47 protein-coding genes (2 of these 47 cut by a window edge) are annotated in these 57671 nt (G+C 70.0%); 30 read left to right on the top strand and 17 right to left on the bottom strand.

The features are described from left to right. Positions 1-738, bottom strand: the 5' portion of a protein-coding gene (locus OO70_RS16810; RefSeq protein ID WP_043670965.1) for an N-formylglutamate amidohydrolase. The gene continues 63 nt to the left of window position 1, outside the view; 738 of the gene's 801 nt are visible here — the first part of the coding sequence; its start codon is at positions 736-738; the stop codon falls past the left edge of the window. Positions 739-822: 84 nt separating this feature from the next. On the opposite strand from OO70_RS16810, the gene OO70_RS16805 reads away from it, so the two are divergent. Beyond that, the gene (locus tag OO70_RS16805; RefSeq protein WP_043670962.1) at positions 823-1164 is read left to right on the top strand and encodes a DUF5713 family protein; all 342 of its coding nucleotides are present in this window, start codon (positions 823-825) and stop codon (positions 1162-1164) included. A gap of 100 nt (positions 1165-1264) precedes the next feature. On the opposite strand, the gene OO70_RS16800 is transcribed toward OO70_RS16805, so the two are convergent. Next, the gene (locus tag OO70_RS16800; RefSeq protein WP_043672589.1) at positions 1265-3484 is read right to left on the bottom strand and encodes an NADP-dependent isocitrate dehydrogenase; all 2220 of its coding nucleotides are present in this window, start codon (positions 3482-3484) and stop codon (positions 1265-1267) included. A gap of 210 nt (positions 3485-3694) precedes the next feature. Between OO70_RS16800 and OO70_RS16795 the strand changes: the two genes are divergently transcribed. Then, entirely contained in the window at positions 3695-5239 is a 1545-nt protein-coding gene (locus tag OO70_RS16795; RefSeq protein WP_043670959.1) for a M1 family metallopeptidase, read from the top strand. 13 nt (positions 5240-5252) lie between these two features. Here the strand turns inward: OO70_RS16795 and OO70_RS16790 are convergent, their stop codons facing one another. The 3 genes from OO70_RS16790 to OO70_RS16780 all read right to left on the bottom strand — a co-directional run bounded on the left by OO70_RS16790 (position 5253) and on the right by OO70_RS16780 (position 9130). Then, the gene (locus tag OO70_RS16790) at positions 5253-6350 is read right to left on the bottom strand and encodes a mechanosensitive ion channel family protein (protein ID WP_043670957.1); all 1098 of its coding nucleotides are present in this window, start codon (positions 6348-6350) and stop codon (positions 5253-5255) included. Between the two features lie 207 nt (positions 6351-6557). Next, a complete protein-coding gene (locus OO70_RS16785; protein WP_199827329.1) occupies positions 6558-8093 on the bottom strand; it encodes an amino acid permease in 1536 nt (511 codons plus the stop codon). A 38-nt stretch (positions 8094-8131) separates the two neighbouring features. Continuing rightward, complete coding sequence (locus tag OO70_RS16780) at positions 8132-9130, bottom strand: hypothetical protein (protein ID WP_043670955.1); 999 nt, start codon at positions 9128-9130, stop codon at positions 8132-8134. 253 nt (positions 9131-9383) lie between these two features. Here OO70_RS16780 and OO70_RS16775 point away from each other — a divergent pair, with 253 nt between their 5' ends. From OO70_RS16775 to OO70_RS16765, 3 genes are read left to right on the top strand one after another with little or no spacing between them, the layout of a single operon-like run. After that, positions 9384-10823 (top strand): FGGY family carbohydrate kinase, encoded by a 1440-nt coding sequence (locus OO70_RS16775; protein WP_043670953.1) that lies wholly within the window; start codon positions 9384-9386, stop codon positions 10821-10823. After that, positions 10820-12229: an NAD(P)/FAD-dependent oxidoreductase gene (locus tag OO70_RS16770; RefSeq protein WP_043670950.1), complete on the top strand. Its 1410-nt coding sequence runs from the start codon at positions 10820-10822 to the stop codon at positions 12227-12229. The genes OO70_RS16775 and OO70_RS16770 overlap by 4 nt, the downstream gene beginning before the upstream one ends. A 1-nt stretch (position 12230) precedes the next feature. Next, positions 12231-13493, top strand: a complete 1263-nt coding sequence (locus tag OO70_RS16765) for an NAD(P)/FAD-dependent oxidoreductase (RefSeq protein ID WP_407702777.1) — start codon at positions 12231-12233, stop codon at positions 13491-13493. Positions 13494-13545: 52 nt separating this feature from the next. Here OO70_RS16765 and OO70_RS16760 read toward each other — a convergent pair whose 3' ends face one another. Continuing rightward, positions 13546-14478, bottom strand: coding sequence for a lysylphosphatidylglycerol synthase transmembrane domain-containing protein (locus OO70_RS16760; protein WP_043670947.1), 933 nt, complete (start codon positions 14476-14478; stop codon positions 13546-13548). A gap of 141 nt (positions 14479-14619) precedes the next feature. Here OO70_RS16760 and OO70_RS16755 point away from each other — a divergent pair, with 141 nt between their 5' ends. After that, positions 14620-16494: an ABC transporter ATP-binding protein gene (locus OO70_RS16755; protein ID WP_043670944.1), complete on the top strand. Its 1875-nt coding sequence runs from the start codon at positions 14620-14622 to the stop codon at positions 16492-16494. Between the two features lie 19 nt (positions 16495-16513). On the opposite strand, the gene OO70_RS16750 is transcribed toward OO70_RS16755, so the two are convergent. Continuing rightward, positions 16514-17965 carry a purine-cytosine permease family protein gene (locus OO70_RS16750; RefSeq protein ID WP_199827328.1) on the bottom strand — a complete coding sequence of 484 codons (1452 nt, stop codon included), beginning with the start codon at positions 17963-17965 and terminating at the stop codon, positions 16514-16516. A gap of 247 nt (positions 17966-18212) precedes the next feature. On the opposite strand from OO70_RS16750, the gene panD reads away from it, so the two are divergent. The 3 genes from panD (at position 18213) to OO70_RS16735 (ending at position 19760) form a co-directional block, all read left to right on the top strand. Continuing rightward, on the top strand, positions 18213-18632 hold the full coding sequence (gene panD, locus OO70_RS16745) for an aspartate 1-decarboxylase (RefSeq protein WP_043670938.1): 420 nt from the start codon (positions 18213-18215) through the stop codon (positions 18630-18632). After that, positions 18571-18999: a GNAT family N-acetyltransferase gene (locus tag OO70_RS16740; RefSeq protein ID WP_324604861.1), complete on the top strand. Its 429-nt coding sequence runs from the start codon at positions 18571-18573 to the stop codon at positions 18997-18999. The genes panD and OO70_RS16740 overlap by 62 nt, the downstream gene beginning before the upstream one ends. 407 nt (positions 19000-19406) lie before the next feature. After that, positions 19407-19760, top strand: coding sequence for a VOC family protein (locus tag OO70_RS16735; RefSeq protein WP_043670932.1), 354 nt, complete (start codon positions 19407-19409; stop codon positions 19758-19760). A gap of 48 nt (positions 19761-19808) precedes the next feature. On the opposite strand, the gene gndA is transcribed toward OO70_RS16735, so the two are convergent. Continuing rightward, the gene (gene gndA, locus OO70_RS16730; RefSeq protein WP_043670929.1) at positions 19809-21248 is read right to left on the bottom strand and encodes an NADP-dependent phosphogluconate dehydrogenase; all 1440 of its coding nucleotides are present in this window, start codon (positions 21246-21248) and stop codon (positions 19809-19811) included. A gap of 233 nt (positions 21249-21481) precedes the next feature. Between gndA and OO70_RS16725 the strand changes: the two genes are divergently transcribed. After that, positions 21482-22693, top strand: a complete 1212-nt coding sequence (locus OO70_RS16725; RefSeq protein WP_043670926.1) for a transglycosylase family protein — start codon at positions 21482-21484, stop codon at positions 22691-22693. On the opposite strand, the gene OO70_RS16720 is transcribed toward OO70_RS16725, so the two are convergent. Continuing rightward, complete coding sequence (locus tag OO70_RS16720) at positions 22683-23810, bottom strand: DMT family transporter (RefSeq protein ID WP_043670923.1); 1128 nt, start codon at positions 23808-23810, stop codon at positions 22683-22685. The genes OO70_RS16725 and OO70_RS16720 overlap by 11 nt on opposite strands. Positions 23811-24020: 210 nt before the next feature. Here OO70_RS16720 and OO70_RS16715 point away from each other — a divergent pair, with 210 nt between their 5' ends. The 8 genes from OO70_RS16715 (at position 24021) to OO70_RS16680 (ending at position 35714) form a co-directional block, all read left to right on the top strand. Further along, positions 24021-24770 (top strand): (2Fe-2S)-binding protein, encoded by a 750-nt coding sequence (locus OO70_RS16715; RefSeq protein WP_043670920.1) that lies wholly within the window; start codon positions 24021-24023, stop codon positions 24768-24770. Positions 24771-24809: 39 nt separating this feature from the next. After that, complete coding sequence (glgA, locus tag OO70_RS16710; protein ID WP_043670916.1) at positions 24810-25961, top strand: glycogen synthase; 1152 nt, start codon at positions 24810-24812, stop codon at positions 25959-25961. Positions 25962-26012: 51 nt separating this feature from the next. Further along, on the top strand, positions 26013-27233 hold the full coding sequence (gene glgC, locus OO70_RS16705; RefSeq protein ID WP_043670913.1) for a glucose-1-phosphate adenylyltransferase: 1221 nt from the start codon (positions 26013-26015) through the stop codon (positions 27231-27233). 143 nt (positions 27234-27376) lie between these two features. Further along, positions 27377-29992 carry a glycoside hydrolase family 2 gene (locus OO70_RS16700; protein ID WP_043670910.1) on the top strand — a complete coding sequence of 872 codons (2616 nt, stop codon included), beginning with the start codon at positions 27377-27379 and terminating at the stop codon, positions 29990-29992. 17 nt (positions 29993-30009) lie between these two features. Continuing rightward, complete coding sequence (locus OO70_RS16695) at positions 30010-32328, top strand: GH92 family glycosyl hydrolase (protein WP_043670906.1); 2319 nt, start codon at positions 30010-30012, stop codon at positions 32326-32328. A gap of 155 nt (positions 32329-32483) precedes the next feature. Then, positions 32484-33809, top strand: a complete 1326-nt coding sequence (locus OO70_RS16690; RefSeq protein WP_043670903.1) for a wax ester/triacylglycerol synthase family O-acyltransferase — start codon at positions 32484-32486, stop codon at positions 33807-33809. 105 nt (positions 33810-33914) lie between these two features. Next, a complete protein-coding gene (locus OO70_RS16685; protein ID WP_043670900.1) occupies positions 33915-35408 on the top strand; it encodes an SDR family NAD(P)-dependent oxidoreductase in 1494 nt (497 codons plus the stop codon). A 72-nt stretch (positions 35409-35480) separates the two neighbouring features. After that, complete coding sequence (locus tag OO70_RS16680) at positions 35481-35714, top strand: hypothetical protein (protein WP_043670897.1); 234 nt, start codon at positions 35481-35483, stop codon at positions 35712-35714. 53 nt (positions 35715-35767) lie between these two features. On the opposite strand, the gene OO70_RS16675 is transcribed toward OO70_RS16680, so the two are convergent. From OO70_RS16675 to OO70_RS54620, 3 genes are read right to left on the bottom strand one after another with little or no spacing between them, the layout of a single operon-like run. Further along, complete coding sequence (locus OO70_RS16675; RefSeq protein WP_043670894.1) at positions 35768-36577, bottom strand: SDR family oxidoreductase; 810 nt, start codon at positions 36575-36577, stop codon at positions 35768-35770. Between the two features lie 25 nt (positions 36578-36602). Further along, positions 36603-37178, bottom strand: a complete 576-nt coding sequence (locus OO70_RS16670) for an HD domain-containing protein (RefSeq protein WP_043670891.1) — start codon at positions 37176-37178, stop codon at positions 36603-36605. A 3-nt stretch (positions 37179-37181) separates the two neighbouring features. Continuing rightward, complete coding sequence (locus OO70_RS54620; protein WP_158711483.1) at positions 37182-37337, bottom strand: hypothetical protein; 156 nt, start codon at positions 37335-37337, stop codon at positions 37182-37184. A 321-nt stretch (positions 37338-37658) separates the two neighbouring features. Between OO70_RS54620 and OO70_RS53770 the strand changes: the two genes are divergently transcribed. After that, positions 37659-37832 carry a hypothetical protein gene (locus OO70_RS53770; protein ID WP_106971689.1) on the top strand — a complete coding sequence of 58 codons (174 nt, stop codon included), beginning with the start codon at positions 37659-37661 and terminating at the stop codon, positions 37830-37832. A gap of 56 nt (positions 37833-37888) precedes the next feature. Continuing rightward, positions 37889-38371, top strand: coding sequence for a GNAT family N-acetyltransferase (locus tag OO70_RS16665; RefSeq protein WP_043670888.1), 483 nt, complete (start codon positions 37889-37891; stop codon positions 38369-38371). 22 nt (positions 38372-38393) lie between these two features. Here OO70_RS16665 and OO70_RS16660 read toward each other — a convergent pair whose 3' ends face one another. Beyond that, positions 38394-39737 (bottom strand): amidase, encoded by a 1344-nt coding sequence (locus tag OO70_RS16660; RefSeq protein WP_043670884.1) that lies wholly within the window; start codon positions 39735-39737, stop codon positions 38394-38396. Positions 39738-39987: 250 nt separating this feature from the next. Between OO70_RS16660 and OO70_RS16655 the strand changes: the two genes are divergently transcribed. From OO70_RS16655 to OO70_RS16645, 3 genes are read left to right on the top strand one after another with little or no spacing between them, the layout of a single operon-like run. After that, on the top strand, positions 39988-42342 hold the full coding sequence (locus tag OO70_RS16655; RefSeq protein WP_043670881.1) for an alpha-L-fucosidase: 2355 nt from the start codon (positions 39988-39990) through the stop codon (positions 42340-42342). Continuing rightward, the gene (locus tag OO70_RS16650) at positions 42335-44191 is read left to right on the top strand and encodes a family 20 glycosylhydrolase (RefSeq protein WP_043670878.1); all 1857 of its coding nucleotides are present in this window, start codon (positions 42335-42337) and stop codon (positions 44189-44191) included. The genes OO70_RS16655 and OO70_RS16650 overlap by 8 nt, the downstream gene beginning before the upstream one ends. A gap of 18 nt (positions 44192-44209) precedes the next feature. Continuing rightward, positions 44210-45757, top strand: a complete 1548-nt coding sequence (locus OO70_RS16645) for an alpha-L-fucosidase (RefSeq protein ID WP_043670875.1) — start codon at positions 44210-44212, stop codon at positions 45755-45757. Between the two features lie 17 nt (positions 45758-45774). On the opposite strand, the gene OO70_RS16640 is transcribed toward OO70_RS16645, so the two are convergent. Together OO70_RS16640 and OO70_RS16635 are read right to left on the bottom strand one after the other, a co-directional pair. Continuing rightward, the gene (locus tag OO70_RS16640; protein ID WP_043672580.1) at positions 45775-46680 is read right to left on the bottom strand and encodes a helix-turn-helix domain-containing protein; all 906 of its coding nucleotides are present in this window, start codon (positions 46678-46680) and stop codon (positions 45775-45777) included. 159 nt (positions 46681-46839) lie between these two features. Continuing rightward, positions 46840-47091 carry a DUF397 domain-containing protein gene (locus OO70_RS16635; protein WP_043670870.1) on the bottom strand — a complete coding sequence of 84 codons (252 nt, stop codon included), beginning with the start codon at positions 47089-47091 and terminating at the stop codon, positions 46840-46842. Between the two features lie 216 nt (positions 47092-47307). On the opposite strand from OO70_RS16635, the gene OO70_RS16630 reads away from it, so the two are divergent. Continuing rightward, positions 47308-47856 (top strand): ATP-binding protein, encoded by a 549-nt coding sequence (locus OO70_RS16630; protein WP_043670868.1) that lies wholly within the window; start codon positions 47308-47310, stop codon positions 47854-47856. Positions 47857-47961: 105 nt separating this feature from the next. On the opposite strand, the gene OO70_RS16625 is transcribed toward OO70_RS16630, so the two are convergent. Beyond that, entirely contained in the window at positions 47962-48765 is an 804-nt protein-coding gene (locus OO70_RS16625) for an SAM-dependent methyltransferase (protein ID WP_043670865.1), read from the bottom strand. A 70-nt stretch (positions 48766-48835) separates the two neighbouring features. Further along, the gene (locus OO70_RS16620; protein WP_051741397.1) at positions 48836-49843 is read right to left on the bottom strand and encodes a LacI family DNA-binding transcriptional regulator; all 1008 of its coding nucleotides are present in this window, start codon (positions 49841-49843) and stop codon (positions 48836-48838) included. Between the two features lie 270 nt (positions 49844-50113). Here OO70_RS16620 and OO70_RS16615 point away from each other — a divergent pair, with 270 nt between their 5' ends. The 6 genes in view from OO70_RS16615 to OO70_RS16590 are tightly spaced (at most 46 nt apart) and all read left to right on the top strand, a layout consistent with a single transcriptional unit that may run on beyond the window. After that, entirely contained in the window at positions 50114-51406 is a 1293-nt protein-coding gene (locus OO70_RS16615) for an ABC transporter substrate-binding protein (RefSeq protein ID WP_043670859.1), read from the top strand. 6 nt (positions 51407-51412) lie between these two features. After that, complete coding sequence (locus OO70_RS16610) at positions 51413-52306, top strand: carbohydrate ABC transporter permease (protein WP_043670857.1); 894 nt, start codon at positions 51413-51415, stop codon at positions 52304-52306. Then, on the top strand, positions 52303-53205 hold the full coding sequence (locus tag OO70_RS16605; RefSeq protein ID WP_043670855.1) for a carbohydrate ABC transporter permease: 903 nt from the start codon (positions 52303-52305) through the stop codon (positions 53203-53205). Before OO70_RS16610 ends, OO70_RS16605 begins: the two co-directional genes overlap by 4 nt. Before the next feature lie 46 nt (positions 53206-53251). Further along, complete coding sequence (locus OO70_RS16600; protein ID WP_106971688.1) at positions 53252-54508, top strand: glycoside hydrolase 5 family protein; 1257 nt, start codon at positions 53252-53254, stop codon at positions 54506-54508. After that, positions 54505-56568, top strand: coding sequence for an endo-beta-N-acetylglucosaminidase (locus OO70_RS16595; protein ID WP_043670852.1), 2064 nt, complete (start codon positions 54505-54507; stop codon positions 56566-56568). Before OO70_RS16600 ends, OO70_RS16595 begins: the two co-directional genes overlap by 4 nt. 42 nt (positions 56569-56610) lie before the next feature. Next, positions 56611-57671, top strand: the beginning of a protein-coding gene (locus OO70_RS16590; RefSeq protein ID WP_043670850.1) for an alpha-mannosidase. The gene runs 1954 nt beyond the window's last position; only the first 1061 of its 3015 coding nucleotides appear in the window; its start codon is at positions 56611-56613; its stop codon lies off the right edge, out of view.

The raw sequence follows: 57671 nt of genomic DNA, 5'->3' as shown, positions 1-57671 counted from the left end.
GGTGGGCGGTCCGCCGGGCTCCGTCATGTAGGTGTCCCGGCGCAGCTCCACCATCAGGGCGCCCACGGCCGGCTCCTTGCCGTAGAACTCCAGCGGGACGTAGGTACCGATGAAGGGGCTGTTGACTCCGATCTCCCCGCACTCCGCGAACGCCTCGCGCGCCGCCGTCAGCAGCGTGGGAGGGGTGTGGAAGGCGTCCGTGCCCAGGCAGACGGGCGGTCGGGGGCCGGTGCCGTGCAGTTCGTAGGGGAGCGGGGCGGAGGGGTAGGAGTGCAGGTCGATGACGACGGCCCGGCCCGTCACGGCCAGCCGGTCGGCGACCGCCTCCGTCATCGCGCGGGCGTACGGGCGGAAGTAGCGGTCGATCAGCGGCTCGGGGTCGTGGTCGGCGGGCCGTAGATCGGCGCGGTGTGTGGTGCGGGTGTAGACCGCGCCCATGCCCACGGCGAGCATCTCCTCCCGTTCGTCCGGGAAGCGCTCCGGGTCGACGACCAGCCGGGACAGCCGGTTCACGAACCGCCACGGGGTGACCGCACACGCGCGTGCCGCCTCGGCGGCGATCCGCGCGGTGTGGCTGTCGGTGATGTGGTCCAGCTCGCGCTCCAACGCCGGGTCGTCCAGCAGGATGCCCGAGCGGACGTCAGCCGGTATCTCCCGCGCGGAGTGCGGCACATGAAGGATCACAGGGGAGTCGGCGGCGCCGGGCAGCAGCTCGAAGGACGGCGCGGAGGGGGTCACGGGCGGCTCCCGGAGGCGTTGTCAGTGGCGTGGTGCAGGATCAAGGTATCGGCAACGACGATCACGAACCGGGGGAGCACCACCATGCCCGTCAGCAACCAGCAGATCACCGAGCACGCGTTCCTGCGGGCGCTGTACCGGGACGACTACTACCCCGACCGCGTGGTGGACCTCGGCAAGGCGATCCTGCTGCGCCTGTGCGAGCGCATGGAGACCGAGCGGCCCGCCGACCTGCCCGCGCTGTACGCCCTCACTGAGGTCGCCACCGAGGAGTTCAACGCCCTTCAGGACGACTTCGAGGCGGCCGACAGCGAGATCGAGACCGTGGCGCGCGAGGAGATAGCCGAGGACTTCTGGTTCGTGGCGAACGCGTACGGCTTCGCGGACGCGGACGTGGAGGAGCTGATCGCCGTACGGGACTGGTGAGCGGCGGAGTGGGGCTCGTGAGTGGCGGAGTGGGTCGCGCGAACGCAGCCGCCCCGGCCGGAGAATCCCGGCCGGGGCGGAGTGACTCGGAGAGCCTGCGTCAGCTCAGCGAAGCCAGCGCCTCGTTCCACGTCGTCGACGGGCGCATGATCTTCGCGGCCTTGGCCGGGTCGGGCTGGTAGTAGCCGCCGATGTCGGCCGGGCTGCCCTGGACCGCGCCCAGCTCCTCGATGATCGTCTGCTCGGCGCCCGCGAGGGTCTCGGCGAGACCGGCGAAGGCCTTCGCGAGGTCCGCGTCCTCGGTCTGCGCGGCCAGCTCCTGCGCCCAGTACAGGGAGAGGAAGAAGTGGCTGCCGCGGTTGTCGATGCCGCCGACCCGACGGGTCGGGGACTTGTCCTCGTTGAGGAAGGTCGCCGTCGCGCGGTCGAGGGTGTCGGCGAGGACCTGCGCGCGGGCGTTGCCCGTGAACGTCGCGTACTGCTCCAGGGAGGGGACCAGCGCGAAGAACTCACCGAGCGAGTCCCAGCGCAGGTAGTTCTCCTTCACCAGCTGCTGGACGTGCTTCGGCGCGGAGCCGCCGGCGCCCGTCTCGAAGAGGCCGCCGCCCGCCATCAGCGGGACGACCGACAGCATCTTGGCGCTGGTGCCCAGCTCCAGGATGGGGAAGAGGTCGGTCAGGTAGTCGCGCAGCACATTGCCGGTCACGGAGATCGTGTCCTCGCCGCGGCGGATGCGCTCCACCGACAGCTGGGTCGCCTCGACCGGCGCGAGGATCCGGATGTCCAGGCCCTCGGTGTCGTGCTCCGGCAGGTACGCCTTGACCTTCTCGATCAGCTGGGCGTCGTGCGCGCGGGTCTCGTCCAGCCAGAACACCGCTGGGCTGCCGGTGGCACGCGCACGCGTGACGGCCAGCTTCACCCAGTCCTTGATCGGGGCGTCCTTGGTCTGGCAGGCGCGGAAGATGTCACCCTTGGCGACCGACTGCTCCAGGACGACGTTGCCGGCCTGGTCGACGAGGCGGACCGTACCGGCGGCCTGGACCTCGAAGGTCTTGTCGTGGGAGCCGTACTCCTCGGCCTTCTGCGCCATCAGGCCGACGTTCGGCACCGAGCCCATGGTGGAGGGGTCGTAGGCGCCGTGGGCGCGGCAGTCGTCGAGGACGGCCTGGTAGACGCCGGAGTAGGAGGAGTCCGGGAGCACCGCGAGGGTGTCCGCCTCCGCGCCGTCCGGGCCCCACATGTGGCCGGAGGTGCGGATCATGGCCGGCATCGAGGCGTCGACGATGACGTCGGACGGCACGTGCAGGTTGGTGATGCCCTTGTCGGAGTCGACCATCGCGAGCGCGGGGCCCTCGGCGATCTCCGCGTCGAAGGACGCCTTGATCGCGTCGCCCTCGGGCAGCGCGGCCAGGCCCTTGAGGATGCCGCCGAGACCGTCGTTCGGGGACAGACCGGCCGCGGCGAGCGTCGCGCCGTACTGCTCGAAGGTCTTCGGGAAGAAGGCGCGGACCACGTGGCCGAAGATGATCGGGTCGGAGACCTTCATCATCGTGGCCTTGAGGTGCACCGAGAAGAGGATGTCCTCGGCCTTGGCGCGGGCGATCTGCGCGGTGAGGAACTCGCGCAGTTCGGCGACGTGCAGCACGGAGGCGTCGACGACCTCGTCCTTGAGGACGGGTACGGACTCGCGCAGCACGGTGGTGGTGCCGTCCTCGGCGACCAGCTCGATGCGCAGCGCACCGGCCTCGGTGATCGTCACGGACTTCTCGGTGGAGCGGAAGTCGTTCTCGCCCATGGTGGCGACATTGGTCTTGGAGTCCGCCGACCAGGCGCCCATGCGGTGCGGGTGGGTCTTGGCGTACTTCTTGACCGAGGCGGGGGCGCGCCGGTCGGAGTTGCCCTCGCGCAGGACCGGGTTGACCGCGGAGCCCTTGATCTTGTCGTAGCGGGACTGGATGTCCCGCTCCTCGTCGGTCTTCGGGTCGTCCGGGTAGTTCGGCAGTGCGTAGCCCTGCTCCTGCAGCTCGGCCACGGCGGCCTTGAGCTGCGGGATGGACGCCGAGATGTTCGGCAGCTTGATGATGTTGGCCTCGGGCGTCTTCGCCAGTTCGCCCAGCTCGTGCAGGGCGTCCGGGATCCGCTGGTCCTCGGTGAGGTACTCCGGGAACACGGCGATGATGCGCCCGGCCAGCGAGATGTCCCGCGTGGTCACGGCGACACCCGCCTGCGAGGCGTACGCCTGGACCACCGGCAGGAAGGAATACGTCGCCAGGGCCGGGGCCTCGTCAGTGTGCGTATAGATGATGGTCGAGTCAGTCACCGGTGCTCCGCTCCACGTCTGCAACATTGCTCGACATCAAGATATCTCCTGATGCGGTCGCACTCGACAGCGGTCCGTCCGCACTGCGCGAACACGTGTCCGTCGATCAAGGGCAACCGACCGCCCGGTCCGGCAGTCAGTAAGGGGTGGATCACCTTCACTGACCGACGGCCGGGGCTGACCACCCGGCCGCCCGAGCGAAAGCGGATCATGAGATATCGCACCAGAGTGACGGCCCCGGTGGCCGCCCTGATCGGTACGGCCACGGCACTGACCGTGGGTTCCCCGGCCTTCGCGGCCGGACGGGGGAACGGGAGCGAGGGCGGGGAAACCCTCGGCGACCCGGTATACCCGGGTCTCGGCAACGACGGCTACCGCGTCCGCTCCTACGACCTCGACCTCGCCTACGACGCGACGACGAAGCTCGTCGACGGCACGGTCACGATAGAACTGCGCACCACCGAGTCCCTGACCCGGTTCTCCCTCGACGCCCTAGGCCTCGACATCCACGCGGTCCGCGTCCAGGGCCGTAGCGCCGATTTCGAGCAGGCCGGCGAGAAACTGCGGATCACGCCCGCCCGAACTCTCCCGGAGAGGGCCAGGGTCACCGTTTGCGTGGAGTACTCCGCCGACCCGGGCCGCGCCGCCGCGCCCACCGGCGGCTGGGTCGTCACCCCCGACGGTTTCGCGGTGTGCGGCCAGCCGAACCTGGCGCACACCGTCTTCCCCTGCAACGACCACCCCAGCGACAAGGCCGACTTCACGTTCCGGATCACCGTCCCGGACGGGCTGCGCGGGGTCGCGAACGGTCAACTGGTGTGCACCGAGCGGCTGGACGGCGACCGGACCGCGTTCAGCTACCGCTCGCGCTCACCGATGGCGACCGAGCTGGTGCAGCTCACGGTCGGGGACTACGTGATCAAGGACCGGCAGGGCCCGCACGGGCTGCCCCTGCGGGACGTCGTGCCCACCGCGCGCGCCACCGCCCTGGAACCGGCGCTCGCGCTGACGCCGGGACTCGTGGACTGGCTGGAGCAGCGCCTCGGGGCGTTCCCGTTCGAGACATACGGACTGCTGCCCTGCAACTCCGACAGCCCGACGGCCTTTGATTTCACGGGACTTGAGACCCAGACCCTCACCCTGTACAAGCCGAACTTCCTGCTCCAGGTGGAGAGCAAGATCGGCTCGCACATGATGCACGAACTGGTCCACTCCTGGTTCGGCAACAGCGTCAGCCCCGCCACCTGGGCCGACCTGTGGCTGAACGAGGGTCACGCCGACTTCTACGGGCTGCTGTACCGCTACGAGCGCGGCTGGGCCGACTCCCTCGGCCTGACCACGATGGAAGCCCGCATGAAGGACACCTACGCGCGCGGCGACCAGTGGCGTCACGACTCCGGACCGGTCGCCGCCCCCAACGCGGCCAACCTGTTCGACAGCCAGCGCTACCTGGGCGGCGTCCTTGTCCTGTACGCCCTGCGGGAGTTCATCGGCGAGGACGCCTTCCACGCCGTCGAGCGCGCCTTCCTCGCCCGGTACCGCGACTCCTCGGCGACGACGGAGGACTACATCGCCGTCGCGTCGAGCGTCTCCGGCCAGGACCTGTCCGGCTTCCTGCGGGACTGGCTCTACGGTACGACGACGCCGCGCATGCCCGGCCATCCGGACTGGACGGTCACGCCGGTGAACCCGTCACTCGCCGTCCCGCACAGCCGGACCGGCGGGCACCACCACGACAACTCGGCGACGCTCTAGGCCAGTTGATCCGTCAGTCGAGCCGGGCGGAGGACACTTCGCCCGGCTCGTCCTCCGGGATCCGCTGCTGCGGTATGGCGATCGCGCCCTGCTGCAACGCCACCGTCCGCGTCGGCGCCGGGATGCGGATGCCTTCCTGCCGGTATCGCTTGTGCAGGCGCTTGATGAACTCGTGCTTGATGCGGAACTGGTCGCTGAACTCGCCGACGCCCAGGATCACCGTGAAGCCGATCCGGGAGTCGCCGAAGGTGTGGAAGCGGATGGCCGGTTCGTGGTCCGGGATCGCGCCGGTGATGTCGGTCATGACCTCGGCGATGACCTCCATGGTCACGCGCTCGACGTGCTCCAGGTCGCTGTCGTAGCCGACGCCCACCTGCACCAGGATCGTCAACTGCTGCTCGGGACGCATGAAGTTGGTCATGTTCGTCTTGGCGAGCTGGCCGTTCGGTATCACGACGAGGTTGTTGGACAGCGCCCTGACCGTCGTCTGACGCCAGTTGATGTCCTCGACGTAACCCTCTTCGCCGCTGCTCAGCCGGATGTAGTCGCCCGGCTGCACGGTCTTCGACGCGAGGATGTGGATGCCCGCGAACAGGTTGGCGAGGGTGTCCTGAAGCGCCAGCGCCACGGCGAGACCGCCGACGCCCAGGGCGGTGAGCATCGGCGCTATCGAGATGCCGAGCGTCTGCAGCATCACCAGGAAGCCGATGGCCAGGACCAGTATCCGGGTGATGTTGACGAAGATCGTGGCCGAACCGGCAACCCCCGAGCGGGAGTTGGTCACGGCCCGGACCAGACCGGCGATCACCCGGGCCGCCGACACCGTCACGGCGAGGATGATCAGCACCTGGAGGGTCTGGTTGACCTGGTGCTGGACCGTGCGCGTCAGCGGCAGCACCGCCCCCGCGACCGCCGCGCCGCCGGCGATCGCCGACCACGGCACCACGGTCCGCAGCGCGTCGACGATCACGTCGTCGCCGCTCCAGCGGGTGCGGTCGGCGTGCTTGCCGAGCCAGCGCAGCAGGACGCGCAGCAGGAAGGCCGCCAACAGGCCCGAGGCCAGGGCGATTCCGGCGAGCATGAAGTCGTCCAGGGTCGGCGTGCGGTTCATCGATCACCTCCGGGGAGAGAGGCTGCGGCGAAGAGTGCCGCCGACGGCCGGATGTGAAGTGTCGTCACGTTGTCACCTGCTCGTGTTGCGGGCATTGCGGAAGTGCGATCGCGCCGGCCGGGACAGGCCCGTGCACCGGCGCGACCGCTCATCCTGCCGTATCCGGACCGGGAGTTCGTACCTGGTCCGGGGCTGTGAGCACGGCTTTCAGACGATTCCCTCGGCGAGTTCGGCCTGGTCGCGGTCGGAGCCGTAGGCGGCCGTGGTCGGTGTGCCGTACGAACGGCGGGCGACGTACCACCACACGCTGGCGAGGACGAGTACGACGGCGAGGGCGATGGACGCGTAGTTCATCGAGTCGACCGTCACCGGTGAGGACTGGGGCAGACAGAACAGCACCGTCACACAGGCCACCCACACCACGGCGACCCAGCCGATCGGCCGACTCCACCGGCCCAGGCTCCACGGACCCGGCTGAAATCGATCCCCCGCGCGCAGCCGCAGGAACACGGGGATCGCGTATGCGGGTGTGATGCCGATGACGTTGATCGCGGTGACCGCGCCGTACGCCGTCACCGAGTACAGGGACGGCAGGGCGAGCAGCGCGGCGGCCAGCACCGCCAACCAGACCGCGGCGACCGGGGTTTGGGTGCGGTTGCTGACCTTGCGCCACAGGGCCGAGCCGGGCAGGGCCTTGTCCCGGCTGAACGCGAAGACCATACGGCTGGCGGCGGCGACCTCGGCGTTGCCGCAGAAGAGCTGCGCGACGATCACGACGAGGAGCAGGGCGGTGGCGCCGTCCGTGCCGAGGCCGTCGAGGAGGATCTGCGCGGGCGGTACGCCGGTCGCGCTGCTTCGGGTGCCCTCGTAGTTCTGGATGGCGAACGTCAGGCCCGCCAGGAGTACGAAGCCCGCTATCCATGACACCCAGATCGAGCGGACGATGCCGCGTGCCGCCGACACCGAGGCGTTCGACGTCTCCTCGGAGAGGTGCGCCGAGGCGTCGTAGCCGGAGAAGGTGTACTGGGCCAGCAGCAGGCCGATCGCGGCCACGTACACGGGGTTGGACCAGCCGGTGTCGTTGACGAACTTCGTGAACACGAAGGACGCCGACTGGTGGTGGTCCGGGACGATCACCAGCGCGCCGACGATCACGGCGACTCCGGCCAGGTGCCACCACACGCTGACCGAGTTGAGGACGCTGACCAGCCGGACGCCGAAGAGGTTCAGTAAGGCGTGCAGCAGCAGGATGCCGAGGAAGATCAGCATGGTCCTGCCGGGCGTCGGCTCGAAACCCCACTGGATGCTCGCGAAGGCGCCGGTGAACAGGGCCGCGCCGTAGTCGATGCCGGCGATCGCGCCCAGCAGACCGAGCAGATTCAGCCAGCCCGTGTACCAGCCCCAGCGCCGGCCGCCGAGCCGGTCGGCCATGTAGTAGAGGGCGCCGGACGTCGGATACGCGCTGGTGACCTCGGCGAGCGCGAGTCCCACGCACAGCACGAACAGGCCGACGCCCGCCCAGCCCCACAGCATCACGGCGGGGCCGCCCGTGCCCATGCCGAAGCCGTACAGGGTCATGCAGCCGGACAGGATGGAGATCACCGAGAAGCTGATCGCGAAGTTGCCGAAACCGCCCATGCGGCGGGCGAGCACCGGCCGGTAGCCGAGTTCGCGAAGGCGCTGTTCCTCGTCGTGCTGCGGATCACCGTGCTGTGGATCACCTTCGGGAATGAGGGACGACAAGACGGAACCTCCGGGGGTGAGGAGTGGGGGGGTGGGTCTCAGGGGCGCCCGCCGGGGTCGCGGGCCGCGCGGCTGCGCGTACGGGCCTGGACGAACACGTCCGTCGCCTGGGCCTGATCGCCCGGCTGCGGGGTGCGGTAGGTCCACGGGACGGGGGTGCAGTACGGGCCGAGCGCGTCGAACACCCGGGCCGCGTCCGGGAATTGGAGTGCGCCCCACAGCGCGTGGGCGAGATGGTTGAGGTCCAGCAGGGAGCGCTCGGCCATGTGCGTGTGCTCAAACCAGAGGTGCAGGGCCTGGCGCGCCTCGCGGCTCGCGTCCTCCGCCACCCAGTGCAGATCGAGGGCCGCGTCGCGCCCGCCGCCGCGCCGGTACCGCTCGACCCGCACATACAGCGGCAGGACGTGCAGCGCGGAACCCCGCGGCGCCGACTCCGCCGCCCAGTGCGCGTAGCCGACCGCCTCCGCGAGCCGCCCCGAGGACCCGCGCGCGTACAGGAACTGGAGCATCCGGTGGTACGCCTCGCGGTTGTAGGGGTCCCGTCTGTCGGCCTCGGCCAGCAGACCCCACGGTCCTGTTGGCAGCATCGGCTCCGGGGGCGGGGCGCGGTGCTCGTCCCAGCGCTGGTCCCGGTCGATCTGGGCGAGCGCCAGCAGACACACCCACGGCACCGGGTCCCGGGGCGCGATTTGGGCGGCGGTTTCGCTCGCGTCCCAGGCCTCGACCCACAGTTCGTGCGTACGACGGTGCTTGTCGCGGTGGGCCCGCAGCGCGCGCTCCACGGCGACCCGGGCGCGCATCACCGCGGCCGGCACACTGTGCGGCTCCTCCGCGAGCCAGGCCCGCACCACGTCCGTGCCGGCCGCCGCAGCCGCGAGAACCTGGGTGCGCTGAGTCCACTGCCACCACTCCGCGGTGTCGGCGAGCAGCGTGCGCATCGACATCCAGCGTCCGGTCCGCAGATCCTGGAGAGCCGTGCGCAGGGCCGGGTCGTGGCCGGCGGGGTCGTAGGAGGGACGTGCTCCTTCTCTCGCCATCAGCCGCTCGCCACAAGGCGGTTCACGGGCACGACGGCAGGGTGGAGTAACAACAGCCCTCCTCAGGGCGGCGGTCGAGGAGATCGCGTTGGTCCGCGGTCACTATAGAGGCGGAGGTTCCGCATCACCTCCGGTTTCCCGATCGCCCCCAACTCGGTAGATATATCTGGGAGTTGACCGATGATCAGAAACGCTTGACGTGGTGTGCGGACCGGCGGCAGGCTGTCGCGCAGTGATCTACGGGAGGGGTGGTATGACGGGTCCGGTACTCGCCGTCGACCAGGGAACATCCGGTACGAAGGCCCTGGTGATCTGTCCCGAACGCGGCGTGATCGGCACCGGGTTCGTCTCGGTCGGGACCCGCCGACTGCCTGGCGGCCTCGTAGAGGCCGACCCCGAGGAACTGTACGAGTCGGTGATCATCGCCGGACGCCGCGCACTAGCCGAGGCCGACGAACCCGTGGCGGCACTGGGCCTGGCCAACCAGGGCGAGACTGTGCTCGCCTGGGACCCCGACACCGGTATGCCGCTGACCGACGCGCTCGTCTGGCAGGACCGCCGAGCGGAGAGCGTCTGCGCCGAACTCGCCGAGCACGCCGACGAGTTGCGCGACCTGACAGGCCTGCCGCTCGACCCGTACTTCGCCGCGCCCAAGATGGCCTGGATCCGCCGCCACCTCACCCGCGAGGGCATGGTCACCACCAGCGACTCCTGGCTGGTCCACCGCCTCACCGGCACCCACGTCACCGACGCCGCGACCGCCGGGCGTACCCAACTCCTCGACCTCGACAAGGTCGCTTGGTCACCCCGTGCCCTCGACCTGTACGGCCTGTCCGGGGAACGCCTCCCGGGCGTGGTCGACTGCGCCGAACTCATCGGTACGACCACGGCGTTCGGCACGGAGATACCCCTCACCGGACTCGTCGTGGACCAACAGGCGGCCCTGCTCGCCCAGCGGATCACCGCACCCGGCGGCGCCAAGTGCACCTACGGCACGGGGGCGTTCCTGCTCGCCCACACCGGCGACACACCCCGGCGCGGGGACTCGGGCCTGGTGAGCTGCGTGGCCTGGCGCCTTGCGGGGCAGACCAGTTACTGCCTCGACGGGCAGGTGTACACGGCCGCGTCCGCCGTCCGCTGGCTCACCGACATCGGTGTCATCACCGGCGCCGCCGACCTGGACCGCGTGGGCGGCGCCGAACCCGACAGCGGGGGTGTCACCTTCGTGCCCGCCCTCGCCGGACTCGCCGCTCCCTGGTGGCGCGGCGACCTGCGCGGCTCGCTCACCGGCCTCGGCCTCGACACCACGCGCGGGCACCTGGTGCGCGCCCTGTGCGAGGGCCTCGCCGCACAGGTCGTCTCACTCGCCGAAGCCGCCGCGACCGACCTCGGCACACCCCTCGACGTCCTGCGCGTCGACGGCGGCCTCACCCGCTCCGCCCTGCTCATGCAGACCCAGGCCGACCTCCTGCAACGCCCCGTCGAGGTCTCCGCACTGCCCGACGCGACCGCCCTCGGCGTGGGCGCCCTGGCCCGACTCGGCGCCGAACCCGGACTGACCGTCGCCGACGCACTGCCCGACTGGAAACCCGCCGCCCTCTACGAGCCGCGCATCACCCCCGACCACGCGGCCGAACGCCTCGCCACCTTCCGCACCGAGGTCACCGCGCTGCTCGACCGGGCCCCCGCATGACGGTCACGGCCAACGGGCCACTGCCGTCGCGGAGTTACGACGTGACGGTGGTCGGCGCGGGAGTGGTCGGCTGCGCGATCGCCCGCGAACTGGCCCGCCGCCCGAGCCTGCGGGTCGCGGTCGTCGAGGCCCAGGACGACGTCGGCCAGGGCACCTCGAAGGCGAACACCGCGATCCTGCACACCGGTTTCGACGCGGTACCGGGCTCGCTCGAAGCGCGTCTCGTCCGGGAGGGCTCACGTCAACTCGCCGGGTACGCGGCCGAGTCGGGCATTCCCGTCGAGCGGGTGGGCGCGCTGCTGGTGGCCTGGGACGAGGAACAGCTGGCGGCGCTGCCGCACTTGGCGGAGAAGGCCGTACGCAACGAATACGGCGACGCGCACCTGATCGAGCCGCCGGAACTGTACGCACGCGAACCGCACCTCGGCCCGGGCGCGCTCGGTGCCCTGCACGTGCCCGGCGAGAGCATCGTCTGCCCATGGACGACGACACTGGCGTACGCGACGCAGGCGGTCCGGCAGGGAGTGGACCTGCACCTCAACTCGCCGGTGGAGCAGGTCGGTCGGCGGGACGGCACCCACGTGCTCACCACCGCCCGGGGCACCCTCCGCACCCGCTGGCTCGTCAACGCGGCCGGCCTGCACGCGGACACCCTCGACCGCCACCTGGGGCACGACGACTTCACCGTCACCCCACGCCGGGGCCAACTGATCGTCTTCGACAAGCTCGCCCGCGACCTGCTCCACCACATCCTCCTGCCCGTCCCCACAGCACTCGGCAAGGGCGTCCTGGTCGCCCCGACGGTCTACGGCAACCTGCTCCTCGGCCCCACCGCCGAAGACCTGCACGACAAGCGCGCGACCGGCTCGACCGCCGAAGGCCTGGCCCAGCTGCGGGAGAAGGGCGCACGCATCCTCCCCGCGCTGCTCGACGAGGAGATCACCGCGGTCTACGCCGGCCTGCGCGCGGCCACCGACCAGGACGACTACCGCATCACCGCCCACCCTGAGCAGGCGTACGTCACGGTGGGCGGCATCCGCTCCACCGGCCTGACCGCGTCCCTCGCCATCGCCGCACACGTGACCGCGTTGCTGGCCGACACGGGCCTCGACCTGGGCCCTGCCGTGGACTTGGCACCGGTAGGCATGCCGAACCTCGGGGAGGCGTACCCGCGCCCGTACCAACGGGCCGAACTCATCGCCGCCGACCCGGAGTACGGCACCCTCGTCTGCCACTGCGAGCGGGTGACGCGGGGCGAGATACGGGACGCGCTGGCCAGTACGGTGCCGCCGCGCAGCCTTGACGGACTGCGCCGGCGGACGCGGGCCCGGGCCGGCCGCTGTCAGGGGTTCTACTGCGGGGCGGCTGTACGGGAGTTGTTCGAAGAGGCGCGGACGGGGACGTGAAGTGGACGGTGCAGCAGAGGTGCGGGGCGAGAGCCGGATTCGCCCGCCGCGCGAAGTCGACGTCCTGATCGTCGGCGCAGGCCCCGCCGGACTCGCCACGGCCGCCCGCCTCGCCGTCGCCGGAGTAGCCCGCGTCGAAGTCCTGGACCGGGAACAGCACGCCGGGGGAGTACCCCGGCACTGCCACCACGGCGGCTTCGGCACCTGGACGCATCCGCTCACCGGACCCGCGTACGCCCGCCTGCTCCTCACCGCCGCCGTCCGCGCCGGAGCCGTCGTCCGTACCGGGATCACCGCCCTCGACTGGGCGGGGCCGCTGGCCCTGAACACCGTTGGCGCGCAAGGCCCGGAGACCATTCGCGCGGGAGCCGTCGTCCTCGCCACCGGTGCCCGCGAGCGCCCCCGTGCGGCTCGCCTGGTGCCGGGCACCCGCCCCAACGGGGTGTACACCACAGGTGAGTTGCAGCAGGCGGTCCATCTCCATGGGCAGCGGGTCGGTACCCGAGTCGTCGTGGTCGGCGCCGAGGACGTCTCCTACGCCGCCGCCGACACCGCCCGAACCGCCGGTGCCCAAGTCGTCGCCATGGTCACCGAGTTGGACCGCCCCCAGACGACAACCGCCCGCGCCCACAACGCCCGCCTCCGACACCGCGTCCCGCTCCTCACCGACACCACGCTCACCGAACTCCTCGGCCACGGACGGCTGTCCGGCATCCGCGTCCGGCACCGGGACGGTCGCACCGCCCAACTGGACTGTGACACCGTCGTGTTCACCGGTGACTTCGTGCCCGACCATGAGCTCGCTCGACGCGGCGGAGTCGTCCTGGACCCCGGTGCTCGTGGCCCGGCCGTCGACGGAGCCCTGCACACCTCGCGGCCCGGTGTGTTCGCCGCCGGCAGTGTGCTGCACCCCGTGGAGAGCGCGGCCACCGCCACCCGCGAGGGTGCCCATGTCGCCGCCGGAGTACTGGAGTTGCTCGCCGGTGCCGAGTGGTCCCGTCCCACGGTTCCCCTGCTCGTCGACCCGCCCCTGCGCTGGATCGCCCCGAACCGGGTCGCCCCCGGCGACGAGCACCCGTACGTCCTCCGGACCGCGACCGTGTTGCACCGCCCGATCCTGCACGTCGTTCAGGACGGTCGCCTCCTCCACCACGAAGGCTTGCGGACGGCCGTTCCGAACCGCACTCTGCCCCTCACGGCACGCTGGAACCACCTGGTCGACGTCGGGGGTGGTCCCGTGCGGGTGACCGTCGCAAGGGCCTGAAGTTCCGACAGCAGGGGGCCCGACTCGCCCCAGTGGGCGCCGGGTCTGTGCATCAGATGACTCGTAGTCGGACCAGTGCGCCCAGCGTCAACGCCCCCGGAATGATGGGGATCCAGACCGTGATGATCCGATAGGCCAGCACCACCGCCGTGGCCACCGCGACCGGGCCGCCCGCCGCCACCAGCGCCACGATCAGCGCGGCCTCCACCGAGCCGATCCCGCCCGGCGTGGGCACCAGCGCGACCGCGACCGTCGCCGCCAGGTAGGCGAGCGCCATCTGCGCGGGCGGCACCGGCAGGTTCAACGCCTGCCCCACCGCGACGAGTCCGGCCGCCTGCAGCGCGGGGAACGCCAGCGAACCGCCCCACAGGGCGAACGCCCGGGCCGGCCGGGTGTGCACGGAACGGGCCTCGGTCAGCGCCGTACGGAGGAACGACAGGACCGCCGTACGCAGTCGTCGTACCAGGACGAGGGTCAGGACCGCCGCGCACAGCACGCCGCCGATGACGAGGAGCAGCGGGCCAACTGCCCCCGCCGGTATGAGAGTTCCCAGGCGCAGGGCGTCCGGGAAGGCGATCAGCAGGCCGGTGAGCAGGGTCAGCCGGGCTATCGACTCGGCGAGCAGGAACAGGGCCAGCGCGGCCGAGGAACGGGCCAGCGGCAGCCCGCACACCGTCAGGAAGCGGAGGTTGACCGCGCCCGCGCCAAGTCCCGTGGGCAGCAGATGGTTTGCCGCGCCCGCCGCGAACTGTGTGGCCAACAGCCGCCGCGCGGGCAGTCGTTCGACCACGGCACCCTGCCGGGTGAACGCGGCGGCGACCCAGGTCAGACAGGTGGCACCGGCCGCCGCCACCAGCCAGGGCCACTCCGCCGACCGCAGCTGGCCGAAGCCCTCGACGAGCACGGACCGGTGCTGTATGGCGACGACGGTGACCAGGAGCAACGGAAGCAGGCACAGGATCTGCCGGACGCGGATGTGTCTCACATCACTGGAGGTTCTCCGCGCCACGACAACTGCGGGTTGCGGCAGCGGAGACAGTTCCTTACGCGCGTCGTTACACGAGGCTGCGGCAGCGAAGGCGTTGACCTCAATGCCGCTTGAGGTCCTACGGTCTCTCCCATGAGCATGGAGAGCACCGCCTGGACCCAATTGCACAGTGTCATGACCGCAGAACAGGAGCGCCGCCCGTTCGCCCGCGCCACGCTGCGCCGCATCGCGGAGTTCGCGCGGCCGCACCGCCGGCCGATCGCGCGCTTCGTCCTGCTCGGGGTGGTGACCGCGTTGCTCGCCGTCGCGACCCCCGTACTGGCCGGACACGTCGTCGACGCGATCGTGTCGGGGGGCGACGACGGCACCGTCGTACGCCTCGCCCTGCTCATCGCCCTGATCGCGGTCGCGGAGGCGGCGCTCGGCATTCTTGGCCGGCGGCTCTCCTCGGCGCTCGGGGAAGGGCTCATCCTCGATCTGCGGACAGCTGTGTTCGATCATGTGCAGCGCATGCCGGTCGCGTTCTTCACACGTACCCGTACGGGCGCGCTCGTCTCCCGACTCAACAACGACGTCATCGGCGCCCAACGGGCGTTCAGCAACACCCTGTCCGGAGTGGTCAGCAACGTCGTGACACTGCTGCTCACGCTGGCCGTCATGCTCACCCTGTCCTGGCAGATCACCCTGCTCGCGCTCGTGCTGCTCCCGGTGTTCGTGATCCCGGCCCGCCGGATGGGCAGCCGGATGGCGAGCATGCAGCGCGAGGCGGCCACGCTCAACGCGGCGATGGGCACCCGCATGACCGAGCGCTTCTCCGCCCCCGGCGCCACCCTCGTCAAACTCTTCGGCCGCCCCGAGGAGGAGTCCCTGGAGTTCGCAGAGCGCGCGAGCCGGGTCCGCGACATCGGCGTCCGCACGGCCACCGCCCAGTCGGTGTTCATCACCTCCCTGACCCTCGTCTCCGCCCTGGCCCTCGCCCTCGTCTACGGCCTCGGCGGCTGGTTCGCCCTGCACGGCACCCTGGAGCCCGGCGCCGTCGTCTCCCTCGCCCTGCTCCTGACCCGCCTCTACGCCCCGCTCACCGCCCTCGCCGGAGCCCGCGTCGAGGTGATGAGCGCCCTCGTCAGCTTCGAGCGCGTCTTCGAGGTCCTCGACCTCAAGCCCCTGATCGAGGACAAACCCGACGCCCGCGAGGTCCCCGAGGGCCCGGTCGCCGTCGAGTTCGACGAGGTCCGCTTCGCCTACCCCTCCGCCGACAAGGTCTCCCTCGCCTCACTGGAAGAGGTCGCCTCCCTCGACACCCGCGGCGGCGCCGATGTCCTGCACGGCATCTCCTTCCGCGCCGAACCCGGCCAGACTATCGCCCTCGTCGGCTCCTCCGGCGCCGGCAAGTCGACGATCGCCCAACTCCTGCCCCGGCTCTACGACGTCGACAAAGGCGCCGTCCGTGTCGGCGGCGTCGACGTCCGCGACCTCACCGCCGCCTCCCTGCGGGCCACGCTCGGCATGGTCACCCAGGACGGCCACCTGTTCCACGACTCGGTCCGCGCCAACCTCCTACTGGCCCAACCCGCCGCGACCGAGGACGAGTTGTGGGACGCGCTGCACCGCTCCCGCCTCGACGATCTCGTACGGTCCCTGCCCGACGGCCTGGACACGGTCGTCGGCGAACGTGGCTACCGTCTCTCCGGAGGCGAGCGTCAACGCCTCACCATCGCCCGGCTGTTGCTGGCCGGCCAGCGCGTCGTCATCCTCGACGAGGCCACCGCGCACCTGGACAACACCTCGGAAGCGGCCGTCCAGGAGGCGCTCACCGAGGCGTTGCAGGGTCGGACGGCCGTGGTGATCGCCCACCGGCTGTCCACGGTGCGCTCCGCCGACCAGATCCTCGTCGTCGAGGCGGGCCGCATCGTGGAACGCGGCACGCACGACCAACTCCTCGCCGCCGACGGCCGATACGCCGAGCTGTACCGCACGCAGTTCGAGAAGCAGCAGCCGGAGACGGTCGCCTGAGGCCGTACGACGGAGGGTGTCAGGGCTCGCGGTGCTCGTGCGCCGCCTGCTCCAACTCCTCGGCCTCCGCCTCGGCCACCCGGATCTCGGCCTCCACGTCGATCGAGCGGCTCAGCCACCAGTACAGCAGCGCGGCGACCGGCAGCCCGACGAACAGGGACAGGTCGGCGCCGTCCATGGCATGGGCGATGGGCCCGACGTAGAGGGTGCCGACGGAGAAGAACGGCACCATCACACCGAAGCCGACCAGGTAGGAGATGATGCCGTGCCAGCCCCAACGGCCGTAGATGCCGTGCGGGTTGAAGATCTCCGCGATGGCGTAGTGGCCGCGGCGCACCACGTAGTAGTCCATGAGGTTGACCGCGGTCCACGGGATGAACAGATAGAGCACCAGCAGCAGGAAGTTGTTGAAGTTGGTGAGGAAGTCGGAGGTCGCGGCCATCGCGCCGACCAGGGACAGAAGGGCCGTCAGCCCGATCGTCAACGCCCGTACGCCCACGGTCGGTTGGACCTTCTTGAACGAGTCGATCGCGCTGATCAGGGTCAGTGAACCGCCGTACATGTTCAGCGCGGTCACGGAGACCAGACCCAGGGTGGCGAAGAGGAGCACGATCGCGCCGAAGCCGCTGAACACCTTGTCGCCCGCCGCGTTGATCGAGCGGATCGTGTCGAAGTCCTTGCCCGCCCAGGCGGCGAGCAGCGCACCGAGCGTCATCAGCCAGACCCCGCCGAGCGCCGAGCCGAAGTAGGTCCAGTAGAAGGTCTTGCGGACGGTCACGTCCGGCGGGAGGTAGCGCGAGTAGTCCGAGACGTAGATCGCCCAGCTGATCTGGTAGCCGGCGACCACGCCGAACTGCGCGAGGAATGGCGTCCAGGAGAAACCGCCGAGGTCGAAGGAGCCGGCCGGGTAGTGCAGGGTCGCCAGCACCCCCACGGTGAAGATCCCGAAGACGACCAGGAAGGTGTACGTCAGGAACTGCTCCGCCTTGTGGATGACGTCGTAGCCCACCAGCGCGATCACGAAGCCGATCACGGTGACCACGGCCACCCACATCTTGGTGCCGCCGTGCACGGTGGTGTGCAGGGCCTCGCCGGCGAGGATCGTGTTGAAGACGTTGAAGCCCGCGTACTGCACATACGCGAACAGCCACACCAACAGGGCGCCCACGTAACCGAATTGGGGCCGCGACTGGATCATCTGCGGCAGCCCCAGCTGCGGGCCCTGGGCCGAGTGGAAGGCCATGAAGAAGGTGCCGAGCAGGGTGCCCGCGACGATCGCGATGAGCGACCAGATGAGGTTGCCGCCCTCGGTGATGCTGATCAGGCCGACCGCCAGCGTGGCGATCTGCGCGTTCGACATGAACCACAGAGGCCCCAGGTGCCACAGCTTGCCGTGGCGTTCGTTGAGAGGCACATAGTCGATGGAACGTATCTCCAGCCCGGACACCCGGGGCTCTGATGCAGTGGTCACGGCGTCTCCAGGGTGCTGATCCGGCCTGTGTGGCCACATTCATCCCCGGCACGGGACCCGGCAACCGCAACCGGAACTGTGAACCACGGTCTTTACCTGGTCCTTACAGGACCCGCGTCCGGCCGGTCGGCGTGAGGTCGGGGAATCCCCGGGGACACCGACCGCGCACACGGCTCGCGGTAAAGTAGGAGACCAGCCCTTGACCTGCATAAACGCAGGCAGGGAGCCGAGATTCGGGAGTGCCTCCATGCTGCGTACCATGTTCAAGTCCAAGATCCACCGAGCCACCGTCACCCAGGCCGACCTGCACTACGTGGGATCGGTGACCATCGACGCGGACCTTCTCGACGCCGCCGATCTGCTGCCCGGCGAGCTGGTCCACATCGTCGACATCACCAACGGCGCCCGCCTGGAGACGTACGTCATCGAGGGCGAGCGGGGCACCGGTGTCATCGGGATCAACGGGGCCGCGGCCCACCTCGTGCATCCCGGAGACCTGGTGATCATCATCAGTTACGCTCAGGTGTCCGACGCCGAGGCGCGGGCGCTTCGGCCCCGGGTCGTGCACGTGGACTCCGCCAACCGGATCGTGGGCCTGGGCGCCGATCCGTCCGAGCCGGTGCCGGGTTCGGAGCAGGCGCGCAGCCCGCAGGCCGTCACGGCCTGACCGTCCCACCAGGAGGATGCCCATGAGCGAGATCGAGATCCGCGACGACCGGGCGGCGGGCCGCCTGGAGGCGATCGGCGACGGTGAAGTCGTAGGCCACATCGAGTACTTCGTCCTCGAAGCCCCCGCGCGCGCCCTCGTCCCGGTCCACACGATCGTGGAACCGGCCCACGAGGGAAAGGGCATCGCGGGTTCCCTGGCCCGCGAGCTGTACGGCATCGCGGCCCGCGAGGGCATCGTCGTCGCCCCGCTCTGCCCGTACGTCGTCAAGTGGGCGGAACGCCACCCCGCCGAAGCCCCGGCCGCCGACCCGGAGTTGCTGCGGGCGGCGATGGAGTGGCTCAGGGCGCATCCGGGTCGGTTCTAGGACACCGTCGGTTCTTGAACACCGTTCGTTTCTCGGGTGGTTCCGGGGCCGGCCGCCGGTGCTCGGGCGGCGCGGGTCGGCTGAGCCCACTCGGGTGAGTGACGGGGCGGGCGGTGGGTACGCGGGGGAGTAGTCCAGAGCCGACGTACCGACTGGCTGGAGGACACGATGACCGACCCGTATCCCGACCCCGTACCACCAGGTCCGACGCCGGGCCCGGTCCCGGGCCCCACGCCGAGCCCCGAGCCCCCGCGACCACTCCCGACACCACCGCCGAACCCCCGCCCGGTTCCGGGGCCGCCTCCGTCCCCGATCCCACCGGGCCCGGAGCCGGTGCCGCCGCCGGAACCGGGACCACCGCTCACCTGAAACCGGCCGTCCGACCGTTGTCCTGGCAGGATGACCGCATGGAACGTGTGCTGGGAATCGGCGGATATTTCCTGCGGGCCACCGACCCGGAGGCCCTGAGCGCGTGGTACCGCGACTGCCTCGGCCTGGACACCGACGAGCACGGGCTCTGGCGTCAGGAGGCCGGGCCGACGGTGTTCGCGGCGTTCGAGTCCGGGACCGACTACTTCGGGTCCCGGACCCAGCAGACCATGCTCAACTTCCGGATCCGCGACCTCGACGCGATGCTCGCGCAGCTGCGTGCCAAGGGCGCGGACGTGGCGGAGGAGACGCAGGACATGGACGGCATCGGCCGATTCGGCTGGGTCACCGACCCCGAGGGCAATCGCATCGAACTGTGGCAGCCCGCCTGACCGTCCCTACGTCAGGCGGGCTGCTTCAGCAGACGGGCGTCAGGCGCCTCAGGCCGTGACCTCCGAGCGGTCACCGCCCCACAGCGTGTGGAACGCCCCGTCCCGGTCCACGCGGCGATACGTGTGCGCCCCGAAGAAGTCCCGCTGCCCCTGCGTGAGCGCCGCAGGCAGCCGTTCGGCGCGCAGCGCGTCGTAGTAGGCGAGGGCCGCCGAGAAGCCCGGCGTGGGGACGCCCTGGCGGGTCGCGGCGACGACGACTTCGCGCCAGTCGTCCTGCGCCGCAGCGATCTCCTGCGCGAACGTCTCGTCGGACAGCAGGCTCGGCAGGTCCGCGCGGGTGTCGTACGCGGTGCGGATGCGGTCGAGGAAGGCCGCGCGGATGATGCAGCCACCGCGCCAGATCGAGGAGACCGCGCCGAGGTCGACGTTCCAGTCGTACTCCTCGCTGCCTGCCGCGATCTCGTGGAAGCCCTGCGTGTACGACACGATCTTCGACGCGTACAGCGCCTGCTCGACCCGGTCCGCGAAGGCCGCCGCCTCGGACTCGCCCAGGGGGGTCGCCGTCGGTCCGGAAAGACCCCGTGACGCCTCGCGCAGTGCCGCGTGGCCGGAGATCGAGCGGGCGAAGACCGCCTCCGCGATGCCCGAGACCGGGACGCCGAGGTCGAGGGCGATCTGGACCGTCCAGCGGCCGGTGCCCTTCTGCTCGGCCTGGTCGACGACCACGTCCACGAACGGCTTGCCGGTGGCCGCGTCCACGTGGGACAGCACCTCGGCGGTGATCTCGATCAGGTAGGAGTCCAGCCGGCCCGTGTTCCAGGTGCGGAAGATGTCGGCGATCTGCGCGGGGGAGTACCCGGCGACATCGCGCAGCAGCTGGTACGCCTCGCCGATCAGCTGCATGTCGGCGTACTCGATGCCGTTGTGCACCATCTTCACGAAGTGCCCGGCGCCGTCGGGACCCACATGGGTCACGCAGGGCGCCCCGTCCTCGGCCTTCGCGGAGATCTTCTCCAGCATCGGACCGAGCGAGTCGTACGACTCCTTCGGGCCACCCGGCATGATGCTCGGCCCGTGCAGCGCGCCCTCCTCGCCGCCGGAGACGCCCATGCCGACGAAGTGGATGCCCTGTTCGCGCAGGTCGCGCTCCCGGCGCCGGGTGTCCGCGAAGTGCGCGTTGCCGCCGTCGATGATCATGTCGCCGGGTTCGAGGAGCGGGGCGAACTCCTGGATCACCGCGTCCGTCGGGTCACCGGCCTTCACCATGATGACCAGGCGGCGGGGCCGCTCCAGCGCCGCCACGAAGTCCTTGGCCGTCTCCGCCGCGATGAAGTCGCCCTCGCTCCCGAACTCCTCCACCAGGGCGTTCGTACGTGCCGCCGTCCGGTTGTGCACAGCGACCGTATAGCCGTTGCGGGCGAAGTTGCGGGCGAGGTTGCGGCCCATGACCGCGAGCCCCGTGACGCCGATCTGGGCTGAAGTGCTCATTCGGTTGGCTCCTAAAGATCAGGAAGGTCCTGACATCGGTGGTACCGGTCGTGCCAAGCCAGTATTGCCGCACTGACCATCCTGGCCTGCCGGTACCCCGATCGCACGTGCTCAGCGGAACCGGAGCGGGTTACCGGTCACTTGAGCCACAGGGAGGCTTGTTGCCGTCTTGTCATGGCCTGTTCGGGGCGCTTATTTTTGGCCCTCCTGACGCATGTGGAGGGGGATTCCCCATGGCCGTACGCGGCCGGCACCGCCGGTATCAGCCGAACAGGATCAACCGGGCCTCGCTGCTCACGGTCACGGCGGGCGGCGCGGGCATCGCGATCCCCCTCGTCGGCGCCGGTGCGGGCACCGCCCAGGCCGCCGATGTGAGCACCTGGAACAAGGTCGCCGCCTGCGAGTCGAGCGGCGACTGGAGCATCAACACCGGCAACGGGTATTTCGGCGGGCTGCAGTTCACCCAGTCCACCTGGGAGGCCTACGGCGGCACGGCGTACGCGCGCCGCGCGGATCTCGCCACCCGGGACCAGCAGATTGCCGTCGCGGAGAAGGTGCTCAAGGGCCAGGGTCCCGGCGCCTGGCCGGTGTGCTCGGTGCGCGCCGGGCTCACCCGGGGCGGCGGCACCCCCGACATCCACACCGGCGGCACCAAGGCCACCGGCAGGACCACGACCAAGTCCAAGGCCGAGGACACGAAGACGCAGACCGCCAAGCGGTCCGTGAAGGACGTACAGCCGCAGACCACACCGCAGTCCCGCGCGGGCACGGCCGAGATGTACACGGTCGTGCGCGGCGACACCCTCTCCGGGATCGCCGAGACCGAGCGCGTCGACGGCGGCTGGCACGGGCTCTACGCCGCGAACCGCACGACCGTCGGCAGCGACCCCGACCTGATCCTGCCGGGACAGCGCCTGAGTCTGCGGGCCAAGGCCGACCCGAAGGCACACACGACGACGAAACCGGCCACCAAGTCCTCGACGAAGAAGGCCACTTCGCACACCGCCGAGAAGGCCACCACCAAGAAGGCGACGACGAGTCACTCCGTCGTCGCCCCTGTGAACGCCCCCATCGGCACCGCGTACCACGCGGAGGGCTCCGCCTGGTCGAAGGGCTACCACACCGGCGTCGACTTCCTTGTCCCCACGGGCACTTCGGTCAAGGCCATCGAGCAGGGGACGGTCGTCAGCGCGGGGTGGGCGGGGTCGTACGGCTACCAGGTCGTGATCCGGCATGCCGACGGGCGCTACTCGCAGTACGCGCACCTGTCCGCGATCTCGGTGCGTGACGGTCAGTCGGTCGGTGCCGGGCAGCGCATCGGACGGTCGGGGTCCACCGGCAACACCACGGGCCCGCATCTGCACTTCGAGGTGCGGACGGGGCCCGGCTTCGGTACCGACATCGACCCGCTCGCTTATCTGCGGGCCGGCGGCGTCAGGATTTGACTCGCATACGGTGCCGGTCGGGCACCGGCATCATCACGTAGGGGCCCGCGTAGAGCGGCCCGAAGAAGCGTGGTGGTTCATCGGCGCCGACCGGCTCCAGGTTCTCGTAACCCTCGCCGGCCGGGACGGCCGCCGGGGCCGGGATCAGCACCTCCTCGCCGGTGATGTCGGCGTCGACGTTCGCGCTCACGTCGACGGGCTGTCCAGGGAGGGCGTCGAGCAACTCCTCGATGGGCGAGGGTGCGACAGGTGCGATGGGCGGCGCGTCGGTGGCCGGTGCGTGCTCGCTCTCCAGCCGCTCCGTGGTCAGCAGGATCAGGCCGCCCGCGGCGACCACGCCGGCGCTCAGGGCGAGCAGGGTGCCCGTCGTGCCGTAGCGGAAGGTCTCGCCGAACATCGTGATGCCGACGACGGCCGCCACCACCGGGTTCACGACGGTCAGGACCGCGAGCGGAGCCGCCAGGCCCGCGCCCCGGTAGGACGCCTGCGACAGCATCAGGCCGGCCACCGCGAACACGGCTATCACGGCCAGGAAGGGGATGTCGGTGGCGGAGACCGCGCCGTTGTCCCAGTCGACCGTCACCGTCTTGGTGAACACCGAGGACATACCGAAGGCTATGCCGGACGCGGTAGCCAGCAGCACGCTGCGCACCGCCGGGTGCCGGTGTGCCGCGCGGCCCGCGATCATCAGGGTGGCGACCACCGCGCCGGTGAACACGGCCACGGACACCCGCTGGGCGGTGCTCAGCGAGTGACTGTCGGACGCGCCGACCAGGGACAGCAGACCCGCGAGACCGATCGTCGCCATGATCGCGCCGCGCCAGGCGGTGGACCCGGCCTTGCGGCCGACGAACAGGGCCGCCATCGGCAGCGCGAACACGATCGTCAGGGCACCCAGGGGCTGCACCAGGCTCAGCGGGCCGTAGGCCAGCGCCACCACGTGCAGCAGACCGCCCGTACCGTTCAGCGCGACGGCCGCCCACCAGCTCGGGCGGCGCAGCGGCGCGTACTCCTGGTCGGGAGAGGACACCGCGACGCGCTCCTGCACGATCGCCCCGCCGGCGTACGCCACGGCGGAGACGAGCGACAGCACGATGGACAACGCGAGGGCGCTCATCGGCAGCTCCTCTGCGTCAGGCGGGCGCCTCTGGCACCACGCGGCGAACGGTCGGCTTTCATACGGAACACGATGCCGTGTGAAGTTCTTCCCGTCGTCGTACCTGAGCACCGATTGGGTAGTACTGCCGATGGAGTACGAAAGGGTCCCTGTCCTCCCCAAGGTGGGTGACACCGGAGCACACCCCCCCCGGGGAAACCCCTAGGAGCCTTGGTACTACTGCTGTTCGTGGACCTCGACCCCGAACTCGCCGCGCTCCGCCCCCTCGGTGGCTTCTTCGTACTACGCACGGGCGCGGCACCGCGCGGTCCGCTGCCGACGCTCGCGCGGACCTACGAAAATCCGGCGTCGGATGTTTACGGAAATTCCCTGACTTTTCGTGTTCATGCCGTTGCGGAGCGTCTCCAGGCCCCTGAGCTGCGCATTGCCGCCTCCATCGCCCAACAGGCGCTCGCGGCCCGGCTGTGTTCAGTGGCGCTCGGCTGCGCCGCCCTGTACGGCCGCATCCCCGACCTCGACCCCCGGCTGCTGCACTGGGACGCCGACAGCAGCGCGCCGGACGACCTGTGGCTGGCCGAGGTCCGCCCGCTGCCCGCCGAGGCCCTCGCGGACGCCGTGCTCCACGGCCACCTCGAACCGCTGACCGCGGCCCTGGTCGCCCACTACCGCATGTCCACCGGCCTCCTGTGGGGCAACGCGGCCTCCGCGCTGGCGGGTGCCGCACGGGAACTGGACCGCTGGGCACGCACGCGTGGCCGTACGGACGTGGCCACGCGCGCGCGTGCGCTCGCCGCGGAACTCCTCGCCCACCCCCTCCTCGCCGGCACCGGAACCCTCACCGGCACCGCCTTCCGCCGCCGCAGCTGCTGCCTCTACTACCGGGTCCCCGGCGGCGGGGTCTGCGGTGACTGCTGCTTCACACAGCCGCCCGGCTCTTCCCCAAGAGCCACTTCTGGGTGAACATGAGTGCAATCAGCCGCCGAGAACAAGGGGTTTCGGGTGCGAGTGGGACTGCTGACCCGGGAGTACCCGCCGGATGTGTACGGCGGCGCGGGCGTCCATGTGGAGTTCCTCGCCCGGGAGTTGAGGCCCCTGGTCGATCTCGACGTGCACTGCTGGGGCGAGGGCCGCACGGAGGGCGTCGTACGTCACCGCCCCTGGCCGACCCTCGACGGCGCCAACGACGCCCTGCGCACCTTCTCCGTGGACCTCTCCATGGCCGCAGGACTCGAAGGCCGCGAACTCGTCCACTCCCACACCTGGTACGCCAACCTGGCCGGCCACTTCGCCAAGCTCCTCTACGGCATCCCGCACGTGATGACCGCGCACTCCCTGGAGCCGCTGCGCCCCTGGAAGGCCGAGCAGCTCGGCGGTGGATACGCCCTCTCCAGCTGGGCCGAGCGCACCGCGATCGAGGCCGCCGACGGTGTGATCGCCGTGTCGGGAGCCATGCGCGAGGACATCCTGAACTGCTATTCCTCGCTGGACCCCACCAAGGTGCAGGTCGTCCACAACGGCATCGACACCACGCTCTACCGGCCCGACCACGGCACCGACGTCCTCACCCGGCTCGGCATCGCCCCAGACCGCCCGTACGTCCTGTTCGTGGGCCGTATCACCCGCCAGAAGGGCGTGCCCCATCTGCTGCGCGCGGTGCGGGACATCGATCCGGCCGCGCAGGTCGTGCTGTGCGCGGGAGCGCCCGACACCCCGGAGATCGACCAGGAGTTCCGCGACCTCTTCGCGGAGCTGAGCCGGGTCCGCGCGGGCGTGCACTGGATCCCGCAGATGCTGCCGCGCCCGGAAGTGATCCAGCTCCTGACCCACGCGACCGTGTTCGCCTGCCCCTCGGTGTACGAACCCCTGGGGATCGTCAACCTGGAGGCGATGGCCTGCGGTACGGCCGTGGTCGCCTCGCGGGTCGGGGGCATCCCGGAGGTGGTGGCGCACGGGGAGACCGGCCTTCTGGTGTCCACGGAGGAAGACTTCGAGGAGAACCTGGCGCTGGCCCTCGACTCCGTACTCGCCGACCCGGAGACTGCGAAACGCATGGGCGAGGCCGGGCGGAAGCGCGCGGTGGTCGAGTTCGGCTGGGACGCCGTGGCGCTGCGCACCGCGCGGCTCTACGCGGAGATCCTCGAAAAGGCTTAGTGTGCGCTGCTCAGGGGCAGGCTGGGGTCAACCAGGGTGAGGGGAGCGGCCATGCGTCGTGGCGGACCTTCGGTGCTCGGAATCGTGCTCGCGGGCGGTGAGGGCAAGCGCCTGATGCCGCTGACCGCGGACCGCGCGAAACCGGCGGTCACGTTCGGCGGGACGTACCGCCTCGTGGACTTCGTGCTGTCCAATCTCGTCAACGCCGACATCCTGCGCATCTGCGTCCTCACGCAGTACAAGTCGCACTCGCTGGACCGCCACATCACCACGACCTGGCGCATGTCCAGCCTGCTCGGCAACTACGTCACCCCCGTCCCGGCCCAGCAGCGCCTCGGCCCGCGCTGGTACCTCGGCAGCGCGGACGCGATCCTGCAGTCGCTGAACCTGATCTACGACGAACGCCCCGAGTACGTCGCGGTGTTCGGCGCCGACCACGTGTACCGCATGGACCCGCGCCAGATGCTCGCCCAGCACATCGAGAGCGGCGCGGGCGTCACCGTGGCCGGAATCCGCGTCCCGCGCGCGGAGTCCTCCCAGTTCGGCGTGATCACCCCGGGCTCGGACGGCCAGACGGTCGAGCGCTTCCTGGAGAAGCCCGCCGATCCGCCCGGCCTGGTGGACGACCCGGAGTGCGTCTACGCCTCGATGGGCAACTACATCTTCACCACCAAGGCCCTCATAGAGGCGCTCCAGCGGGACGCGGAGGACCTCGGCTCGGTGCACGACATGGGCGGCTCGATCCTGCCCGCGCTCACCGACCGGGGCGAGGCCGCCCTGTACGACTTCAGCGCCAACCACGTCCCCGGCGAGACCACCCGCGACCAGGGCTACTGGCGCGACGTCGGCACAATGGACGCGTACTACGACGCCCACATGGACCTCATCGCCGAGCGCCCCGCCTTCAACCTCTACAACCGCAACTGGCCCATCTACACCCACTCCGGCCAGCTCTCCCCGGCCCGCTTCAACGCCGGCGGCATGGCCAGCGAGTCGATCATCAGCTCCGGGTGCCTCATCCGCGGCCAGGTCACGCGCTCGGTGCTCTCCCCGGGTGTCGTGGTCGACCCGGGAGCCGTCGTCCAGGGCTCGATCCTGCACGACAACGTCCACATCGGGCGCGGCGCGGTGGTCCGGGGCGCGGTCCTCGACAAGAACGTGGAAGTCCCGCCGGGCGCGACGATCGGCGTCAACCCGGAGCGGGACGCCGAGTTGTACACGGTGTCGAGGGGCGGGGTCATCGCACTCGGCAAGGGCCAACTGGTCACGTAACGGCGGTTCATGGCCCCGGTGCTTTTCGGCCGCACCGGGGCTTTGTCGTGCCGGGGCGCGGGCTTGTCATGTCCCTGGACGGAAGGTGGAATCCGTGTTGTCATGCCAACTGCTGGCCATGACAACGTTGTTATGGAGGTTCCGTGCGCATCAGACGTCTCAAGAACCGACTCGCGTTACTGCTCGCCCTGGCCCTCGGCATCGCCGGGCTGGCCGCCGTCCCCACCGCCAACGCCGCCGCCGACGACGACCCCGTCGTGATCCACGGCCTGAAGGGCGAGTACTACACCCAGTCCGCCCCCGGCGCCTTCGACTTCGCCGACCTCAAGGCCACCGGCTTCGACCCGAACCTCGACTTCGACAACCTCGAACCCCGGCTCGCCTTCACCACCGGTCAGTCGGACGACGTGAGCGTCCGCTGGACCGGCAAGATCGTCCCGACGAAGACCGGTCCCCACACCTTCTCGATCATCGGCGACAACGGCTTCCGCCTGTGGATCGGCGGACAGCTCGCCATCGACCACTGGGTCGACGACTGGGACCGCGAACAGACCGCCGCCCCCATCGAGTTGACCGCCGGCACGGCCTACGACATCAAGGTCGAGTACTTCGAGCACTACGGCGGCTCCAACCTCCACCTCCGCTGGACCGAACCCGGCGGCACCAAGGTCCCCGTCCCGCAGTCGGCCTTCCGCCTCCCCGACGGATACGACTACGACGGCGCCATCGCCGCCACGGTCACGAGCACCGGCCGCACCCTGAAACTCGACTTCGCCCAGCCCCTCGCCGCACCCCCGGCCGACCTGACCGACCACCTCGAAGCGGTGATCGGCGGCACCAAGTGGCCGCTTGGAACGGTCCAATTGGACCCGGCGGACGCACGAACCCTGCTCATCCCGCTCACCGAACCCGTAGTGGGCAACAAGACGGGCACCGCACCCGGCACCGCCGACATCCGCTACGACGGCGACGCCGGCCTCGCCGCGGCCGATGGCAACGTTATCAACGCCTTCTGGAGCACCGGCCCGAACCACTCCACCCACGAACTGCGCACCCAGTGGGCCGACCAGGTGGGCCCGCACAACGTCCTCCCCGAGTACCCGCGCCCCCAGCTCACCCGCACCGACTGGCGCAACCTGAACGGGAGTTGGCAGTTCGCCGCGGCGACGGCGGGCGAACAGCCGCCGGTCGGCAAGAACCTCGCCGAGCGCATCCTCGTCCCGTACCCCGTCGAGTCCCAGCTCTCGGGCCTGGAACGGCACGAGGACCGCATGTGGTACCGCCGCACCTTCACCGTCCCCGCCGACTGGAGGATCGGCTCGGGCAAGCGGCTGATGCTCAACTTCGGCGCCGTCGACTGGCGGGCCGAGGTCTACGTCAACGGCACGAAGGTCACCGAACACCAGGGCGGCTACGACAAGTTCAGCGCCGACGTCACGGACGCCCTGAAGCCCGGCCGCACCCAGGAGTTGATCGTCGGCGTCTACGACCCCACCGACGCGGCGAACGGCGAGAACCCGCCGATCGGCAAGCAACGCCTCGACCCGAGCGGCATCTGGTACACCCCGACCTCGGGCATCTGGCAGACGGTGTGGATGGAACCGGTCGCCCCCGACCACGTCGACTCCCTCAAGCTCACCCCGGACGTCGCCAAGAGCCAACTCACCGTCGAGGCGAAGGGAGTTCGGGACGGCGTACCGATCACAGCGACGGCGTACGACGGAAAGCGCGCGGTAGCCACCGCACACGGCCGCACGGGCGACCCGCTGACCCTGACCATCGCGAACCCCCACCTGTGGTCGCCCGACGACCCGTTCCTCTACGACCTGAAGGTCACCGTCGGCAAGGACCGCGTCGGCAGCTACTTCGGGATGCGTTCGATCGCCGTGGAGAAGGTGAACGGCGTCCCGCGCACGGTCCTCAACGGCAAGCCGATCTTCATGATGGCCACCCTCGACCAGGGCTTCTGGCCCGACGGCCTCTACACAGCCCCCACCGACGAGGCCCTCGCCCACGACCTCAAGGTCCACAAGGAGTTGGGCTTCAACGCCGTGCGCAAGCACATCAAGGTCGAGCCCGACCGCTGGTTCTACTGGGCCGACCGGCTCGGCCTCATGGTGTGGCAGGACATGCCGGCGATGACCGCCGGGGTGAACCCGTCCGCCGCCGCCCGCGCCGAGTACGAGCGCGAGATGAAGCAGATGATCGACGAGCACATCAGCAGCCCGTCGATCGTCATGTGGGTGACGTTCAACGAGGGCTGGGGCCAGTACGACGAGGCCCGGATCGCCGACCAGGCCAAGGCCTGGGACCCGACCCGGCTCGTCAACAGCATGTCCGGCATCAACCTCGGGGTCGACGGCGGCACCGGCGACATCATCGACGAGCACGGCTATCCCAGCCCCGCGCTGCCACCCCACCCGGACGGCCAACGCGCCCTGGTCAGCGGCGAGTACGGCGGTCTCGGGCTCGCGGTGCCGGGACACGCCTGGTCGGTCCAGCAGTCGTACGTGGACGTAGACCCGGCCGCCTACACCGACGACTACCTCGCCAAGCTCGCCGAGGTGCACGCCCTGACCTGCCAGGGGAGCAATGGCGCGGTCTACACCCAAATATCGGACGTCGAGGGCGAGTTGAACGGGCTCATGACGTACGACCGCCGCGTGCTCAAGCCCGACGCGCAGCGAGTGAAGGCCGCACAGCAGGCACTGATCCGCGACGCCTCGCAGGCGACCCCCGCAGGGTGCCCCACCACCTGAACTCCCTTGGAGGACGCATGAGATGGACCCGGCGCCTGCGCCTTGGCATGGCGGGGGCGGTGGCAGTGTCCGCGCTGTTCGCCGCCCCCGCCACCAGCGCCCAGGCCTCGGTCGGCAGTCGACTCACCGACCTGGTCAACCCGTTCATCGGTACCGAGAACGACGGCAACACCTACCCCGGCGCCGCCGTGCCCTTCGGCATGGTGCAGTTCTCGCCGGACACCGGCCACAACACCGGCTACGACTACGCGCAGAACCACATTCGCGGCTTCTCCCTCGTGCACCTCTCCGGCGTGGGCTGCGGCCTCGGCGGCGATCTGCCCGTACTGCCGACGACGGGTGAGGTGACGCAGACGGACTACGCCCAGTACGCGGCCGAGTTCAGCCACGACGACGAGCACGCGAGCCCCGGCTACTACCAGGTCGGCCTGAAATCCGGCATCGAGGCCGAACTCACGGCGACCGCACGCACGGGCGTTCAGCGCTACACCTTCCCGGCTACCGACAAGGCCAACGTCCTGCTCAACGCGGCCCAGTCGCTCCACTCCGGGGTTTCCTCGAAGGTGGAGATCCTCGACAACCGGACCGTGCGGACCACCATCACGGGCCGCGGCTTCTGCCAGGACACCAAGCCGTACACCGTCTACACGATCACCCGCTTCGACCGGCCCTTCACCGAGTACGGCACCTGGAACGGTCCAACGGTAACCGCCGGTTCCAGGACCGGGAGCGGCGGCGCCTACGTCCGCTTCGACACGACCAAGGACCGTACCGTCGAGGCGACCACAGCCCTCTCGTACGTCGACGCGCACGGAGCGGCCGTCAACCTCCGTGCGGAGGGCGGGAGTTCGTTCGACGCGGTACGCCACCGGGCCCAACAGGCCTGGGAGGAACGGCTCGACGACGTTCGCGCGCGGGGTGGGTCCGACAGTCTGCGCCGGACCTTCTACTCGTCCTTGTACCGGTCCTTTCTCGCGCCCAACATCGGCAGCGACGCCGACGGCCGCTACACCGGCTGGGACCAACAGGTCCACCGGGCAAGGGACTTCACGTACTACCAGAACTGGTCCCTGTGGGACACCTACCGCACCCAGTCCCAGCTCCTCGCCCTGCTCGCGCCGCGCGAGGCCCGCGACATGGCGATATCGGTGATCAAGATCGACGAGGAGAGCGGCTGGCTGCCGAAGTGGGGTTACGGCACGGTCGAGACGAACATCATGACCGGCGACCCGGTCACACCGTTCCTCACCAACGCCTATCAACAGAGCTTGCTCAAGGGGTACGAGGAGCGCGCCTACCGGGCGTTGAAGCAGAACGCCGACGGCGTGCCGCCCACCGACTCGGCAGCCGTGGGCCGGGAGGCGAACAAGGAGTACCTCGCCAACGGATTCGCGCCCTACATCAAGGACCGCCCGCACGCGAAGCCCGGTGACTCGGACTACGACCACGGGGCCTCGGCCACCCTCGAGTACGCCCTCTCGGACGCGATGCTCGCGCAGATGGCCCGCGACCTGGGGCACGACGCCGACGCCGCGCGCTATGCCGCCCGCGCCCAGAGTTACCGGAACATCTTCGACCCCTCGACCGGCTTCTTCCGCGCCCGCGACGCCTCCGGCGCCTTCGTCGGTCCGGCCGATCCGGCGCAGAGCGAGGGCTTCCACGAGGGCACGTCGTGGCAGTACCAGTGGCTGGTGCCGCAGGACCTGCCCGGCATGGTCGACCTCATCGGAGGGCAACAGGCGGCCAACGCCCGGCTCGACTCCTTCTTCGCCTACGTCCAACTGCTCGTCGACCCGGCGAAGACAGCCCGCGAGGTGTGGGTCAACGGACCGTACGACTACTACAACGCGGACAAGTACAACCCGCAGAACGAGCCCGACCTCATCGCCCCCTACACCTATCTGTCGACCGGCCAGCCGTGGAAGACGACCGATGTCGTCCATGCCGCGCTGACCTTGTTCACGGACGGTCCGACCGGCATGACCGGCAATGACGACCTCGGCACGATGTCCGCCTGGAACGTGCTGTCGTCGATCGGGATCTTCCCGGTCCAGCCCGGCTACGACACCTGGGGCCTGTCCACGCCCGTCTTCGACCGGGTCGACCTGACCCTGGACCGTCGCTACTACCCGCACGGCGCCCTGACCATCAAGGCGCCCGGCACCTCGGCCGGCGACCGCTACATCCAGGCCGCCCGGACGGACGGGACGTCGTACGACCGGACGTACCTGACAACCGGCCTGCTGCGGTCCGTACGGTCCCTGGACTTCACGGTCGGCCCGCACCCGTCGGAGTGGGGTACGTCACCCCAGGCGGGACCACCGGCACTGAAGTGATCTCAGGCGTCTCTAGAGTCCCGCCCCTCTCAGAGGGGTGGGACCGGGGCCGGATGTAATCTGCTGTTAACTGTGCGTAGCTTGATCGTACTTGACCGTAATCGCTTGTCGGCGCTTGACTGCTTGCTCACCCCTAGTCGACGCGAGGCAAGCAATTGACTTCTGACCTGCTCGCTCCTCTCGACCTTGCGTTCTGGAACATCGAGTCCGACCGGAACCCGATGCATCTGGGCGCGCTCGGCGTCTTCTCGGCGCACTCGCCCACCGCGGGAGCCCACGCCGCCGACCTGCTCGCTTCCCGTGCCGCCGCCGTCCCCGGGCTGCGGATGCGCATCCGGGACGTGTGGCAGCCGCTGTCCCTGTCCTTCGGGAGCGCGACCCGTGAGGCCGATCCCGACTTCGACCCGCTGCACCACGTCCGGCTGCATGCCCCGACCGCCGACTTCCAGGAGGTCGCGGGCCGGCTCATGGAGCGCCCGCTGGAGCGCGGCCGGCCCCCGTGGGAGGCGCATGTGCTGCCCGGCGAGGACGGGGTCTCGTTCGCCGTGCTGTTCAAGTTCCACCACGCCCTGGCCGACGGACTGCGCGCGCTGACCCTCGCCGCCGCCATCCTCGACCCGATGGACATGCCCGAGCGCCGTCCCCGCCCCGCGGAACCCGCGCGGAGCCTGCTGCCCGACGTGCGCAAGCTGCCCGGGCTGCTCCGGGACGCCCTTTCCGACGTGGGCCGGGCCCTCGACATCGGCGCGTCCGTCGCCCGCTCAACCCTGGACGTGCGTTCGTCGTCGGCGCTGACCTCCGAAGCCTCGGGCACCCGCCGTACCGCCGGAGTCGTCGTCGACCTCGACGACGTGCACATCATCCGCAAGACCGTCGGCGGCACCGTCAACGACGTGCTCATCGCCGTCGTCGCCGGCGCCCTGCGCCGCTGGCTCGACGAACGCGGCGACGGCAGCGAGGGCGTCGCGCCCCGCGCCCTGATCCCCGTCTCCAAGCGCCGCCCGCGCAGTGCGCAGCCACAGGGCAACCGGCTCTCCGGGTACCTGATACGGCTGCCCGTCGACGACCCCGACCCGCTCGGGCGGCTCGACTCGGTACGTGCCGCCATGGACCGCAACAAGGACGCCGGACCAAACCGGGGCGCGGGTGCTGTGGCCCTGCTCGCCGACCATGTACCGGCGCTCGGTCACCGGCTCGGCGGACCCCTTGCCGCGCAGGCCGCCCGGCTCTGGTTCGACATCCTGGTCACCAGCGTCCCGCTGCCCGGCATCGGCCTGAAGCTCGGCGGGAACCCGGTCACCGCGGTCTTCCCGTTCGCCCCGCTGGCCGGTGGCCAGTCCCTCGCGGTCGCCGTCTCCACGTTCCGCGGACAGGTCCACTACGGGCTCGTCGCGGACGCCGAGGCCGTACCCGATCTGGATGTGTTCGCCCGCGCCCTCACCGAGGAGGTGGAGACGCTCATCACCGCCTGTGGGTCGTGACGTGGCACGAGTTTGGTGCTGCGGCCCCGCGCTCCGTAAAATTCCCTGTTCGACGGCCGCGCGATCGGAGCGCCGCCGCGGATGACCCAAGGAAACGGCAGCGCGATGACGGTGACAGAGGACGGCTCCATGACCCCGGACGAGGTCGTGTACGGGCCCGGCATCGACCCCGAGCGGCTGGCCGTCTGCCTCAGCGTGCTCGACGAACTCGAGAAGATCGACGTCGACCACCCCGACGCGATCACCGTGCGCCGGGCCACCGCGGGCATCTACCGCAGCGTCAAGCAGCGCCGCCGCCAGGAGCGCCGGGCCGCGAAGACCTCGCACGACAAGGCGGTCACCGAGTCCACCGCGACCGGCTCCGCCCAGCGCATCGACGACGAGACCGAGGGCCTGCTCCCGTCGTCGGTGACGGAGGAGGGCCGGATCGCCGGGATACTCCAGCGCCCGCGCTCCTGCTACACCTGCAAGACCCGGTACGTGGAAGTCGACTACTTCTACCACCAGCTCTGTCCCGACTGCGCCCGCCTGAACCGCGAGAAGCGCGACGACCACGCCGACCTCACCGGCAAGCGCGCGCTGCTCACCGGCGGTCGCGCCAAGATCGGCATGTACATCGCGCTGCGGCTGCTGCGCGACGGCGCGCACACGACGATCACCACGCGCTTCCCGAAGGACGCCATCCGCCGCTTCAAGGCCATGGACGACTCCGCGGACTGGCTGCACCGCCTGGAGGTCGTCGGCATGGACCTGCGCGACCCGGCCCAGGCGGTCGCCCTCGCCGACCAGATCGCCGAGGCCGGCCCGCTCGACGTCCTCATCAACAACGCGACCCAGACCGTACGCCGGCTGCCCTCCGCGTACGCCGCCCTCGTCGACGGCGAGAGCGCCCCGCTGCCCGCCGGTGAGCTGCCCGCCCACCACGTCATCGGCGCCTTCGGCTCCGGCGCGGTCGACGGCCTGGCCGCGCTGCCCGTCGGCATCAGCGGCCTCGACGCCCAGCAGGTCGCCGACCTCGCCCTCGTCGCGGGCAACGCCAGCGTCGCCCGGCACCTCGACGGCACCGCCATCGACGCCGGCGGCCTGGTGCCCGACGTGGTCGACACCAACACCTGGGTGCAGACCATCGAGCAGATCTCCCCGGTGGAGCTTCTCGAGACCCAACTCTGCAACTACACCGCGCCGTTCATCCTGATCAGCAAGCTCCGCCCGGCCATGGCCGCCGCCGCCAGGGCTGCGAAGAGCGGACGCGCGTACATCGTCAACGTCTCGGCGATGGAGGGGGTCTTCGGCCGCGGCTACAAGGGCGCCGGGCACCCCAACACCAACGCCGCCAAGGCCGCGATGAACATGGTGACCCGGACCAGTGGCCAGGAGATGTTCCAGAGCGACGGCATCCTCATGACCTCGGTCGACACCGGCTGGATCACCGACGAACGCCCCCACTACGACAAGCTCCGCCTCGCCGAGGAGGGCTTCCACGCACCGCTCGACCTGGTCGACGGCGCGGCCCGGGTTTACGATCCGATTGTGCGCGGCGAGCAGGGCGAGGACCTGTACGGCGTCTTCCTGAAGGACTACGCGCCCGGCAAGTGGTAACCCGCCACCCCGGACACGAGTCCCGGTGACCGCCGGGTCCCGGCCCTGGTGAGCACCGCGCGAGGAGTTCCCATGGCCAGTGCACACGGCATCGATCCGAGGGCCTTCAAGGACCCCCGCAACCACTACCCGACCGACGCGGAGTTCTACGCGAGCGACCGCCCGGCCCACCCCGTCCTGCCGGAGGACCGCCCGCGCGGCGGCGGGCCCACGACCGCGGTGAAGCACCGCGGGACCTGGGCCACGGTCGCGCTCGTCGCCGGCATCGTCCTGTTGATCCTTGTGGGGATCGCCCTGTTCCCGTAACCCTGTGATCCGGTGATCTCCTGAGGGAGCCGGGCGGGCGACTCGGCGAGCCGCTAAGAGTGAGGCGGCGCGGCCGACCTCAGCCGGTCGTGGACGGCGTACCCGCCCGACGTGTACGCCGCCCGCACCCGGGTCCCGCCGTCCACCAGGAGATCCGCCCCGGTGATCCACTCGGCCTGGTCGGAGGCCAGCCACAGCACGGCCCGTGCGATGTCGGCCGGTTCGCCGATCCGGCCGAGCGGCAGCCCGGCGGCGACCTCCGCCTCGCCGGGCTCCCACACGAACCGAGCCATCTCGGTGCGGACGAGCCCGGGGGAGACGGAGTTGACCCGCACCTTCGGCGCGAGTTCGCCCGCGAGCTGCTGCGTGAGATGAAGCAGCGCCGCCTTGCTGGTGCCGTACGCACCCACGTTCGGCCCGACATGCCCGGCGCCCTCCGTGCACACGTTGACCACCGCGCCGCCGTGCTCCCGCATCCACGCCCGCCAGGCGCACTGCACCAGCCGCAGCGGCGCCTCCACGTTCACGGTGAACGCCGTCCGCCAGGCTTCCGGATCGACCTCCATCAGCGGGCCGTACGGCTGGTTCGTCGCCGCGTTGTTGACGACGACGTCGATCCGCCCGAAGGCGCGCAGCGCGAACTCGGCCAACTCCCTCGGGTGTTCGGGGTCGCCGACATCCCCGGCAAGACCGACCCCGCCCAACTCCTCCGCGACGCGCGCCACTTCGCCGGCGCCCCGCGCGCTCACGCACACCTGTGCCCCGGCCCCGGCGAACGCCTCGGCGACCGCGCGCCCGATCCCGCGCGTACCGCCGGTGACCAGGACGGCCCGGCCCCGCAGACCGTACGACGACGACGTCATCGCCGTACGATCTCATGACGGACCGTCAGTCGACAGCCCCCAGGCGGGAGTTGGGCAGGCGCGAGTTCCGCGCGGCCACTATGCCCAGGACCGTGCGCCAGTCCTCCAGGACCCCGGCGTCGAGGCCGACGACCTTGGCCGCGTCGTCGGCCTGGCGGAGGGTGATCGCGTCGTCGGCGAGCGGATCGCGCTCGAAGGCGGCGGCATCGGCGTGGGACATGGGGCCGCCCTGGGCCCGAAGGGTCAGCGTGCTCTGCGCGGACAGGTCGTGGTCCGGTGAGACGGTGGCCAGATAGCGCTTCGCGGGCACGTGCAGCCGGACCAGGTGGGCGACCCGGTCGCCGAGCAGGGCGTGGACCGCGTCCGCCGCGTGGTCGGCGTGTCCGGCGTCGTCGCCGGGTTGCAGGAGATGCCCGATGTCGTGGACCAGGCCGGCGAGTTGGAGTTCCTTGTCGGCGGGGCGACTTCGGCGCAGCAGTGCGGCCGTCTGCAGCGCGTGATCGTGCAGATCGACCGGATCACCGCTCCGGTCGGGGGTGTCCCAGGCGCCCCGACAGGCGTACAGCAGATCCATCAGCTCCTCGACGCTGCGCAACTCCATGCGTCAGTCCTCCCGCGAGACAGCCCGTGCGGAACGCCAGGAGATCATGACGAGCTTTCGACTCAGCCAACGGGACCTGAACTGCGTGACGCCTTCAGTGACGTAGGTCATGTTCTCGATCGTGTGTCCGCGGATGTAGGCCATGCGGGTGGCCGTCAAACCGCGCATGATGTAACAAACCGGTTCAGGTCATGGCCGAAGAACACGGGGAGACTTGCAATGGTTACCCCATGTTTTCAGCCCCATCGAGCGGCGGCCCGCTCATTTGGTTAACCTGAGGCGGACGGACAGCAACAAGGGGTCCCACCCACACCCATGGTCCGTCCCGGGGCAAGCCGGTCACACCGACTTGCTCTCACACGAGTAACTGGCGCCACCGCGTCCGAACTGCCTTCAACCCACACCCGAGCGGGCCTCAGGTACCGGACCGGAGAATGGCCGGTATGCCCCGAGGGTGACCCGACACAAAAGGAGTGCGCGGTGACACCGGAGAAGACGAACAGCGAGCAACGCCCCAAGGAAACGACGGAGCGTGCGGGCCACCGGTCCGACGAGCTCGGCAGCCTGGCCGTGTGGGCACGGTCCGCCCCCATCCGTCTCGCGGGCTACGAGGACGACCTCGCCGAGCCCCACATCCTGCCCAGCGTGGACTGACCACCTTCGGGACCCATCGCGATCGCCGACAGCATGGGCGTGCGAAAATCACGCCCATGCTGATCAGAGAAGCCGCGGCCGACGACTGGCCGCGGATCTGGCCTTTCTGGCACCGGATCGTCGCCGCCGGCGACACCTACACGTGGGCCCGGGACACCTCCGAGGAGGCGGCCCGGGCCTTGTGGACGAACCCGCCGAAGCGCGTCTACGTCGCCGAGGACGAGACCGGGACCGTCGTCGGCTCCGCCTTCGTCACCCCGAACTACGGCGGCCCCGCCGACCGCATCGCCAACGCCGGCTTCATGGTCGACCCCGACCACGGAGGACGGGGCATCGGCCGCGCCCTCGCCGCACACATCCTCACCGAGGCCCGCGCCCAGGGCTTCCGGGGCATGGTCTTCAACGCCGTCGTCGAGACCAACCCCGCCGTCAAGCTCTGGCTCTCCCTCGGCTTCACGATCCTGGGCACGGTGCCGGACGCGTTCGACCATCCCCGGGACGGGCGCGTGGGCCTGCACATCATGTACCGCGCTCTCTAGAAGCGACTTCCAGCAGCGCCTTCTAGCCGAGTGGCGCCGTCCGCACCCACGGGCGCAGCTTCTCCAGCTCCGCCGCGAGCTCCAACAGCGCTGCCTCCGACCCCGGCCGCCCCACCAGCTGTACGGCGCAGGGCGCGCCGGAGGGCAGGGTGCCGAACGGGACCGACATCGCGGGCCAGCCGGTGAGGTTCCAAGGGGGCGTCATCGGCGAGTAGTTGGTGTTGGCCAGCACATTGCGCAGCCAGCCCCGCTCGTGCCACGGCCCGGCCTTGGGGGAGCGGCGGGCCAGCGCCGGCGTCAACAGGATGTCGTACTCGGCGAAGAAGGGCGCGAGGCGCTCCCGCAGCCGCTCACGGCCCTTGCCGGTGCGGACGCTCTTCACGAACCGGCGCCCGATGGCCGCGTGCACCCGGGTCCGCCGCGTCAGCTTGCGCGGGTCGAGCCCCGCCGCGTCCACCGAGGTACCCGCCGTCCAGTGCGCGAGCGATGTGTTGCTCAGGGACAGCGGATACGGCGGATCGGCGCGGTGGACCGCGTGACCGGCCCCGGCCAGCAGCCCGGCCGCCTCCCGGACGGCGGTCGTATACGGCTTGCTGACGGCGACTCCGACGAGCGGGCTGCGGACGGAGACGGCGACTTTGCGGGAGGTGGGCTCGTCGGGTCGTACGACCTCGGTGTCGGCGATGACCGAAAACATCAGCCGGGCGTCCTCGACGGTCGTCGCGAGGGGGCCGTTTTCGGACATTCCGAACCAGTCGCCGTCGCCGATGCCGGCCGGGACGACCCCGAAGCCCGGCTTGATGGTGACCAGGCCGCAGTTGGCCGCCGGGATGCGCAGTGAGCCCATGCCGTCGTTGCCGAGGGCGATCGGCACCATGCCGGCGGCGACCGCGGCCGCGCTCCCGCCCGAGGAACCCCCTGCCGTGCGGGTGGTGTCCCACGGGTTGCGGCTGGTGCCGTGGACGCCCTCCGTAGTGCCGAAGACGCACAGCTCGGGCACGTTCGTGAGTCCTACGACCACCGCGCCCGCCGCGCGTAGCCTGGCCACGGTGACGTGGTCGTGGTCGGCGGGGGTGTCCGGGGTCGCGGCGGAGCCGACCCGGTTGGACTCGCCTGTCACAGCGAGGTTGTCCTTCACGGCCAACGGCACGCCCGCCAGGGGCAGTTCGGCGAGATCGGCCCGCGCGGCCACCTCATCGGCCTCCTTGAGCGCCGCCTCCGCCCGCACCACCCGGAACGCCCCGACCCGCCCGTCGAGCCGTTCGATCCGGGCCAGATGCTCGGCCACCACCTCACGCGGCGTGACCCGCTTCTCGCGTACGGCGGCGGAGATCTCGGCGGCGGTACGGCCGACCCAGCTGGTCACGGGCGCGCTCCTTCGTTCTACTCGCGAGTACGTAGGGAGAACTGTGCCTCGGCCGGGGCGGCGCGTCGAGGGGTGGCCGGTCTTGGACATTCGGAGGCGTCTTCTTGGACTTTTCACGGGCCGCTCGCGAGCAGGCGCCCATTGACCTGCTGGTGATCCGATCAATGGCTCAACTCGCCTGCTGCCGCGCCCCATTGACAGCCCCATAGGGCAGCTCAATCATCAGACATCCGATGATTTGGAGCCGCTCATGAGTACGTATCCAAGACGTCAGGTACTCGGCGCGACGGCGGGCGTCGCCGCCTCGGCCACCCTTCCGCTTGTTGTTCCGCTCTCCCTGGCGACGGACGCGCGGGCCGCCGAACCCGTCGCCACCCGGTCCGGACCGTGGGTCCCCGTCCCCGAGCCGGTCCCCGTCCCGCTCGACGGCCTCTACGACAACGACGGCATCGACACCGCCTCCGCACGCGGCGGCGACTTCGACGGCTCCGGCTACACCTTCCCGGGCGAGGCACTCCCCACCGGCCGCGTCGAGGTCGACGGCATCACCTTCCTCTTCCCCTCCTCGGCCGCCGGCGCCAAGAACAACGTCGTCGCGATGGGCCAGCGCGTCGAACTGCCCCAGGGCCGCTACCTGTCGGCCGCCTTCCTCACCTCGGGCAGCTACGGCAACGCCTCAGGCAACGCCACCGTCCACTACGCCGACGGCTCCACCACGACCGGCGGCCTCGGCGGCGCCGACTGGTACGCGGCCGGCGGCTCGCTCTCCGCCCCGTACCGCTACCGGCCGGACGGCACCCAGGACCAACACGGCGTCGGCATCGGCACCTCGGAGGTCTGGCTCGACCCGCAGCGCGAGGCGGTCGCCCTCACCCTCCCGGTCACCAACCCGGCCGAGGCGGGCCGGACTTCCCTGCACGTCTTCGCCCTCTCCCTCCAACCCGCCGCCCAGGGAAGGGCGTTGGCACTGCGCGACGCCCACTCCACGAACTCGCTGCTGGAGTCGTCCGGCGCGCAGAGCGTCGAGGCGACGGTCGTGAACGCCGGTACGGTCGCGATCCTCGCGGGCGACGGAGTGTCCGTGCGCGTCGACGCCGAGGGTGCCCGCACGGTCGAGCCCGCCCGTGTCCGGCGACTCGACCCCGGTGAGCAGGCCCGCGTCCGCGTCGGCATCCGCAGCGGTGCCACGCCCGGCACCGTGCGGGACGGCACGGTGACCGTGACCGGCCGCGGCGCCCAAGCGGCCGTATCTCACGAGCAGTTGACCCTCGGTGTCGCCGACTACCGGCCCACCGAGACCTCCCTCGCCGGCCACCAGGCGCCGTACTGGTTCCAGGGGGCCAAGTTCGGCATCTTCATCCACTGGGGCGTCTACTCGGTGCCCGCCTGGGCGCCGGTCGGCCAGCAGTACGCCGAGTGGTACTGGGACCAGATGCAGGACCCGAACAACCCGACGTACGCCTACCACCGGGACACCTACGGCGAGGACTTCGCGTACGACGACTTCATCCCGCGCTTCACCGCCGAGAAGTTCGATCCGCGGGCCTGGGTGGAACTGTTCCGGGACGCGGGCGCCCAGTACCACGTGCTCACCTCGAAGCACCACGAGGGCTTCGCGCTGTGGGACACCAAGGTCTCCGACCGCAACGCCGTGAAGATGGGCCCCAGGAGAGACCTGGTCAAGGAACTCTTCGACGCCTCACGTCGCCACACGCCCGAACTCCACCGCGGGCTCTACTTCTCGATGCCGGAATGGTTCAACCCCGACAACCCGTGGATGGGCCACGCCCCGCGCAATCCGTACACCCTTCAGCCGCTGCCGTACACCGGATACACCGCGGGCAAGGACTTTGTGACGGAGTATCAGGCCCCGCAGATGCTGGAACTGATCCACGGCTACGACCCCGAGCTCATCTGGTGCGACATCGGCGGCGCCAACGACAGCCTCGATGTGCTGGCGGAGTACTTCAACCACGCCAAGAACCGCCGCCGTCCGGTCGACGTGACCGTCAACGACCGTTCGGGGATCGCCTTCCACGACTTCACCACGCCCGAGTACACGACGTACGAGAACACGGTCGTCGCCAAGTGGGAGTCCAGCCGCGGCCTCGACCCGTTCAGCTACGGCTACAACCGGGCGACCCCCGACGACGGCTACATGACGGCCGAGGAGGTCGTGCGCAACCTCGTCGACATCGTGTCGAAGAACGGCAACTTCCTTCTCGACATCGGCCCTCGGGCCGACGGCTCGATCCCCGAGATCATGCAGACCCGGCTCCGCGAGACGGGCCGCTGGCTGCGGGTCAACGGCGAGGCGATCTACGACACGACGTACTGGTCGCGGATGGCGCAGCTCGGCGCCGACCTGAGGTTCACGGTCCGTCCCGACGAGGCCTTCTACATCCACTCGCTGGTCGAACCGGGCGCGAAGCTCACCGTCGAGGCGCCGGTGCCGGTGCGCGCGGGCGACAAGGTGACACTGCTCGGCCACGACCGGCCCCTGACCTGGACCGTGACGAACGGAGCACTGGTGATCGACGTACCCCTGGCGGCCCGGAAGTCGGGCCAATACGTGTGGGTCTTCAAGGTGGAGTGGCATGGCTGAGCACAAGAAGAGACGGTTCCGGTTGGTCGGCTTCGCGGCGGTGTTCGCACTGCTCGCGGCCCCCGCAGTGCCGGCGGTCGCGGTCCAGCAGACGGGGGCGGCGGTGCCGGTCACCGTCCCCGCGCTGTCCAACTGGACTCCCGCATCCGGGAGTTACAACTTCGGCGGCGGCGCGCGCATCGTCGCCGACAGCAAGAGTGAACGCGAGGTCGCCGACACCCTCGCCGACGACCTGAAGGCCGCCGGTCATGGCGCGGTTCCCGTCGTAAGGGGCGGAGCCCGACCCGGTGACATCGTGATCGAAGTCCGGTCGGCGAAGGGATCGTTGGGCGCCGAAGGCTATGAACTCCAGGCAGATAAAAGGCTGTTGGTGACCGGTGCGACCGAGACCGGTGCCTTCTACGGCACCCGCACCCTCCTCCAACTGCTCGCCCAGGGTGACCGCATCCCGGCCGGACGCACGGTCGACGTACCGCGTTACAAAGAACGCGGGGTCGGCGTCTGCGCCTGCTACATCCACATCTCCCTGCCCTGGCTGGAGAACCTGGTGCGCGAGATGGCGTACCACAAGCTCAACCAACTGCTCCTGGAAATCAAGGTGAAGAGCGACGCGCACCCCGAGGCCAACACCTGGGGCTACTACACCAAGGACGAGCTGCGCCGCCTCGTCGCCCTCGGCGACAAGTACCACGTCGAGATCATTCCCGAGATCAACTCCCCGGGCCACATGGACCCGTGGATAGAGAACCGCCCCGATCTCCAACTCACCGACAGCGACGGCAACAAGCAGCCCGCCCGCCTCGACGTCACCCAGCAGGCCGCGTTCGACTACTACACGAGCCTGATGGACGAGTACGCGCAGGTCTTCACCGCGACGTCCTGGCACATGGGCGCCGACGAGTACATGCTCGGCTCCGACTACTCCAAGTACCCGCAGATGCTGCGCTACGCCCAGGAGAAGTACGGCGCCGACGCCACCCCGCAGGACGCCTACATCGATTTCATCAACCGCGTCCAGGCCCACGCGGCGAGCAAGGGCAAGAAGCTGCGCATCTGGAACGACGGACTCACCGGCGCCAACACCGTGCCGGTCGCGGCGGGCACGACGGTCGAGCACTGGCTGAACGTGCAGGAGAGACCCAGCCAACTCATCGCCCAGGGCTACCCGTTGATGAACGCGGCCTACTCCCTCTACCTCGTCCGCGGCGGCTTCCACAGCGACACCGAGTCGCTGTACGACCAGAGCTGGGACCCACGCAGCTTCGAGGGCGAGAAGCTGACCTCCAGCGAGGGCATCACCGGCGCGAAGATCAGCCTCTGGCCCGACAATGGGCGCGGCGAGACCGAGAACGAGGTCGCCACCGACACCGAGCCCGCGCTGCGGCACCTCGCCCAGGCGACCTGGGGCGACCCGCATCCCGATGCCACATACGCCGCATTCACCGCGCGGGGTACGGCAGTTGGGCATGCGCCCGGGTGGCGGGACCTGACCCAGGTGCCGGTGACGGACGGAACGTACACCTTCCGGACGTCGGGTGCCTCCTTCGCCGCCACGGTGCAGCGCACGGCGGACGGTTACGCGACCGTGCGGACCGCCGACGGCTGCCTGGAGGTGCAGGGCGGCAAGCTCACCCTCAACGTGCCGCTCCAGCCGGGAGCCGCGGCGACCCCGCAGCCCTGCGATGCCGCGAACACCATGCAGCGCTGGGAGTTGACGCCTTCGACGGGCGGTTACCGGCTCGTGAACGCGATCACGCAGATGGCGCTGAGCGTCGCGGACGACGGACGGCTCGTGCAGTACCCGCCGGACCAACACCAGCCGGCCATCTGGCACTTGACCGCCAACTGACCCGAGGAGTCCCACCCCATGGCCCTCTCCCGACGTCTCTTCGTCCTCTCGGCCACCGCCCTCGCCGCGACCGCGACCGCCACGACACCCGCCCTCGCGGCGACCCCACCCCCGTCCGACTCCCGCTACCGCATCCCCGTCAGCCCGGACGACACCGAGGCCGAACTGGTCCGCAAGGCCTCCCAAGTCCGGCCCACCGCACGGCAGGTGGCCTGGCAGCAGCTGGAGCGGACCGCGTTCCTGCACTTCGGCGTGAACACCTTCACCGGGCTCGAGTGGGGGACCGGCGACGAGGACCCCAACGTGTTCCAGCCGACCGGCCTCGACACCGACCAGTGGGCCCGCGCCCTGCGCGACGGCGGTTTCAAGCTCGCCATCCTCACCGTCAAGCACCACGACGGCTTCGTCCTCTACCCGTCCCGCTACACCAACCACACGGTGGCATACAGCAGTTGGCGTGCGGGAGAGGGCGACGTACTGCGCTCCTTCGCCGACTCCATGCGGCGGTACGGCCTCAAGGTCGGCGTCTACCTCTCGCCCGCCGACGAGAACCAGTACCTCCACGGCGTCTACGCCAACGGCAGCGTACGCGGCACGCGCACCATCCCGACACTCGCCGCCGGTGACGACCGCACGCCGGACGCCTTCTACACACTCGACGCCACCGACTACGGCGCCCACATGCTCAACACCCTCTACGAAGTGCTGACCGAGTACGGCCCGATCGACGAGGTCTGGTTCGACGGCGCCCAGGGCCGCATCCCGCCGGGCAAGGTCGAGGACTACGACTGGGACAGCTGGTACACGCTGGTCAGATCGCTCGCTCCGGACGCGGCGATCGCCGTGACGGGCCCGGATGTGCGGTGGGTCGGCAACGAGGGCGGCACCGCGCGGGAGGACGAGTGGAGCGTCCTCCCGGTCAAGGAGGAGCAGTACGGCCGCACGGACTGGGCGCTGTCGTACGACACCCCTGACGAGGGCAGTCGTAGCGCGCTCGTCTCGGCGCAGCCGAAGACCGACTACCTGCAGTGGTGGCCCGCCGAGTGCGATGTGTCGATCCACGACGGCTGGTTCTACCACCCGGACCAAGTCCCCAAGAGCGTCGAGGAGTTGATCGACATCTACTTCGGTTCGGTCGGCCGCAACTCGGTCCTGCTGCTCAATGTGCCACCGGACACGGACGGCCTGCTGGCCGCCCCCGACGTGGCACGCCTGCGCGAGTTCCGCGAGCGCGTGGACCGGGAACTGCCCGAGGACCTGGCGCGCGGAGCCCGGACGACCGCCTCGCCGGGGCGGGTCGCCGTCGACTTCGGTACGGAACGGGAGGTGGACCGCGTCCGGTTGGCGGAGGACATCCGGCGCTACGGCCAGCAGGTCGAGGGCTTCGTCGTCGAGGCGTACGTCGACGAGGCCTGGACGGAGGTCACCCGGGCCGGAACGATCGGCGCGAGCCGCATCCTGCTGCTGCCCGCGCCCGTACGCGCCCGGCGGTGGCGGGTCCGCGTCACGGCAGCGCGGGACACCGTACGCATCGCGGAGTTCGGGTTGTACCGGTCGCGGGTCTGAGCGGCCCGCGACCGACCTCACATGTCCTTGAGGAGCTTCTCCAGGAAGACCAGGGATTCGGGGCCCGGTGAAGCGACCAGGCTCAGCCGGTCCATGACCGCGAGGTAGCGGTCGACCTCTTCGGGCTTGTCCAAGTACAGGGCGCTGGTGAGCTGTTCGAGATAGACGATGTCCGGCAGGTCCGGGACCGGGAAGCGCAGCACGGTGATCGGACCGCCGGCGGCCGCGTGGCCACCCACGTGGAACGGCAGCACCTGGAGCGTGACGTTCGGCAGGGCGGACACCTCGACGAGGTGCCGCAGCTGTTCGCGCATCACGTCGGCCCCGCCGAGCGGTCGGCGCAGCGCCGCCTCGTCCACCACGACCCACAGCTTCGGTGCGTCGGGTCTGGTGAGCAACTCCTGGCGGGTCATGCGGAGTTCGACGCGGCGCTGGATCGAGTCGGGGGTGTCGACGGGACGCCCGAGCCGGATGACGGCCTCGGCGTACGCGGCGGTCTGCAACAGGCCCGGGATGAACTGGACTTCGTACGTGCGGATGAGGGAGGTGGCCTCCTCCAGCCCCAGGTGCTGCTCGAACCAGGTCGGGAAGGCGTCGCCGTACGCGCGCCACCAGCCGGGTTCGTTGGCGCGGCGGGCGGAGTCCAGGAACTCCTGGCGCGCGTCCGGTGCGTGGAGGCCGTACAGCGTCAACAGGTCGGCGACATCGCGTTCCTTGAAGCCGACCCGGCCCAACTCCATGCGGCAGAGCTTGGCGTCCGAGGCCCGTATCGCCGAAGCGGCAGTGTCGCGCGTGATGTTGAGGGACTCGCGCAGGCGACGCAGACGCGTGCCCAACATGATGCGCTGGACGGTCGGACCACCGCGCTGAAGGCTCAGCACGTCGGAGCTTGATGGCGCGTATTCCGGTTGAGCTGCAGTCATGTTCATCCCCTCGGCGGCCGCGCCGATACCGTCCGCAAGTTTTCGGGACTCAAAACAGGATCGTAGCACCGAGGTTCCGGATAACTGCGGGGAGTGAAGGAGCCGGAAGGTGCCGGCCTGTGTCCGGCGCCTTCCGGCCATCCGCGGGTTTGCCTGACTTCAGCGGCCGGGGAGTAGGCCGTCGAAGTCGCCGTCCTTCACACCGCGGACGAACGCGGAGATCTCGGCGCTGGTGTAGACGAGCGCCGGACCTTCGGGATGGCGCGAGTTGCGTACGGCGATGTGACCGTCGGAGAGCGCGGCCAACTCGACGCAGTTGCCCTCGGGGTTGCTGTGGTGGCTCTTGCGCCACTGTGCGCCGCTCAGCAGGGTCGCCGCCATGCCGTTCTCGTGCTGGTTCTGAGGCCTCATCGCTCCCCCGGAAGATCGAATGCAATTGCAGCTTCAATTGCACCCATTGGTGATGTGGAGGACGATAGCCCTCGGGGGGACCGCTCGCAAGATCGTCTGCAATTGCAGCGGTAATTGCCGATGCACTTGCGTTCGCAGGGGCAGTCGGAGGACGATGTTCCGGACAGGTGTAGTGCGCGCAGTTGTTCTCTCTTCCCAGGGGTCTCAGGGGTCGCGATGTCCGCAGAGCAAGACGTACGACCGGTCGATGCCCTGCGTGTCGAGGGGACTTGGGAGTGGCTGTGCCGCGCCGTCGACGAGGTGGGCAGACCCGACCCCGGGCAGACCGTCACCCTGATCCCCGCCGTCGGGGACGGGACCAACCCCGCTCTCTGTTCCGTCCTGGTCGTGCCGCCGATGCCTCAATCGGCTCACGTGGCACGGGACTTCACCCGGGCCGCGCTGGCCGACCGGGCCGGGGGCGAAGTCGTCGACGACATGACGGTCACGGTGTCGGAGCTGGTGAGCAACGCGTTGCGCTACGGCCGGGCGCCCAACTCCCTGGTGGAACAGCAGCCTTCGCTGTGGCTCGCGGTGTGGGACCGGCTGCCGTACGCGGTGTGCGCGGTCACCGACGACAGCGATCGCATACCTGTGGAGGGGTGCCCCGACGAGTTCGCTGAGTCCGGGCGCGGTCTGCAGGTGGTGTCCGCGCTGAGCGAGTCATGGGGCTGGAACTTGCGGGCGGGCGGCGGGAAGACGGTCTGGGCGCTGTTCCGCCTCTGACACGAGTCACGCGCTCGCCTCCTACCGAGAGACGCTCGAATCCTACCGAGAGACGCACGAAAGAGGGGCACCGGCAACGCCGGTGCCCCTCTTCGGTGTTGGTGCTCAGACCTTGCGGCCGATGCCGCAGATCGCGTCCACGTCGGACGGGTCGCGGCCCACGTCGACCGGCTCCGGGTGCCACTGCGAGGTGGGCACGATGCCGGGCTCGATGACCTCCAGGCCCTTGAAATAGGCCGCGATCCGCTCGGGGCCGCGCAGGTGGTACGAGCTGGCGGAGTTGGCGTTGTACACCGCAATCGCCTGGTTCAGCGCCGCGTTGGTGTCGGTGCCGTCGCTCAGGGCGAGATAGCTGCCCGGGGGCAGGGCGTCCAGGAAGCGGCCCACGACGGCCTCGGGCTCGTCCGAGTCCGGGATCTGGCCCAGGATGCCCAGCATCGTCAGCGCGATCGGCTTGCTGAAGTCCAGCGTCTGGGCCGCGACTTCGAGAATCCGGTCCGGGTCGCGCACATCGGCCTCGAGGTAGGCGCAGGCGCCCTCCGGGGTGCTGGTGAGCAACGCCTGGGCGTGCACCAGCACCAGCGGGTCGTTGTCGACGTACACGATCCGGCTCTCGGGCGCGATGCGCTGCGCGACCTCGTGCGTGTTGTCGACGGTGGGCAGGCCGGTTCCGACGTCGAGGAACTGGCGTATGCCCGCGTCTTCGGCGAGATAGCGAACAGCCCGTACCAGAAAGCGGCGTTGGAGGCGGGCGAGGAGGGCGATGTCCGGGAACATCTGGACGATCATTTCGCCGGCTTCGCGGTCCGCGGCGTAGTTGTCCTTGCCGCCCAGGAGGAAGTTCCACACACGGGCGGAGTGCGGCCGGTCGAGCTGGAGCCGGTCGGCCAGCGGGTCTTCGGAGGTCATGGGCAAAGCCTCACACGAAGTACCCGACGGTGTCCGGCGATTCGGACTCGAATCGGGAGTTACGGCACGCTCATACCCGGGCCGGTCCCGTGCTGTCCCGCTCGATCAGCCGCGGCACCGGCACCCGCACCGTGCGCGCCGGACCGCCGTCCAGCAGAGCGGTCAACTCCCGCGCCGCCGTGCGGCCGAACTCCACACTGTCCCGGGACAGCGCCGACAGCCATGGCCTGACCATGCGGCACAGCGCCGAGTCCTCCCAGGCGACCACCGACACGTCCGCCGGTACGGAGCGGCCGAGTTCGGTCGCGGCGGCCACCCCGGCGACGGCCATCACGTCGTTGTCGTAGATCAACGCCGTTGGGGGAGCGGCGACTTCGAGGACCCGGCGGGTGACGGCGGCTCCCGCCGCGTCCGAGTAGTCGGTGGTCACCGAGTGCACCTCGGTCAGCCCGCGCCGCGCGGCCTCGGCGCGCAGGGCGCGGATACGGCGCTCGGTGTGCGCGAGGCCCGGCAGGCCTGCGATGTGCGCGATCCGCCGGTGGCCGCGCGCGTACAACTCGTCCACCACGGACGCCATCGCGCCCGCGTCGTCCGCCCACACCGTCGACAGGCCGGGGTGACGTTCGTCGGGCGCGCCGCCGATCACCACGGCGGGCAGGCCCAGTTCGTCGAGGAGGTCGGGCCGGGGGTCGTCGGTGCGCGGGTCGGCCACCAGGACGCCGTCGACCCGGTGTTCGGCCCACCAGCGCCGGTACACCGCGCACTCGTCGTCGACGTCCTCGGCCATCTGGAAAAGCAGGCCGAGATGACGTTCGGCCAGTACTTCCTGGATGCCCGACACGAGTTGGAGGAAGAACGAGTCGACGCCGAGGGTGTCCGCGGGCCGGGCGAGGACGAAACCGACCGTCGCCGCACCCTCCCCGGACAGCGCCCGCGCCGCCGTACTGGGTCGCCAGCCCAGCTGTTCCGCGACCCGGCGCACCCGGTCGCGGGTGATCTCGGAGACGCCGGGACGGCCGTTGAGCGCGAAGGAGACCGCGCTCTCGGACACGCCGGCGCGCTGCGCGATGTCCTTCATCGTCGGCCGACGCGCGGGCGACCGCTTGCCTGACAAGCCTGCACTCCATTCCACCGGTACCACGCACTAATGCGCTTGAGTCAGCACACCCTAAAGCGCATTAGTGATCCACCGCAAGAATGCCAACACACCTCTCTGATCAGGGATGTTGGCCGGATCGGGCCAACTAATGAATTTAGCTGAGCAGAATCCATTGACTCGCCTGCCGGACAGCGTGCAAGGTCTGCCCCGGCACGATTGGCCACCCCCACCGCAAAGGAGCCACCCTCCGTGCGCATCTCCCGCAGAGTCTTCGCCGCCGCTGCCGCCGCCGTAGTCCTCATGCCGCTGAGCGCCTGCGGCTCCGGGGGAGACGACGGCGGATCGACCGACGCCTCGGGCAAGGTCGAGGGCGACATCACCTTCCAGACCTGGAACCTCCGCGCCAACTTCAAGTCGTACTTCGAGGGCGTGGTCTCCGGCTTCGAGAAGAAGTACCCCGGCACCCATGTGAAGTGGATCGACCAGCCCGCCGAGGGCTACGCCGACAAGATCAGCGCGGACGCCGCCGGCGGCACCCTGCCCGACGTCGTCAACGTCTCCCCTGACCTGGTCGCCCCGCTCGCCAAGGCGGGCCTCGCGCTCGACCTCGACAAGGCGGCCGCCAAGTACAAGAGCGAGTACCTGCCCGGTGCTTGGGCCAGCCACCAGATACCGGGCATGACCGGCACGTACGCCTTCCCCTGGTACCTGAACACCGGCCCGCTCTTCTACAACAAGTCCCTGTTCAAGCAGGCCGGACTCGACCCCGACCAGCCGCCGACGACGTACGACGAACTCTTCGCCGACGCACTCCAGTTGGCGCAGAAGACCGACGGCAAGGTCGCCACCCTCGCCAACGTCCCCACCGTCGAGGACTTCGGCCGCTACGGCGTCGAGCTCATGAACAAGGCGGGCACCGCCTTCGCCTTCAACGACGCCAAGGGCATCGAACTCCTCACCAAGTACAAGGAGTTGTACGACGCGAAGGCCCTCGACCCGCAGGCGCTCACCGCCACCCCCGAGTCGTCCGGCAAGAAGTTCCTCACCGGGGCCGTCGCCATGAACCCCGGCAGCGCCCTGGACCTCGACAACTTCAAGAAGCAGGCGCCCACCCTGTACAAGAACATCGGCATCACCGACCAGATCACCAGCACCGGGCACGTCAACATGTACGTGATGGGCGTGATGGTCAACTCCAAGACCAAGCACACGGCCGCCTCCGTGGCCTTCGCGCACTACGTCACCGACGCTCAGCAGCAGATGTCGTTCGCGAAGAAGGTCGCCATCTTCCCGAGCACCGCCGGCTCCCTCGACGACCCGTACTTCACCAAGGAGGACGGCACCGACGAGACACGGGTGCGGATCGCCGCCGCCAAGTCCCTGAAGAACGCGGTGAATTACACGCCGGTGCTGTTCAGCGAGCAGATGAAGACCGCGCTGCGCAACGAGGTGGCCAAGGCGCTGCAAGGCAAGGAGAGCCCCAAGACGGCTCTTGACAACGCTGTCAAGCAGTGCGACACGCTTCTCCAGCAGCAGGGATAGTCCGCGATGGCCCTCTCCACCGTCTCCCGGGTGCGGCGCCAACTGCCCACCAGCCCCTGGCTGTTCGCCGCCCCCGGACTGCTGATCACCGGCGTCTTCATCCTCTACCCGTTCGGCTCCACGCTGGCCAACGCCTTCACCGACCGGCGCACGCTGATACCGGGCCACTTCGTCGGCTTCGCGAACTTCCGCGAGCTGTGGCACGACGACATGTTCTGGACCGGCCTGCGCAACAGCACCCTGTACATCGTCGGAGTGGTCCCCGCACTCGTCGTACTCCCGCTGCTGCTCGCCCTGTTGGTGCAGAAGAACATCCCCGGCATCACCTTCTTCCGGTCCGCCTTCTACACGCCGGTCGTCGCGTCGATCGTCGTGGTCGGGCTGATCTGGGTGTGGCTGCTGGACGAACGCGGCCTGGTCAACTCGCTGTTGGAGACGATCGGGGTCGGCCGGATCGGCTTCCTCAGCGACCAGTGGCTGCTGCTGTTCAGCGCCATGGCCGTCACGGTGTGGAAGGGCCTCGGCTACTACATGATCATTTATCTGGCCGCGCTCGCCAACGTGCCGCGTGAACTGCACGAGGCCGCGTCGGTCGACGGCGCGGGCGCGATCCGCCGCTTCTTCACGGTCACCGTGCCCGCCGTCCGTTCCACGATGGTGCTGGTGGGTGCGCTGTCCTCGGTGGCCGCCTTCAAGGTGTTCTCCGAGGTCTATCTGATGGCGGGCCCGAGCGGCGGACCGGCGGGCGAGGACACCACCCTCGTGATGCTTGTCCAGCGCACGGGTACGGGTCTGACGGGGCGGGTCGGTTACGCCTCGGCCCTCTCGGTGGTCGTCTTCGTCGTCACCGTCGCGTTGATGCTGCTGGTCCTGCGGGCCGATCGGAGGGAGGACGCTTGAGTGTCATCGAGCGCGCAAGGCCCGTCGAGAGGGCCGCTGTTCGTGAGCCGCGTGTCACCGACGAGCACGGCCGCCGCATCCGCGTCTGGGAACTCGCCCTGCGCTACACGCTGTTGCTCGCCGTCCTCGCCATCACCGTCGGCCCTTTCCTGTGGCAGCTCTCCACCTCGCTCAAGGGCCCGACCGAGGACATCTACAGCTCACCGCCGACCTTCCTCCCCGAACACCCCACCCTGCACAACTACAAGCGGGTCGCCGACACCATCCCCGTCTGGGACTACGCCTTCAACTCGCTGAAGGTCGCCTCCGCCAACGTCGTGACGAACTGCGTCGGTTCGGCACTCGCCGGGTACGCGCTGGCCCGGCTGCGCTACCGGGGCCGCCGCGTGGCCACCCTCGTCTTCATCCTCGCGATGCTCGTGCCGGTGGAGGGCATCATCATCGCCCAGTTCACCACCATGCGGGAGCTGGGCCTCAACAACACCCTGATCGGGGTGGTCCTCCCGGGCTGCATCGGCGCGATGAACGTCCTGCTGATGCGCAACGCCTTCCTCAACCTGCCCTACGAGATCGAGGAAGCGGCCTACGTCGACGGCGCCAACGTGTGGCAGCGGTTCCTGCGGATCGCGCTGCCGTCCGTGAAGGGCACCGTCGCCGTCGTCGCGATCTTCGCCTTCATGGGCGCCTGGGACGACTTCCTGTGGCCGCTCATCGTGCTCAGCGACCCGTCCAAGTTCACGCTCACCATCGGACTCAACTATCTGCACGGCACCTTCGCCAACGACGAACGCCTTGTGGCCGCCGGCACGGTCATCGCCGTGGCACCACTGATCGCCCTCTTCGCCTGCCTCCAGCGGTACTTCTTCCGGGGCGTGGGCGAAGGCGCCGTGAAGGGCTGACCGCCGGTTGAACCCCTCCCGTACGCACCACAGAACCAGGATCCCGATGTCTTCTGCCGTGCGCTTCGGCGTCAACTACACGCCCAGCCAAGGGTGGTTCCACCACTGGCTCGACTTCGACCTCGACTCCGTACGCGCCGACCTCGACTCGATCGCCGAGCTGGGCCTCGACCACGTCCGGGTGTTCCCGCTGTGGCCGTACTTCCAGCCCAACCGGACCCTGATCCGCCCGCGTGCCGTCGAGCAACTCGTTCAGCTCGTCGACGCGGCCGGTGAGCGCGGGCTCGACGTCAACGTGGACGGTCTGCAAGGGCACTTGAGCAGTTTCGACTACCTGCCGGCCTGGACCCGCACCTGGCACCGGCGCAATCTCTTCACCGACCCGGACGTCCTCGACGGCCAGGCCGCCTATCTGCGTACGCTCGCCGCCGCCCTCGCCGACCGCCCGAACTTCATCGGCATGACCCTCGGCAACGAGGTCAACCAGTTCTCGGCGGGCCCGCATCCGGACCCAGACCGGGCGACGGAGGGGCAGATCGAGGCCTGGCTGGAGCGGATGCTCGCCGCCTGTGCGGAGGGTGCGCCCGGCAAGCCGCATCTGCACGCCGAGTACGACGCGACCTGGTACCAGGACGACATGCCGTTCACCCCGGCCCAGGCCGCCCGCCGCGGCGCGATGACGGCCGTCCACTCCTGGGTCTTCAACGGCACCGCCCAACGCCACGGGCGTAGTTCGGTGCCGAGCGAGCATCACGCCGCCTATCTCGTCGAGTTGAGCAAGGCATGGGCCGACGAACCGCACCGGCCCGTCTGGCTCCAGGAGGTCGGCGCGCCCCAGCCGCTCGTACCCGCCGAGCACGCGGCGGCCTTCGCCGAGGCGACCATCGCCAACGCCCTTGACTGCCCCGACCTCTGGGGCATCACCTGGTGGTGCTCCCACGACGTGTCCCGCGACCTCGCAGACTTCCCCGAACTCGAATACGGGCTGGGCCTGTTGACCAACGACCGGCAACCCAAGGACATCGCGCTGGTGCTGGCAGAGGCGGCCCGTGAGCCGACGTACACACCCGCCACCCGCACCACGGCGCTCGTCGTGCCCGCCGATCCGGCGGTCCGCTCGGTCTGCGCTCCCGGCGGGCCGGTCTTCGACGCCTACTTCCGACTCGTCGCCGACGGAGCCCGCCCGGCGACCGTTCTCGACGTGCGCGTGGACGACAAGGAACACCTCGCCGCGCGCGGCATCACCGAGGTCGTCACTCCCGACCAGGTACTCCCCACCCCACAAGGAGACACCAGCTCGTGAACCCCGGACGCCCCACCAGACGCACCGTCCTCCTCGCCGGCGCGGCAGCGACCCTCCTGCCCCAACTGCCCACGCCCGCCCTCGCCGCCCAGCAGCAGGCCGAGGCCAGCGCGACCCCGCCGTACGCCAGTTACTGGTACCCGGACTCCCTGCCCTCCGGCACCCCGGGCACCGGCATCACCTGGAACAGCCTGAAGACCTGGACCGCCGCCTCGGACACGGACCTCGCCTTCAACGCCGCCGCCGTCCCCCTGGCCGCACGCTTCACCCCGACCCCCGCGAACAGCACCGCGCGCTCCGGGCAGGCCCGCATCCAGTCCCTGGTCTCCTTCGGACCGACGTCGAGCAACCCCTCCCAGGGCGCGGCCACCGCCGACTACTACGCCCTCACCCACTGGTCCTACCTCGACGAACTCGTCTTCTGGGGCGGCTCGTCGGGCGAGGGCATCATTCTCGCCCCGAACGCCCCCATCGTCGACGCCGCCCACCGGCACGGCGTGCCCGTCCTCGGCAACATCTTCCTGCCGCCCGTCGCCTACGGCGGACAGCTCCAGTGGACCCGCGACCTGGTCCAGAAGGACTCCGCCGGGCACTACCCGCTGGCCGCCCAACTCGTCGCGGTCGCCGCCGCGTACGGCTTCGACGGGTGGTTCGTCAACGCCGAGACCAGCGGCGGGAACACCGCGCTCGGCACGGACATGCAGGGCTTCGTGACCGAGTTGAAGTCCCTCGCCGCCGCGCAGGGGCAGCGGGTGACCTGGTACGACGCGATGACCGTGAACGGGACGGTCAGTTGGCAGGGCGCGCTGAACACCTCGAACCAGGCGTTCTTCCAGGCCGCGAACGACATGTTCATCGACTTCCGGTGGAGCGCGAGCACGCTGGCCGCGTCCGGGACGAAGGCGGACGGGCTCGGGCGCAGCCGCTACGAGTTGTGGGCGGGCGTCGACGTCGAGTCCAACGGGTCGAATTCGTCGGTGAGTTGGGACGCGATGGTGCCGATGACCAAGGCGCACATCACGTCGATCGGCTTCTACCGGCCCGAGTGGACGCGCAACCACCTGCCCGCGACCCGCACCCCCGGTGACTTCCACGCGGCGGACGACCGGTTCTGGACCGGCCGCTCGCTCGACCCGTCGACGCCGGACAGCACGGACCCTTGGCGGGCGCCGGCGGTGTCGGTCGCGGACCGGTCGACGGTGGGCGGCGCGCTGCCGTTCGCGAGCGTCTTCAACACCGGGCACGGGCTGCGCTGGTACGAGGACGGGGCGGTCACCTCGGACGCGGCATGGAACCACCTGGGGCTCCAGGACCGGCTGCCGTCCCGGCGGTGGGCGGTACGGACGGCGGGACAACGGCCCACTGTGACCCTCGACTTCGCGAACGCGTGGCGGGGCGGCAGCAGTGTGCTGGTCTCGGGTGTACTGGATCAACCGACCACGGTGGATCTGTACGGTTCACAGCTGGCGATCGGTGTTGACACGGTTGTCGACCTGACGTTCCGCACCGACACCGGCACTGTGAACGTCGAGTTGGCCGTCGCCACGGCCGAGCCGAGCACGGCGGGGTCGACACCGCCGTACACATATCTGCCTGTGAACTCGGTCGACGATGCGCAGGCGGTGCAGGCCGTCAACGGCTGGCAGACGGTGACCGTGCCGCTCACGGGGCTCTCCGGCACGTTGCACGCGATCGGTGTACGTCTCACCGCGGCCGACGCGAGCGGGAGCACTGTGAACTGGCGGCTCGGCGGTCTCGCTGTTCGCGATGTCAACGACACCGAGCCGCCCGGGGCCCCCTCCAACCTGCGGATCACCGCCGCCACCGGAGGCAACCTGCGCTTCGCCTGGGACGCCGCGCTCGGCGCCGTACGCCACTACACGCTCCACCGCCTCCTGCCCGACGGCACCAGGCGCTTCCTCGGCGGCACCTGCCAGCGCGCGTTCTACGTCGGCGGGCTGGTGGCCGAACAGGGCGAGCCGGCGGCGTGGTTCGAACTGCGTGCCACAGGGGAGCTCTACACAGCGTCGGCCCCCGTGACCGTCTCGTACACCTGGTAACACCCGTAACCCCACCCGCAACCGAGCTACGGAGCACCCCACATGCATGACGACCGCAGCCTGGTCGAAGCCCGCCTCAAGCGAGTCCTCGAAGAGCGCATCCGCCCCGCCGTGTACCCCGAGTCAGTGCCGCTGGAGGTGGCCGTCTGGCACGCGCCCGGTGAGCCGGTGCCCGTCGCCGAGGGGCTCGCTGCCGTACCCGAACCGATCGAGGTGGGTGCCCGGTGGGGTGCTCCATGGGGGACCAGTTGGTTCCGCGTCACCGGGACCGTCCCTCAGGAGTGGGCCGGGAAGACCGTCGAGGCGCTGCTCGACCTCGGCTTCGACGAGAACATGCCAGGCTTCCAGTGCGAGGGCCTCGTCTACCGGCCCGACGGCACGCCGGTGAAGGGCCTCAACCCGCGCAACCAGTGGGTCCGCATCGGCGCGCCGGTCGCCGGCGGCGAGGAGGTGCGGCTGTACGTCGAGGCCGCGTCCAACCCCGTCGTCCTCGACTACCACCCCTTCCTGCCCACGCAGTTGGGTGACAAGGAGACCGCCGGCAGCGAACCCCAGTACACGCTCACCCGCATGGACCTCGCCGTCCTCGACGAGAACGTCTGGCAACTCGTCCTCGATCTCGAGGTCCTCGGCGAGCTGATGGCCGAGCTGCCGGTGGACTCAGCCCGCCGGTGGGACCTGCTGCGGGCCATCGAGAAGGCGCTGGACGCCGTGGACCTCCAGGACGTCAACGGCACGGCGGAGCGCGCCCGTTCACACCTGACGGCCGCCCTGTCCACGCCCGCAGTCCCGTCCGCGCACCGGATCAGCGCCATCGGGCACGCCCACATCGATTCCGCGTGGCTGTGGCCGCTGCGGGAGACGGTCCGCAAGGTGGCCCGTACGACGTCCAACATGACCGCGTTGCTGGAGGACGAGCCCGACTTCATCTTCGCCATGTCGCAGGCCCAGCAGTGGGCCTGGGTGAAGGAGCACCGGCCCGAGGTGTGGGCGCGGGTCAAGAAGGCGGTGGCGGACGGGCGGTTCGTGCCGGCCGGTGGGATGTGGGTGGAGTCGGACACCAACATGCCGGGCTCGGAGGCGATGGCCCGTCAGTTCGTGCA

This window comes from Streptomyces xylophagus, assembly GCF_000716435.1.
GTDB classification, from domain to species: domain Bacteria; phylum Actinomycetota; class Actinomycetes; order Streptomycetales; family Streptomycetaceae; genus Streptomyces; species Streptomyces xylophagus.
This window is presented reverse-complemented; position numbering and strand designations above follow the sequence as displayed.

Coding starts and splice junctions, on each gene's coding strand:
- OO70_RS16805 (WP_043670962.1), top strand. CDS start 823: ATGCCCGTCAGCAACCAGCAGATCACCGAGCACGCGTTCCTGCGGGCG.
- OO70_RS16795 (WP_043670959.1), top strand. CDS start 3,695: ATGAGATATCGCACCAGAGTGACGGCCCCGGTGGCCGCCCTGATCGGT.
- OO70_RS16790 (WP_043670957.1), bottom strand. CDS start 6,350: ATGAACCGCACGCCGACCCTGGACGACTTCATGCTCGCCGGAATCGCC.
- OO70_RS16780 (WP_043670955.1), bottom strand. CDS start 9,130: ATGGCGAGAGAAGGAGCACGTCCCTCCTACGACCCCGCCGGCCACGAC.
- OO70_RS16775 (WP_043670953.1), top strand. CDS start 9,384: ATGACGGGTCCGGTACTCGCCGTCGACCAGGGAACATCCGGTACGAAG.
- OO70_RS16770 (WP_043670950.1), top strand. CDS start 10,820: ATGACGGTCACGGCCAACGGGCCACTGCCGTCGCGGAGTTACGACGTG.
- OO70_RS16755 (WP_043670944.1), top strand. CDS start 14,620: ATGGAGAGCACCGCCTGGACCCAATTGCACAGTGTCATGACCGCAGAA.
- panD (WP_043670938.1), top strand. CDS start 18,213: ATGCTGCGTACCATGTTCAAGTCCAAGATCCACCGAGCCACCGTCACC.
- OO70_RS16735 (WP_043670932.1), top strand. CDS start 19,407: ATGGAACGTGTGCTGGGAATCGGCGGATATTTCCTGCGGGCCACCGAC.
- gndA (WP_043670929.1), bottom strand. CDS start 21,248: ATGAGCACTTCAGCCCAGATCGGCGTCACGGGGCTCGCGGTCATGGGC.
- OO70_RS16725 (WP_043670926.1), top strand. CDS start 21,482: ATGGCCGTACGCGGCCGGCACCGCCGGTATCAGCCGAACAGGATCAAC.
- OO70_RS16720 (WP_043670923.1), bottom strand. CDS start 23,810: ATGAGCGCCCTCGCGTTGTCCATCGTGCTGTCGCTCGTCTCCGCCGTG.
- glgC (WP_043670913.1), top strand. CDS start 26,013: ATGCGTCGTGGCGGACCTTCGGTGCTCGGAATCGTGCTCGCGGGCGGT.
- OO70_RS16695 (WP_043670906.1), top strand. CDS start 30,010: ATGAGATGGACCCGGCGCCTGCGCCTTGGCATGGCGGGGGCGGTGGCA.
- OO70_RS16685 (WP_043670900.1), top strand. CDS start 33,915: ATGACGGTGACAGAGGACGGCTCCATGACCCCGGACGAGGTCGTGTAC.
- OO70_RS16680 (WP_043670897.1), top strand. CDS start 35,481: ATGGCCAGTGCACACGGCATCGATCCGAGGGCCTTCAAGGACCCCCGC.
- OO70_RS16675 (WP_043670894.1), bottom strand. CDS start 36,577: ATGACGTCGTCGTCGTACGGTCTGCGGGGCCGGGCCGTCCTGGTCACC.
- OO70_RS16670 (WP_043670891.1), bottom strand. CDS start 37,178: ATGGAGTTGCGCAGCGTCGAGGAGCTGATGGATCTGCTGTACGCCTGT.
- OO70_RS16665 (WP_043670888.1), top strand. CDS start 37,889: ATGCTGATCAGAGAAGCCGCGGCCGACGACTGGCCGCGGATCTGGCCT.
- OO70_RS16655 (WP_043670881.1), top strand. CDS start 39,988: ATGAGTACGTATCCAAGACGTCAGGTACTCGGCGCGACGGCGGGCGTC.
- OO70_RS16650 (WP_043670878.1), top strand. CDS start 42,335: ATGGCTGAGCACAAGAAGAGACGGTTCCGGTTGGTCGGCTTCGCGGCG.
- OO70_RS16645 (WP_043670875.1), top strand. CDS start 44,210: ATGGCCCTCTCCCGACGTCTCTTCGTCCTCTCGGCCACCGCCCTCGCC.
- OO70_RS16640 (WP_043672580.1), bottom strand. CDS start 46,680: ATGACTGCAGCTCAACCGGAATACGCGCCATCAAGCTCCGACGTGCTG.
- OO70_RS16635 (WP_043670870.1), bottom strand. CDS start 47,091: ATGAGGCCTCAGAACCAGCACGAGAACGGCATGGCGGCGACCCTGCTG.
- OO70_RS16630 (WP_043670868.1), top strand. CDS start 47,308: ATGTCCGCAGAGCAAGACGTACGACCGGTCGATGCCCTGCGTGTCGAG.
- OO70_RS16625 (WP_043670865.1), bottom strand. CDS start 48,765: ATGACCTCCGAAGACCCGCTGGCCGACCGGCTCCAGCTCGACCGGCCG.
- OO70_RS16620 (WP_051741397.1), bottom strand. CDS start 49,843: ATGAAGGACATCGCGCAGCGCGCCGGCGTGTCCGAGAGCGCGGTCTCC.
- OO70_RS16610 (WP_043670857.1), top strand. CDS start 51,413: ATGGCCCTCTCCACCGTCTCCCGGGTGCGGCGCCAACTGCCCACCAGC.
- OO70_RS16600 (WP_106971688.1), top strand. CDS start 53,252: ATGTCTTCTGCCGTGCGCTTCGGCGTCAACTACACGCCCAGCCAAGGG.